This window comes from Solirubrobacter phytolaccae, from assembly GCF_027587195.1.
Taxonomy (GTDB): domain Bacteria; phylum Actinomycetota; class Thermoleophilia; order Solirubrobacterales; family Solirubrobacteraceae; genus Solirubrobacter; species Solirubrobacter phytolaccae.
Genome location: NZ_JAPDDP010000065.1, coordinates 1 through 46,256, shown reverse-complemented (window position 1 = coordinate 46,256; position 46,256 = coordinate 1). Strand labels below are relative to the sequence as shown.

General features: G+C 70.5%; 53 protein-coding genes and 2 pseudogenes. 34 read left to right on the top strand and 21 right to left on the bottom strand.

Annotated features, from left to right (window positions below; genetic code table 11):
* A pseudogene (locus tag OJ997_RS27065) lies at positions 1–374 on the bottom strand (hypothetical protein); the annotation flags it as partial.
* 76 nt (positions 375–450) lie between these two features.
* On the opposite strand from OJ997_RS27065, the gene OJ997_RS27060 reads away from it, so the two are divergent.
* Positions 451–1,488 carry a zinc-dependent alcohol dehydrogenase gene (locus OJ997_RS27060; RefSeq protein WP_270028421.1) on the top strand — a complete coding sequence of 346 codons (1,038 nt, stop codon included), beginning with the start codon at positions 451–453 and terminating at the stop codon, positions 1,486–1,488.
* 37 nt (positions 1,489–1,525) lie between these two features.
* On the opposite strand, the gene OJ997_RS27055 is transcribed toward OJ997_RS27060, so the two are convergent.
* From OJ997_RS27055 to OJ997_RS27040, 4 genes are read right to left on the bottom strand one after another with little or no spacing between them, the layout of a single operon-like run.
* The gene (locus OJ997_RS27055) at positions 1,526–1,840 is read right to left on the bottom strand and encodes a hypothetical protein (RefSeq protein ID WP_270028420.1); all 315 of its coding nucleotides are present in this window, start codon (positions 1,838–1,840) and stop codon (positions 1,526–1,528) included.
* A complete protein-coding gene (locus tag OJ997_RS27050; protein ID WP_270028419.1) occupies positions 1,837–2,865 on the bottom strand; it encodes a hypothetical protein in 1,029 nt (342 codons plus the stop codon). Before OJ997_RS27050 ends, OJ997_RS27055 begins: the two co-directional genes overlap by 4 nt.
* A gap of 11 nt (positions 2,866–2,876) precedes the next feature.
* Positions 2,877–3,848: an LLM class F420-dependent oxidoreductase gene (locus tag OJ997_RS27045; protein ID WP_270028418.1), complete on the bottom strand. Its 972-nt coding sequence runs from the start codon at positions 3,846–3,848 to the stop codon at positions 2,877–2,879.
* Positions 3,849–3,854: 6 nt separating this feature from the next.
* Entirely contained in the window at positions 3,855–4,700 is an 846-nt protein-coding gene (locus OJ997_RS27040) for a LysR family transcriptional regulator (RefSeq protein ID WP_270028417.1), read from the bottom strand.
* Positions 4,701–4,770: 70 nt separating this feature from the next.
* Between OJ997_RS27040 and OJ997_RS27035 the strand changes: the two genes are divergently transcribed.
* The 4 genes from OJ997_RS27035 to OJ997_RS27020 all read left to right on the top strand — a co-directional run bounded on the left by OJ997_RS27035 (position 4,771) and on the right by OJ997_RS27020 (position 8,548).
* Complete coding sequence (locus tag OJ997_RS27035) at positions 4,771–5,109, top strand: YybH family protein (RefSeq protein ID WP_270028416.1); 339 nt, start codon at positions 4,771–4,773, stop codon at positions 5,107–5,109.
* A gap of 52 nt (positions 5,110–5,161) precedes the next feature.
* Entirely contained in the window at positions 5,162–5,854 is a 693-nt protein-coding gene (locus tag OJ997_RS27030; RefSeq protein ID WP_308213591.1) for a response regulator transcription factor, read from the top strand.
* Positions 5,851–7,248, top strand: coding sequence for a sensor histidine kinase (locus OJ997_RS27025; protein WP_270028414.1), 1,398 nt, complete (start codon positions 5,851–5,853; stop codon positions 7,246–7,248). The genes OJ997_RS27030 and OJ997_RS27025 overlap by 4 nt, the downstream gene beginning before the upstream one ends.
* A gap of 352 nt (positions 7,249–7,600) precedes the next feature.
* Positions 7,601–8,548, top strand: a complete 948-nt coding sequence (locus tag OJ997_RS27020; RefSeq protein WP_270028413.1) for a ribonuclease HII — start codon at positions 7,601–7,603, stop codon at positions 8,546–8,548.
* A 525-nt stretch (positions 8,549–9,073) separates the two neighbouring features.
* On the opposite strand, the gene OJ997_RS27015 is transcribed toward OJ997_RS27020, so the two are convergent.
* Entirely contained in the window at positions 9,074–9,385 is a 312-nt protein-coding gene (locus tag OJ997_RS27015) for a hypothetical protein (protein ID WP_270028412.1), read from the bottom strand.
* 467 nt (positions 9,386–9,852) lie between these two features.
* Positions 9,853–10,215, bottom strand: coding sequence for a VOC family protein (locus tag OJ997_RS27010; protein ID WP_270028411.1), 363 nt, complete (start codon positions 10,213–10,215; stop codon positions 9,853–9,855).
* Between the two features lie 87 nt (positions 10,216–10,302).
* Between OJ997_RS27010 and OJ997_RS27005 the strand changes: the two genes are divergently transcribed.
* Together OJ997_RS27005 and OJ997_RS27000 are read left to right on the top strand one after the other, a co-directional pair.
* The gene (locus OJ997_RS27005) at positions 10,303–11,184 is read left to right on the top strand and encodes a DUF1963 domain-containing protein (protein WP_270028410.1); all 882 of its coding nucleotides are present in this window, start codon (positions 10,303–10,305) and stop codon (positions 11,182–11,184) included.
* 232 nt (positions 11,185–11,416) lie between these two features.
* Positions 11,417–12,202 (top strand): SDR family oxidoreductase, encoded by a 786-nt coding sequence (locus OJ997_RS27000; protein WP_270028409.1) that lies wholly within the window; start codon positions 11,417–11,419, stop codon positions 12,200–12,202.
* Positions 12,203–12,218: 16 nt separating this feature from the next.
* Here OJ997_RS27000 and OJ997_RS26995 read toward each other — a convergent pair whose 3' ends face one another.
* Positions 12,219–12,749: a MarR family winged helix-turn-helix transcriptional regulator gene (locus OJ997_RS26995; RefSeq protein WP_270028408.1), complete on the bottom strand. Its 531-nt coding sequence runs from the start codon at positions 12,747–12,749 to the stop codon at positions 12,219–12,221.
* A gap of 83 nt (positions 12,750–12,832) precedes the next feature.
* Here OJ997_RS26995 and OJ997_RS26990 point away from each other — a divergent pair, with 83 nt between their 5' ends.
* The 9 genes from OJ997_RS26990 to OJ997_RS26950 all read left to right on the top strand — a co-directional run bounded on the left by OJ997_RS26990 (position 12,833) and on the right by OJ997_RS26950 (position 20,250).
* On the top strand, positions 12,833–13,156 hold the full coding sequence (locus OJ997_RS26990; RefSeq protein WP_270028407.1) for a nuclear transport factor 2 family protein: 324 nt from the start codon (positions 12,833–12,835) through the stop codon (positions 13,154–13,156).
* Positions 13,157–13,189: 33 nt separating this feature from the next.
* Positions 13,190–14,161, top strand: a complete 972-nt coding sequence (locus OJ997_RS26985) for a YhaZ family DNA alkylation repair protein (protein ID WP_270028406.1) — start codon at positions 13,190–13,192, stop codon at positions 14,159–14,161.
* Positions 14,158–14,517: an MGMT family protein gene (locus OJ997_RS26980; protein ID WP_270028405.1), complete on the top strand. Its 360-nt coding sequence runs from the start codon at positions 14,158–14,160 to the stop codon at positions 14,515–14,517. Before OJ997_RS26985 ends, OJ997_RS26980 begins: the two co-directional genes overlap by 4 nt.
* A gap of 14 nt (positions 14,518–14,531) precedes the next feature.
* The gene (locus OJ997_RS26975) at positions 14,532–14,912 is read left to right on the top strand and encodes a Rid family detoxifying hydrolase (protein ID WP_270028404.1); all 381 of its coding nucleotides are present in this window, start codon (positions 14,532–14,534) and stop codon (positions 14,910–14,912) included.
* A 113-nt stretch (positions 14,913–15,025) separates the two neighbouring features.
* A complete protein-coding gene (locus OJ997_RS26970) occupies positions 15,026–15,400 on the top strand; it encodes a hypothetical protein (RefSeq protein WP_270028403.1) in 375 nt (124 codons plus the stop codon).
* Complete coding sequence (locus OJ997_RS26965) at positions 15,393–17,252, top strand: RiPP maturation radical SAM C-methyltransferase (protein ID WP_270028402.1); 1,860 nt, start codon at positions 15,393–15,395, stop codon at positions 17,250–17,252. Before OJ997_RS26970 ends, OJ997_RS26965 begins: the two co-directional genes overlap by 8 nt.
* Positions 17,230–18,318: a TOMM precursor leader peptide-binding protein gene (locus OJ997_RS26960; RefSeq protein WP_270028401.1), complete on the top strand. Its 1,089-nt coding sequence runs from the start codon at positions 17,230–17,232 to the stop codon at positions 18,316–18,318. The genes OJ997_RS26965 and OJ997_RS26960 overlap by 23 nt, the downstream gene beginning before the upstream one ends.
* Entirely contained in the window at positions 18,308–19,522 is a 1,215-nt protein-coding gene (locus tag OJ997_RS26955) for a YcaO-like family protein (protein WP_270028400.1), read from the top strand. The genes OJ997_RS26960 and OJ997_RS26955 overlap by 11 nt, the downstream gene beginning before the upstream one ends.
* Positions 19,519–20,250, top strand: a complete 732-nt coding sequence (locus OJ997_RS26950; protein ID WP_270028399.1) for a SagB/ThcOx family dehydrogenase — start codon at positions 19,519–19,521, stop codon at positions 20,248–20,250. The genes OJ997_RS26955 and OJ997_RS26950 overlap by 4 nt, the downstream gene beginning before the upstream one ends.
* On the opposite strand, the gene OJ997_RS26945 is transcribed toward OJ997_RS26950, so the two are convergent.
* Positions 20,247–20,849, bottom strand: a complete 603-nt coding sequence (locus OJ997_RS26945; RefSeq protein WP_270028398.1) for a TetR/AcrR family transcriptional regulator — start codon at positions 20,847–20,849, stop codon at positions 20,247–20,249. The genes OJ997_RS26950 and OJ997_RS26945 overlap by 4 nt on opposite strands.
* Positions 20,850–21,337: 488 nt before the next feature.
* Between OJ997_RS26945 and OJ997_RS26940 the strand changes: the two genes are divergently transcribed.
* The 4 genes from OJ997_RS26940 to OJ997_RS26925 all read left to right on the top strand — a co-directional run bounded on the left by OJ997_RS26940 (position 21,338) and on the right by OJ997_RS26925 (position 23,850).
* The gene (locus OJ997_RS26940) at positions 21,338–22,549 is read left to right on the top strand and encodes an ROK family transcriptional regulator (RefSeq protein WP_270028397.1); all 1,212 of its coding nucleotides are present in this window, start codon (positions 21,338–21,340) and stop codon (positions 22,547–22,549) included.
* Between the two features lie 43 nt (positions 22,550–22,592).
* The gene (locus tag OJ997_RS26935; RefSeq protein ID WP_270028396.1) at positions 22,593–22,868 is read left to right on the top strand and encodes a hypothetical protein; all 276 of its coding nucleotides are present in this window, start codon (positions 22,593–22,595) and stop codon (positions 22,866–22,868) included.
* A 296-nt stretch (positions 22,869–23,164) separates the two neighbouring features.
* Entirely contained in the window at positions 23,165–23,560 is a 396-nt protein-coding gene (locus tag OJ997_RS38180; RefSeq protein ID WP_372517939.1) for an FKBP-type peptidyl-prolyl cis-trans isomerase, read from the top strand.
* 122 nt (positions 23,561–23,682) lie between these two features.
* Positions 23,683–23,850, top strand: coding sequence for a hypothetical protein (locus OJ997_RS26925; protein WP_270028393.1), 168 nt, complete (start codon positions 23,683–23,685; stop codon positions 23,848–23,850).
* A gap of 75 nt (positions 23,851–23,925) precedes the next feature.
* On the opposite strand, the gene OJ997_RS26920 is transcribed toward OJ997_RS26925, so the two are convergent.
* Positions 23,926–24,708 carry an NmrA family NAD(P)-binding protein gene (locus tag OJ997_RS26920; RefSeq protein ID WP_270028392.1) on the bottom strand — a complete coding sequence of 261 codons (783 nt, stop codon included), beginning with the start codon at positions 24,706–24,708 and terminating at the stop codon, positions 23,926–23,928.
* Between the two features lie 30 nt (positions 24,709–24,738).
* On the opposite strand from OJ997_RS26920, the gene OJ997_RS26915 reads away from it, so the two are divergent.
* The gene (locus OJ997_RS26915) at positions 24,739–25,380 is read left to right on the top strand and encodes a TetR/AcrR family transcriptional regulator (RefSeq protein ID WP_270028391.1); all 642 of its coding nucleotides are present in this window, start codon (positions 24,739–24,741) and stop codon (positions 25,378–25,380) included.
* 59 nt (positions 25,381–25,439) lie between these two features.
* Entirely contained in the window at positions 25,440–25,997 is a 558-nt protein-coding gene (locus tag OJ997_RS26910; RefSeq protein ID WP_270028390.1) for a class I SAM-dependent methyltransferase, read from the top strand.
* 10 nt (positions 25,998–26,007) lie between these two features.
* On the opposite strand, the gene OJ997_RS26905 is transcribed toward OJ997_RS26910, so the two are convergent.
* On the bottom strand, positions 26,008–27,207 hold the full coding sequence (locus OJ997_RS26905) for a hypothetical protein (protein ID WP_270028389.1): 1,200 nt from the start codon (positions 27,205–27,207) through the stop codon (positions 26,008–26,010).
* A gap of 58 nt (positions 27,208–27,265) precedes the next feature.
* On the opposite strand from OJ997_RS26905, the gene OJ997_RS26900 reads away from it, so the two are divergent.
* Entirely contained in the window at positions 27,266–27,796 is a 531-nt protein-coding gene (locus tag OJ997_RS26900; protein ID WP_270028388.1) for a hypothetical protein, read from the top strand.
* A 233-nt stretch (positions 27,797–28,029) separates the two neighbouring features.
* Here the strand turns inward: OJ997_RS26900 and OJ997_RS26895 are convergent, their stop codons facing one another.
* Positions 28,030–28,182: a hypothetical protein gene (locus tag OJ997_RS26895; RefSeq protein ID WP_270028387.1), complete on the bottom strand. Its 153-nt coding sequence runs from the start codon at positions 28,180–28,182 to the stop codon at positions 28,030–28,032.
* A gap of 81 nt (positions 28,183–28,263) precedes the next feature.
* Here OJ997_RS26895 and OJ997_RS26890 point away from each other — a divergent pair, with 81 nt between their 5' ends.
* Positions 28,264–28,692: an ASCH domain-containing protein gene (locus OJ997_RS26890; RefSeq protein WP_270028386.1), complete on the top strand. Its 429-nt coding sequence runs from the start codon at positions 28,264–28,266 to the stop codon at positions 28,690–28,692.
* On the opposite strand, the gene OJ997_RS26885 is transcribed toward OJ997_RS26890, so the two are convergent.
* The 4 genes from OJ997_RS26885 to OJ997_RS26870 form a co-directional block, all read right to left on the bottom strand.
* Positions 28,689–29,057 carry a hypothetical protein gene (locus OJ997_RS26885; protein ID WP_270028385.1) on the bottom strand — a complete coding sequence of 123 codons (369 nt, stop codon included), beginning with the start codon at positions 29,055–29,057 and terminating at the stop codon, positions 28,689–28,691. The genes OJ997_RS26890 and OJ997_RS26885 overlap by 4 nt on opposite strands.
* Positions 28,975–30,273, bottom strand: a complete 1,299-nt coding sequence (locus OJ997_RS26880; RefSeq protein ID WP_270028384.1) for an MFS transporter — start codon at positions 30,271–30,273, stop codon at positions 28,975–28,977. The genes OJ997_RS26885 and OJ997_RS26880 overlap by 83 nt, the downstream gene beginning before the upstream one ends.
* Entirely contained in the window at positions 30,270–30,848 is a 579-nt protein-coding gene (locus tag OJ997_RS26875; RefSeq protein ID WP_270028383.1) for an ArsR/SmtB family transcription factor, read from the bottom strand. The genes OJ997_RS26880 and OJ997_RS26875 overlap by 4 nt, the downstream gene beginning before the upstream one ends.
* A gap of 62 nt (positions 30,849–30,910) precedes the next feature.
* Positions 30,911–31,474, bottom strand: coding sequence for a DUF6281 family protein (locus OJ997_RS26870; RefSeq protein WP_270028382.1), 564 nt, complete (start codon positions 31,472–31,474; stop codon positions 30,911–30,913).
* 115 nt (positions 31,475–31,589) lie between these two features.
* Between OJ997_RS26870 and OJ997_RS26865 the strand changes: the two genes are divergently transcribed.
* From OJ997_RS26865 to OJ997_RS26845, 5 genes are read left to right on the top strand one after another with little or no spacing between them, the layout of a single operon-like run.
* Complete coding sequence (locus OJ997_RS26865; protein ID WP_270028381.1) at positions 31,590–32,753, top strand: bifunctional glycosyltransferase family 2/GtrA family protein; 1,164 nt, start codon at positions 31,590–31,592, stop codon at positions 32,751–32,753.
* A 27-nt stretch (positions 32,754–32,780) separates the two neighbouring features.
* Positions 32,781–33,377, top strand: coding sequence for a sulfite oxidase-like oxidoreductase (locus OJ997_RS26860; protein ID WP_270028380.1), 597 nt, complete (start codon positions 32,781–32,783; stop codon positions 33,375–33,377).
* A gap of 54 nt (positions 33,378–33,431) precedes the next feature.
* A complete protein-coding gene (locus OJ997_RS26855; protein WP_270028379.1) occupies positions 33,432–34,583 on the top strand; it encodes a CAP domain-containing protein in 1,152 nt (383 codons plus the stop codon).
* Between the two features lie 12 nt (positions 34,584–34,595).
* The gene (locus OJ997_RS26850; RefSeq protein WP_270028378.1) at positions 34,596–35,279 is read left to right on the top strand and encodes a ferredoxin reductase; all 684 of its coding nucleotides are present in this window, start codon (positions 34,596–34,598) and stop codon (positions 35,277–35,279) included.
* Complete coding sequence (locus OJ997_RS26845; RefSeq protein WP_270028377.1) at positions 35,276–35,533, top strand: DUF6510 family protein; 258 nt, start codon at positions 35,276–35,278, stop codon at positions 35,531–35,533. Before OJ997_RS26850 ends, OJ997_RS26845 begins: the two co-directional genes overlap by 4 nt.
* On the opposite strand, the gene OJ997_RS26840 is transcribed toward OJ997_RS26845, so the two are convergent.
* Genes OJ997_RS26840 through fgd form a run of 3 tightly spaced genes read right to left on the bottom strand, consistent with a single transcriptional unit; the run spans position 35,502 to position 38,519 of the window.
* The gene (locus OJ997_RS26840) at positions 35,502–36,638 is read right to left on the bottom strand and encodes a dipeptidase (protein ID WP_270028376.1); all 1,137 of its coding nucleotides are present in this window, start codon (positions 36,636–36,638) and stop codon (positions 35,502–35,504) included. The two genes, OJ997_RS26845 and OJ997_RS26840, sit on opposite strands and share 32 nt — an antisense overlap.
* A 4-nt stretch (positions 36,639–36,642) precedes the next feature.
* Positions 36,643–37,530 (bottom strand): SMP-30/gluconolactonase/LRE family protein, encoded by an 888-nt coding sequence (locus OJ997_RS26835; RefSeq protein WP_270028375.1) that lies wholly within the window; start codon positions 37,528–37,530, stop codon positions 36,643–36,645.
* On the bottom strand, positions 37,527–38,519 hold the full coding sequence (gene fgd, locus OJ997_RS26830; protein WP_270028374.1) for a glucose-6-phosphate dehydrogenase (coenzyme-F420): 993 nt from the start codon (positions 38,517–38,519) through the stop codon (positions 37,527–37,529). The genes OJ997_RS26835 and fgd overlap by 4 nt, the downstream gene beginning before the upstream one ends.
* A 53-nt stretch (positions 38,520–38,572) precedes the next feature.
* On the opposite strand from fgd, the gene OJ997_RS26825 reads away from it, so the two are divergent.
* Both OJ997_RS26825 and OJ997_RS26820 read left to right on the top strand, forming a co-directional pair.
* Positions 38,573–39,184, top strand: a complete 612-nt coding sequence (locus tag OJ997_RS26825) for a TetR/AcrR family transcriptional regulator (protein ID WP_270028373.1) — start codon at positions 38,573–38,575, stop codon at positions 39,182–39,184.
* The gene (locus OJ997_RS26820; RefSeq protein ID WP_270028372.1) at positions 39,174–40,706 is read left to right on the top strand and encodes a DHA2 family efflux MFS transporter permease subunit; all 1,533 of its coding nucleotides are present in this window, start codon (positions 39,174–39,176) and stop codon (positions 40,704–40,706) included. Before OJ997_RS26825 ends, OJ997_RS26820 begins: the two co-directional genes overlap by 11 nt.
* 134 nt (positions 40,707–40,840) lie before the next feature.
* Here OJ997_RS26820 and OJ997_RS26815 read toward each other — a convergent pair whose 3' ends face one another.
* Together OJ997_RS26815 and OJ997_RS26810 are read right to left on the bottom strand one after the other, a co-directional pair.
* On the bottom strand, positions 40,841–42,013 hold the full coding sequence (locus tag OJ997_RS26815) for a serine hydrolase domain-containing protein (RefSeq protein WP_270028371.1): 1,173 nt from the start codon (positions 42,011–42,013) through the stop codon (positions 40,841–40,843).
* A 42-nt stretch (positions 42,014–42,055) separates the two neighbouring features.
* Positions 42,056–42,376, bottom strand: a complete 321-nt coding sequence (locus tag OJ997_RS26810; protein WP_270028370.1) for an ArsR/SmtB family transcription factor — start codon at positions 42,374–42,376, stop codon at positions 42,056–42,058.
* 118 nt (positions 42,377–42,494) lie between these two features.
* On the opposite strand from OJ997_RS26810, the gene OJ997_RS26805 reads away from it, so the two are divergent.
* The 3 genes and pseudogenes from OJ997_RS26805 to OJ997_RS26790 all read left to right on the top strand — a co-directional run bounded on the left by OJ997_RS26805 (position 42,495) and on the right by OJ997_RS26790 (position 45,842).
* Complete coding sequence (locus tag OJ997_RS26805) at positions 42,495–43,721, top strand: MFS transporter (RefSeq protein ID WP_270028369.1); 1,227 nt, start codon at positions 42,495–42,497, stop codon at positions 43,719–43,721.
* Between the two features lie 44 nt (positions 43,722–43,765).
* Positions 43,766–44,961: pseudogene (dinB, locus tag OJ997_RS38175) on the top strand (DNA polymerase IV).
* 68 nt (positions 44,962–45,029) lie between these two features.
* Positions 45,030–45,842, top strand: a complete 813-nt coding sequence (locus OJ997_RS26790; RefSeq protein WP_270028366.1) for a VOC family protein — start codon at positions 45,030–45,032, stop codon at positions 45,840–45,842.
* Positions 45,843–46,256 lie beyond the last annotated feature (414 nt).

The following is a 46,256-nucleotide window of genomic DNA, read 5'->3' as shown; positions in this document are numbered from 1 at the left end:
CGGCTGGTCGCGGCGCCACGCGCGGTGCGGCTCGCGCGCCGGAGCAGGCCGGCACTCGCGCCGCCGCCCTCGGTGAGTGCTCCGGCCGGCGCGCCGGACTCGTGCGCCTCGCCCAGGAGAGAGGCGAGGTGCGCGGCGAGGTCGCGCCGGCCGGCCGTGGCGGGCGCCACGTCGACGAGGCGGAAGAGCGCCGCGCGCAACGCGGGGTCGCGCGAGAGCAGCTCCATGCCCCGGTCTTCGAGCACCCGGGTGCGGCTCCGGCCGGCTTTCGCCTGGCCGGCCGCGATCTGCCGCCCCAGCGCGCGCACCCGGGCCTCCACGTCGGGAGGAACGGGCTGGGCCGGCGCAGGCGTGGGCGGAGCGACGAGTGCCATTCGCCTGGCGACGCTATGTCAGCACGCGGTTTGCCACCATCATCACCCGTCCGGAGTTGGTTAGACGACTGTTCAAATGCGTGCGATCGAGTTCCATGGCGACGAACGGCTCGAGCTGGTCGAGCGGCCCGACCCTGCGCCCGCGCCGGGCCAGCTGCTGATCGCCCCCAGCGCGGTTGGCATCTGCGGCACCGACGTCGAGATCTTCGAGGGCTCGCTCGCGTACTTCCGGATGGGGATCGCCGAGTACCCGATCGTGCCCGGCCACGAGTGGACGGGCGTGGTCGTCGACGTGGGGGAGGGCGTGACGGGCTTCTCGCCCGGCGACCAGATCGTCGGCGAGGTCGCGATCGGCTGCGGCGTCTGCGTGCGCTGCCGCGCCGGCCGCTCGCACCTGTGCGCCCGCCGGACCGAGACCGGCATCGTCCACATGGACGGCGCGATGGCCTCGCGGATGGTCTTCCCGGCGGCCTACGCGCACGTCGTCCCGTTCTCGTCACGCCAGGCCGCGCTGGTCGAGCCGACGTCGGTGGCGCTGCACGGCGTCACGCGCGGCCAGGTCGCGGGCAAGCACGTCGTCGTGATCGGCATCGGCCCGATCGGCCTGCTCGCCGCGCAGATCGCCCGCGCCCACGGCGCCGCCTCGGTGACCGTGAGCGACACGCGCGAGGACCGGCTGCTGCTCGGCGCGGGCCTCGGCTTCCCGCGCTTCGAAGGCCGGGAGGCGGAGTGGGACGACCCGGTCGCGGCCGCCGCGGCGGCGGCCGCCACCTTCGACGGCCCGGACGTCGCGCTGCTGTGCGCGGGCGGCCCCGGCGCGATCCGCGCGGCGTTCGCGGCGGTGCGCCCGGGCGGCACCGTCGTCGCGCTCGGCCTCTCCGGCGCGCCGGAGATCCCGTTCGACTGGGACGGCCTGGTCGTCCGCGACATCGACCTGATCGGCGTGCTCGGCTCCGTCGGCTACTGGCAGGGCGCGATCGACCTGATCGGCTCGGGCGCGGTGCTCACCGAGCCGCTGGTCACCCGCGCGTTCGCGCTCGAGGACACGCGGGACGCTCTGGAGCGGCTCGTTGACCCGGGCTCGCTCAAGGTCCTGATCGAGCCCGGCGATTGAACGCGGCAGCCGACTTCGTCGGCGACAAGCGCAGTCGCTAGGGCAGCTCGTCCTCGTAGTCGCAGGCGGCAAGGACACGGCCGCCGGCGGCGCGAACCGCCAGCATCGCGCTGCCGACCTGCTCGATCCGGAGCTCGCGCGTGACGTCCGGCTCGAAGTACCACTCGACAGAGAGCGGGTACGGCGCGAACTCCCCGCTGTACGGGTTCTTGTCCACGAGCACGGTCAAGTCCGCCCGGGTGAGCCAGCGGCCATCGGCGGCCAGGCCGAGCAGGTCACGCAGCCGCGCGGTCAGCGCGTCGCGGTCGCCGGCGCCGGCGACGAACAGGCGGCAGTCGAGCTCGTCGGTCACAGGTCTCCCTCCGGGACGACGCCGGCCAGGAAGCGCTCCACCTGCGACGCGCTGAACGGCGGGCCGGCGAGCTGGGCGTCGACGTGGAAGACGCGGAACAGGTGGACGATGTAGTGCATCCGCTGCTCCAGGTTCGCCCAGTCCTCGGCGCCGCAGTTGTCGGGCGCGGGCGGGACGGGCTCGTACTGGGAGACGAGCGCGATCAGCTCGGGCTCGACCAGCTCGTGCAGGTCGGCCGGGTACGCGTCCTCCAGGTGCGTGCCGAGCGCGAGGATGCGCCCGGGCAGCGAGAGCACCATCAGCGAGTGCGTGATGACCTCGCGCGAGAAGCGTGCGACCAAGCTCTGCGCGGGGAGCGCGAGCGCGCCGACCGCCTTGGCGAGCCGCGGGCGGGACGTGCCGCAGAGCATCCGGCCCAGCTCCTCGGCGGTCACGTACGGCGCGTCGAGCGCCTCGCCGATCTCGGGCTGCAGGCGCGTCTGCTCGTGCAGGCCGATGCTCAGGTTCGCGCGCAGCATCAGCTCCGCGCGGCGCTTCGGATCCTCCTCCACGAACGCGGCTTCGTAGGAGGCGAAGGCGACCTGGAGCAGCGGCGCGTCGACCGCGAAGGCGTCTTCCCGCAGCCACCGCGCGAATTCGTAGCCGATCTCCGCGAACACCTTCAGGTTCCCGCGCGCCACGGCGTCGCTCGCCAGCTCGACCGCGTCGAACGGCGTCCGCAGCCGGGCCATGGCGGAACCGAGCCGCGAGGACTTGTCGAACAGCCCTTTGCGCAGCAGCCAGCGACCGAACGACCGGAAGGGGTGCAGCAGCGAGCGTCCGACGCACAGCCGCTGCTCGATGTAGCCGAGCGCGTCCTCGCCGCGGATCGTGCGGCCCGCCTGGCGTGAGGCCCAGGTCGCGAACGTGCACCAGTTCGCGCCCACGCCGCCGCGCGCCGCGATCTCGGCGGACAGCAGCGAGTAGGCATGGGTGATCTCGAGGTTGCGCAGGACGGGGTTGCGGATCGCGGCGATCCGCCGCACGTCCTCGGGGCTTACGCGGTGCGAGTCCCGATCACCGCCCCGAGCGTCTCACCGGCGAGCTTCACCGTCTCGATGTCGTGCACGTCGGGGATCGTAATCGTGATGCCGTCCAGGCCGGCGTCGAGGTAGGCCTGCACCTGCTCGGCGACCTCGCTGGGCTCACCGACGAAGGCGCTCGCGCGGGCGCGCTCCGGGTCGGCGGCGCCGGACAGCACGGGCTCGAACTTGGCCACGGCCTCCTCGTGGGTCGGCGCGATGTACACCGTGCCCATGCGGGTCTTGGTGATCTCCGCCGGATCGCGGCCCACGTCCTCGCAATGCCCTTCGAGCACGCTGAGCAGGTGCTTGACGCGCTCGACGTCGCCGAACAGGTTCGACCCGTCCGCGTACTTGGCGACGAACCGCAGCGTCTTGCGCTCGCCGCTGCCGCCGATCAGGATCGGGATGTCGCCGCGGATCGGCTTCGGGTTGTTGAACGCGTTCTCGACGTGGAAGTGCGTGCCGGCGTAGGTGGCGACGTCCTGCGTGAACATCGCTCGCGTGATGTTCAGCGCGTCCTCGAGGTACTCGAAGCGCGTCTTCAGCGGCGGGAACGCGTAGCCGTAGGCCTTGTGCTCCTCCTCGAACCAGGCGGCGCCGAGGCCGAGCACGGCACGGCCGCCGGAGATGATGTCCAGCGTCGTGGTGATCTTGGCCACGAGCGCCGGGTTGCGGTACGTGACGCCGCCGACCAGCAGCCCGAGGTGGATCGAGGACGTCCGCGCGGCGATCGCGGCGAGCATCGTGTTGCCGTCGAACATGAAGTTCTCGGGCGGGCCGACGGGGCCGATCTGGTGCAGGTGGTCCATCAGCGAGAGCGAGCTGAACCCGGACTCCTCGGCGGCGGTCGCGATCTCGACGAGCTTCTCGAAGAGCGCGTCGGGCGCGACGTCCGGGTAGTTGAAGTTCGGGACGTGCAGGTCGAGCTCAAAGGGTGCGCGCATGGTGCTTCAGACGCTACCCCTGGCGAGTGAGATGAAGGCACGGGCGGCCGCACCGGACGGACCGCCTGCGCGCCAGGCCAGCGCGACCTGGCCGCGGAGCCCGAGCTCGAGCGCGTGCAGGTCGCCGACGGCGGGCTCGGGCAGCACCGCGACCCCCAGCCCGCGTCCGGCGAGCTGGGCGAGCACGCCCGGGTCGCTCGCCTCGAACGCGACCCGGGCCTGCAGCCCGGCGGCGTCGAGCAGCGCGCGGATGCCGGTCCCGCGCGGGAGGCAGATGAGCGGGTGGTCGGCGAGCTCGTCGATGGTGATGCGGGTGCGGGCCGCGAGCGGGTGGCTGGGCGCGACCGCGGCGACCACCGGCGCGTCGATCACGACGTGCGTCTCGAGGCCCTCCGGCGCGCCCGGGCCGAGCGACGCGCACGCGAGGTCCAGCTCGCCGGCGCGCACCGCCGCGAACAACTCGTCCGACGGCATCTCGACCAGGGTCATCTCCACGCCGGGATGCGCGGCGCTGAAGTCGGCGAGGAGGCCGGTCAGCAGCTGTGCCGGCCCGGCCGTGATCATCCCGATCCGCACCTGCCCGCGCAGCAACCCGGTGAGCTCCTCGACCGCGGTCCGGACGCCGCGGGTCGCCGCGAGTGCGTCGCGAGCGAACGGCAGCACGGCCGCGCCGGCCTCGGTCAACGTGACGCGGCGGCCGCCGCGCACGAGCAGCTCCGCCCCGAGCTCCCGCTCCAGCCGGCGGACCTGGGCGCTCACGCCCGACTGCGCGACCAGCACCCGCTCCGCGCCGCGCGTGAAGCTGCCCTCTTCCGCCACCACCACGAAGTACTCCAGCTGCCGCAGCTCCATACGCAGCGATGCTAGCTCGCATCACAACCAGCTGTTGTGCGTATGGCGATTCGCGGCGACCCTGATGTGCATGACCAAGCCCGAAGATCTCACCCGCGCCTTCGTCGACCGCGTCAACGCCGGCGACGTCGACGGCCTCGTCGCCCTGTACGAGCCCGACGCGATCATCGCCTTCCCGCCCGGCCGGCTCACCCAGGGCCACGCCGCGATCCGCGCGCTGTACGAGGGGATGCTGGCCGGCAAGCCGCACTTCGAGTACGAGGAGCCGCTGACGACGCTGATCGCCGGCGACCTCGCGCTCACGGCCACCCCGGCCCAGGACGAGGCCGGCGTGCGCGCCCAGGTCGTCCGCCGCCAGCCGGACGGCACGTGGCTGCGCGTGCTGGACCGCCCGGACTTCACGCGGTAACGCCTCAGACTCCTCCCAGGAAACTCACAGGGAGCGAGCCGATACTGGGATTGTGAACGAGTCCAGCCGAGTCCTCGTCGTTGACGACGAGCCCAACATCGTCGACGTCATCTCGATGGCCCTTCGCTTCCAGGGCTTCTCCGTGGAGTCGGCGGGGACCGGCTCCGAGGCCCTGACCCAGGTCGCCGCCTTCCGCCCCGACCTGATCGTCCTCGACGTGATGCTCCCCGACATGGAGGGTTTCGAGGTCGCCAAGCGCCTCGGCGCCGAACGGGCCGGGACGCCGATCATCTTCCTCACCGCTCGTGACGCGCCCGAGGACAAGATCCGCGGGCTCACGAGCGGCGGCGACGACTACGTCACCAAGCCCTTCAGCCTTGAGGAGCTGCTCGCGCGCGTGCGCAACGTCCTGCGCCGCACGGGCAAGGCCGAGGCGGAGTCGAGCCGACTGTCGTTCGAGGACCTCGAGCTCGACGAGGACACGCGCGAGGTCGCGCGCGCCGGCGAGCCGATCGAGCTGACCGCGACCGAGTACCGGCTCCTGCGCTACCTGATGCTCAACCCGCGCCGCGTGCTCACGCGCGCGCAGCTGCTCGACCACGTGTGGGACTACGACTTCGGCGGCGACGCCCGCGTGCTCGAGACCTACATCTCCTACCTGCGCAAGAAGCTCGACCAGCACGGGCCGGGCCTCATCCACACCGTGCGCGGTGTCGGCTACACGCTGCGGGTTCCGCGGGCATGATCGCCTCCCTTCGGGGGCGGCTCGTCGCGGGGGTGCTCGCGCTGGCCGCCGTCGGCATGCTGCTCGTCGGCGGGATCACCTACACCACCCAGCGCTCCTTCCAGCTCGACCGGGTCGACCAGCAGCTGGCCTCCGCCGTCCCGGCGCTCCAGCACGAGTTCATGGAGCGCAACGGCGGCTCCTCCAAGAACCCCTACCGCGGCGGGAGACGTGGTGCACCGCCTCCGGGTGGCGGCGCACCCAGCGACACGTTCGGCCAGCTGCGCAACGCGTCCGGGACCGTCGTGGACTCGGAGTTCCTCGGGCCGGACGACTCGGGCGAGTCGCCCGAGCTGCCGGCCGACATCGCGCTGGGAGACGCCACGACGGTGGAGACCCCGCAGGGCGACTACCGCGTGCTCGCGCAGCGCTTCGGCGACAACGCCGTGACCGTTGCCGCGATCCCCTTGAGCGCGACCAACCAAGCGCTCGACCGGCTCCTGCTCGTGCTTTCGCTCGTGATCGGCGGCGTGCTCGCTCTGGTCGGCGCGTTCGCGTGGGTGGTCGTGCGGATCGGCCTGCTGCCCTTGGATCGCATGGGGCACACCGCGGCCGCGATCGCGGGCGGCGATCTGTCGCATCGAGTCGAGATGACCGATCCGCGGACCGAGGTCGGCCGGCTCGGGACGGCTTTGAACCGCATGCTCGATCGGTTGGAGGACGCGTTCGCGGCGCGTGAGGCCTCCCAGGAGCGGCTGCGGCGCTTCATCGCGGACGCGTCGCACGAGCTGCGCACGCCGCTGGTGTCGATCCGCGGCTACGCGGAGCTCTACCGCATGGGTGCGGCGCGTTCTGATGAGGACGTCGCGAAGGCCATGCGCCGGATCGAGGACGAGTCGGCGCGGATGGGCGTGCTGGTCGAGGACCTGTTGACGCTGGCGCGGCTCGACGAGGTGCGCCCGGCCCCGCACGTCCCGGTCGACCTGGCGGTCCTGGCCTCGGACGCGGTGGACGACGCACGCGTGACGGCGCCGGATCGCACGATCACTTTGGAGGCCGACCACGGCTGGGTGACCGGCGACGCCGACCAGCTCCGCCAGGTGTTCGCCAACCTGCTCCGCAACGCCTTGGTGCACACGCCCTCGGGCACGCCGATCGAGGTGTCCGTGGAGCGGCACGAAGAGACAGTCGCGTTGGAAGTGCGCGACCACGGCCGCGGTCTGCCGGGCCAGGACCCGGGCGCGCTGTTCGAGCGCTTCTGGCGCGCCGAGGCCGGACGCGAGCGCGGCAAGGGCGGCGCCGGCCTGGGCCTCGCGATCGTCGCGGGGATCGTCGACGCGCACGGGGGCACCGTGTCGGCGGCGAACGCCCCGGGCGGCGGCGCGGCGTTCCAGGTGCGCCTGCCGGCGCGCTGAGGTCGTTGGGCGGTTGGCATCGCGCGTGAGGGAGGCGGCGATGGGGTGGCGTGGCCTTTCGCCTCGTCGGAATGCGTGCTTTTCCACAGAAGCTCCATCGTCGATCACCGTCGAATAAGGGTCTGCGACGCGTCGAAGTAACGAACCCTTCGCTATGCGACAGGTTCGTTGCGCCCACGCCCCCGCGAGCGCTCGGCCGCGTGCGGCGCTGCCGTGCATGCAAAGCAAGGGTCGCGGATGACTGCAGGCATCCCGGAGCAGCGCCGACCGCTCTCGAGGTGTTGGCGACGCGCTCCACGTCTCTACGGCCCCCGGGAACGGATCAGGCTGCGTCGTTACCTTCTGGCGCCTGATGAGCGATTCTCTGTTTGCGTTTGACCGGGCTCAAGGCGTCCGGTACGTCTGCGGTGCGGATGAGTCAGGGCGTGCCTGCATGGCCGGACCGCTGGTTGCCGCCGCAGTCCGGTTTGACTACGAGCGGTTGAATGCGGACGGCGTCGCGCGGCTGGCGGATCTGAACGATTCCAAGAAGCTGTCTCCGCGGCGGCGAGCCGCGCTCTTGCCGGTCGTTCTCGAGATGGCGGACATGGTCATGACCGCGATCGTCCCGGCAACTCAGATCGACCGTGAAGGGCTGCACATGTCGAACATGCGCGCGCTTGGCTGCGTGCTCGACGCCGTGACGGTGGACGGTTCAGCGGACCTGGTGGACGGGTTCGAGCTCAAAGGCGGCGCGACGTCTCCGCGGCAGATCGTGCGAGGAGATCAAACGTCGGCAGCGATCGCGGCGGCCTCGATCGTCGCCAAGGAAACCCGTGACTGGCTCATGCGACAGCTAGACGACCAATACCCCGGCTACGGGTTTGCGGTGCACAAGGGATACATCACGCCCGCGCACGTGGCGGCGACCGTCGAATTGGGTCTCTCGCCAGCCCATCGGCGAAGTGTTCGCTGGAAAGCGTCACCCGGCCGCAAGAACGTCGACAGGGGAAACGCAACGCTCCCGACCTCCGTCGAAGCCGGTGACGATTCTGGAAGGCCGGTCGAGCAGGTCGAGGCAGCAACAACTCAGCCGACGAAGAAGAAGGCGGCGGGATGGAAGACTTTGCCGGACGCCGAGAAGGCGCAGTACCTCCTCGATCACCAGACGTTGTCTGACCGCAACTGGACGGACGAAGCCCGGCTTAGAGGCGAGAAGCGCGAGGCCTTCGTCCGGCGCATCCTGCTCGGTGACGGCCCGCGCGACGAGTCCGACGAGATTGACACCGCCCGCCAAGGCAGCATCTTGCCAGAGGGATAGTGGCCGATCCGAGCGACATCGCTGCCGGGGGAAGCCGTCGGCGGTGCCGATGGCTTCACGATCAACGATCGTGGATCAGCAACCCCAACGTGGGTTGCAGATCCTGCCGTCGCTCATGATGATCCCCTGCGTCGGGGCAGAGATCGGCGCGGCGGAGACGGATCCGCTCCCGACCGGAGTCGCGTTGGCGGACGCCGGGGCGACCACGGCGACCATGGCGAGGGCAGGAAGGGCGAACAGCGCCAAGGTGCGGCGGAGAGCGGTGAACACGGGTGCGTCCTTTCGGTGGTGAACGGTCTCACGCACCCTCTCGCGCCCGCCTGAGCCGAACTATGAGGGAAACCCCTTGACCTGCGGGCGCGGGCCCAGGGGGTCGACGACGCCAGCGACGGAGTCGGCGCCGCGCCGGCGACGGTGATGCGCCCCGGCCGCCCGACGTGGTGTCGAGCCAAACTGCGGCTCCACGTGCAATCGAATGTGATTCCCTTCGACGATTTCGCGTCTTCTGCGCAGGATCGGAGGGGGTCACTGCGCAAAGACGATTCGAAGACCCCAGGCCTCGAGCTTCGCGACGATCGGCCACTCCTCCGGGCCGAGCCCGATCCAGTACGACAAAGCGCGTTGTAGCTGCGCGACGTTCGCGACAAGCCATTTGCGTAGTGGCGCGAGTTCCAAGGTGGGGTCCTCGCTGAGTGTGTCTCCTGCGGACTCCAGAAGCAGGTCGACGACGTCCCGAACGACTTCCGGGTGCCAGGCGGCAGAGAGCTCACGCTGAGCGAACTCGACGAACTCCTCCAGCCGCTCCGCGTCGGCAGACTCGATGCCCCAATCCTGCATGGTGTGGTCGTTCGGCAACCTGAGCGCGACGGCGAAGCAGAGCGGTGCTTCTCGACGGTTACGCCGCTCCCGTCAGCCGACAACCGGTGCGAGCTCCGAGGACATGACGAGTGGACGTTGCCGGCTGGGTGCCTCGCGCGGCACCCAGCTTGCTAGACCGCGTGGATGCGTTTCATCTCGGGGTGCGGAAACTGGGAGATCACCGGACACCCTCGTGATCACCAACCGAACCCCTGGCGATCAGGACCGCGTGGTGATCTCGCTGGTCCGGTTCCCGATGGCGGCCGTGCGCGAGATCAGCGGCGGGTGAGCCGAGCGGGGGCACCACCAGCGACCGGACCGCTGACACGGCTGTGGCCCGAGAGGCGGGCCCAGGGCCGTTGGTGGTCTCGACCTCCCCCGGAATTCCAACGACTGTGCCGCCAGGCTCAGCGGGCCACGGACCCGGTGCGTGAGCTGCGCTCGGCTCAAGCGAGCAACTCGACGCGGTTACCCCATGGGTCCGCGACGAAGAACCGACGTACATCGGCTAGGGCGTGGTCCCAGGCGACCTCGGTCCCTGCTTGCTGCAGTCGCGCCGCGACCTCGTCGAGCGCCGCGGCTTCGACGCGGAACGCCGGGTGCGCCTTCAGAGCGGGCTGGAAGGGCTCTTCGATGCCGACGTGCAGCTGCTGCGCACCGACCGCGAACCACACGCCGCCGCGAGCTCTAAGCGGCTCCGGCTTGGGTAACTCGGCGAGCCCGAGCAACTCCCCGTAGAACCGGCGCGCTGCCTTCTCGCAGCCCGGCGGCGCCGCGATCTGCACGTGATCGAGACCGATTACGGCCATCCCAGGAGGGTAGATGCCGCCTGACGCGAGGCACCGAGCAGGATGGTTCTTTTCGACGGTTCCGCGAAGTCGCGGGGTTGGGTTCACGTGGCCGTCGTGGTGGGGATCGCCCTCTGGGTGATCGGTTCCGCGCATGGCACGCGGACTGCAAGCACACGCATCCCGGCGATACTGCGGGGTATGGCGGTCGTTGCGGAGCAGCGGGCATGGTGGGCGCAGAAGCTCGTGGCGTACGACGTCGATCCCGAGACGTTCCTCGTGCACGCCCGGGTTGCGGCACGGTTGGTCCCGGACGTCAGCGGCACCTCCGCTTTGGCCGGAGTGCCGCGAATGCCGAGGGACTGGCAGTGGCCGGCCTGGCGAGAGCAGGCGTTGAAGTACATGGCGCGCGTGGACCTGGGTTCGGTCGCGTCCGTCCTCGACGTGGATGCGCGCCATGGCCTCCCCGCCGTGGGGACGCTCCATCTCTTCGCTCACGCCACCGGCGATGGCTCCGGGCCGGAGGACGCTGGCGCGTTCGCCGCGTTCATCGCCGACGGCGACACGCTGTTCCCGACCCCGAGAGTCGTGCACCCGGACTTGGGCGAGTACGACATCGAGTATCCGGAGCGGAAGATGTCGCTTGCCGCGGAACTGGTTCTGCCGTCCTTCTTCGCCGACGAGCTTCCCGAGTTCCCGGACAACGATCTGGATGAGGCGTACTGGGACCTGTTCGACGAGTTCAACGACACGTTCTTCGCCGGGGCGCCTAAGCACCGCGTCTGCGGGCTGCCGGACATCGTGCAGAACCCGATGGAGCCTGACTGCGCGCCTGTCGCCGACGACTGGCGCCTTCTCGCGCAGCTGGACACCGACGAGGACATCGGGTTCTTCTGGGGCGACACGGGCTGTATGTACTGGTGGCTGCGCCGGCCGGACTTCAGCTCCGGCCGCGTTGAGCGCCACTGCGGATTCGTGCAGACCACCTGACTAGGCGACTGCGTCGATCATGACCCACACGGTCGCGGCGAAACAGCACTATCCCGACGATCTCACGGCGCTGCTCAGCGCGTTCGTGCGACGGCACCAATCCGAGATACAGGGCGCCGCCTGACAGCGCCTAGATAAATACTGTCGTATAGGACGGTATCTGTGCTACGTTGTTCGCACCGGTCGATGACCTCAAAACACCAGCGGGACGGACGGTCCCGAAGGAGGAAACGTGTCAACTTCCGAGCGCGACCGGTTGGACGGTCGCCGTGCATTGGTGACGGGCGGGTCCAAGGGATCCGGCAAGGCGGTGGCCGAGCGGCTCAGGGAGCTGGGCGCCGATGTCTATGTGTCGGCGCGATCGATGCCCGAGGACTACGAGCTTCCCGAGCGCTTCATCGAGGCCGACACCTCGACGGCCGAAGGCTCGGACACCGTCGCCGCTCGGATGATCGAGGCCGGCGGGGCGGACATCCTCGTGCACGTCGTCGGCGGCGCGTCGACGCCCGCCGGCGGCTTCGAGGTCATCACCGACGAGCAGTGGCTGACCGAGCTGCAGCTGAACTTCCTCGGCGCCGTGCGACTCGATCGCGCGCTGCTGCCGTCGATGATTCGGTCGGGCTCGGGCGCGGTGGTCCACGTCACGTCCATCCAGAACCGGATGCCGCAGTTCGACGCTTCGCTGGCCTACGCCGCCGCGAAGGCGGCGCTGCGCACCTACAGCAAAGGGCTCGCGAACGAGCTCGCGCCGCGCGGCGTGCGGGTCAACGCGATCAGCCCCGGCGGGATCGAGACCGAGGCGTACGAGCGGTTCGTCGACCGGATCGCCGAAGGCAACGGGCTCAGCCGGGAAGCGGCCAAGCAGCAGATCTTCGACTCGCTCGGCGGCGTGCCATTGGGCCGTTTCGCGACCCCGGGGGAGATCGCCGACCTGGTGGGGTTCGTCGTGTCTGATCGCGCCTCGTCGATCGTGGGCGCCGAGTACGTGATCGACGGCGGAACGGTGCCCACCACCTGAGCTGACGAGGGTGCGCTCACGGCTGCTCGGGAAGCAGGCCGCGCTCGCGCATCTGCTCCGCTGAGCTGATCGCGTCGCTGACGAAGCGCTCCGTCAGATCGGTGTAGCGGCGGACGTCGGCGGCGGACCAACCGCTCAGCACCTCGGCGATCATCCGGTCTCCGAGCTCGTACACGCCGCGTGCCGCGACCTCTCCCGCCTCCGTCAGGGTGACGAGGCTCGCACGTCGATCGGAAGGATCGGTCGATCGCTGCACCAAGCCGTCCTCCTCGAGGCGGCCCACGATCTTGCTCACGTACGAGGCCCCGGTCCCGAGCACCTCGGCCAGGGCGGTGGGGCGCATCGGCCCCCACGCCAGCAGATGCCGAAGGGTCTGGTGTGACGGCTGATCGAGGGTCTCTCCGCTCTTGGCGAGGATCTGGCCTTGGACGGAAGGCGAGTTCCACAGCAGGATCAGCGCGCTCAGGTTGGCGAGCAGCGGCGACCGGTAGGGAAAGTCGCTCGCAACCAGGGAGCGGGTGTCATCGCCAGCTTGCTGTTTCGCCATGCAGTGACCCTAGTGCCTCTCGTAGACCGAAGTTATCTTGTCCTGCAAGACAGTATTTGACACCAACACGAAAGCGAAGTGCCATGCCTGTGATCACGCTGCCCGAAGCGGTCGAGACCTTCGTCGCGACCACCAACGCTCACGACGGTGACGCGCTGTTCGCGCTGTTCGCACCGGGAGCGACCGTCATCGATGACGGCGCCACGTTCGCCACGGACGAGGAGATCCGCGGGTTCATCAAGGCCCAGCTGGTGGACCCGAAGGTCGTCATCACCCCGACCTCGTACGAGGACGGCCGGCTCGTGGCCTCCTGCGACGGCGAGTTCCCGGGTGGGCCCCTGACGTTCGCGTTCGTCTTCACGACGAAGGACGACGCGATCACGCATCTGTCCATCGACGTCGCGTAAGCCACGGCCAGGCCGGAGACCCGCATGGGCGCCATGGACGAGTTGATCGACCCCGCAACCGTGCGCCGGCTGGGCCGGCTCATGGAGCCGCACGGCGTCGAGGCGAGGGGGGTCGTCGCCGCGGCGGCGGATGCGGTCTCCGGCCACAAGCTGCGCCGGCGGGTCGACATCGTCCGCGACGCACTGATGGCCGACCTCCCGGAGGGGTACGACGCGGCCGCCACGGCGGTACGCGCCGCCTTCGAGGACGAGACCTTCACCGGCTGGATGCTGTGGCCGGTCTCGGAGGCCGTCGTCGGTCGAGCGCTGCAGTCCGGGCTCGCGGGTGATCTCGACGACGCGATGGACGTCCTCGCCCTGCTGACGACACGACTGACGGGCGAGTTCGCGATCCGGGCGATGCTCGCTGCCCGCTTCGAGCGGACGCTCGAGATCGCGCAAGCGTGGACGAGCAGCGAGAACCCGCATGTCCGCCGGCTCGCGAGCGAGGGCACGCGCTCCCACCTCCCGTGGGCCAAGGGCGTGCCCGAGCTGGTCCGGCGGCCCGGGGCCACTCGCCCCATCGTCGACGCGTTGTACGCCGACGAAGCGGAGTACGTCCGCCGGTCGGTCGCCAATCACGTCAACGACCTCAGTCGGGACGACCCCGACCTCGCCGCCGACATCGTGGCCGGCTGGCTGGACCGGCCCGATGCGCACACGCCCCGGGTCGCCCGGCACGCCCTGCGCACGTTGATCAAGCAGGGACATCCGAGAGCGCTGCAGCTGATGGGGTTCGACGGTACGGAGTTCGAGGCGCGCGGCGCGTCGAGGCCGAAGGTCTTCAAGATCGCGTCACGGTCGATCGCGCCCGGCGAGACGGTGCTCATCAGCAAGTCGTACTCGTTCCGGCCTCAGACCACCCGCACGTTCCATCCCGGCGAGCACGCGATCGAGCTCCAGATCAATGGGCGCCCCTACGGTCGCGACACGTTCCAACTCATCAGCGCAGAGGAGTCGTCATGAGCCGTTCGACCACGCTCGAGCAGATTCTCACCATCGTCGAGTCGATCCCGGCCGGGCGGGTGACGACCTACGGCTCGATCGCCGACCACGTGGAAGGCGCCAGCGCTCGCAGCGTCGGTCACACGCTCAGGACGGATGGGCACGAGGCGCCGTGGTGGCGTGTCGTGAATGCGAGCGGCCGTCCTGCCCCTGGCGTCGAGCAGGCCGCCCGCCGGCACTTCTCAGCGGAGCACACCCCGCTGGTCGAGCATGGTGACGGCACGTACTCGGTCGACCTCGGCGCTGCGATGTGGCAGGTCTCCGAAGGCGGAGGCGTCGACCTGGGCAATCGCGAGCGGATCGCGGCTACGCCGTAGGGGAGACTTGCGTGATGACCAGACGCGCAGTGTCCAGTGCAGAGGCTCCAGCCGCACTCGGTCCGTACAGCCAGGCGGTCGTCGCCAACGGCCTTGTCTTTTGCTCGGGGATGGCCGGCATCGATCCGACGGGGGTGATCCCGGAAGGGATCGAGGCTCAGACCGAGCAGGCGCTGACCAACTTGGCGCGCGTGCTCGAAGCGACGGGCGCGTCGATGGACGATGTGGTCAAGACGACGATCTTCTACGCGAACGTCGAGGACTTCGGCCGCCTCAACGAGGTGTACGCGCGGCACATGCCCGACCCACCGCCGGCGCGCTCGGCCCCGGCCAACGTGCGGCTTCCGCGCGGACTGCTCGTCTCGATCGAAGCGATCGCGGTCCTTCCGACCTGAGCGATTGATCGAATCTTGGTCCGACTATCCACTTCGATCGGTGATCGTTGACTATCACCACCGACTGGTGATACGCGTAGGCGAACCCAACAGCAGCTCCCACGGGAGGTCTCATGGCGGACGAGCAGAAGGGCGGCGAGAAGTCGCTCGAGGCGCGTGTCAGCGAGCTCGAGGACAAGCTGTCGCAAGTGCACATCACAGAGGACGAGCTCAAGGCCTTCCACAAGGTGAGCGCCTTGCTCGGCCAACAGGGCGCCGCCGCCGCTGCGGCGGGGGCGGGAGCGGGAGCGGGGGCCATTGACGAGTGCGGTGTCAATGAGTGCGGCATCACCCCGATTCGCCAGCCCGTCATCCGGCAGCCGATCGTGATCCGGCAGCCGATCATCCGCCAGCCGATCATCCGGCAATGCTTCGAGTGCTTCGAATGCGGCGGCGGGTGGCCGGGAGGCGGCTTCGGAGGAGGCGGCTTCGGCGGGCTCGGTGGCTGACTCCACCTCGCGCACCGACATCGTCTTCGTCGTCATGCCGTTCGCCGACGTCGATCGGCCGGCGATCGGCGTGAGCCTGCTCAAGGCGGCGGCGTGTGCGGCCGGTTGGTCGGCGTCGATCGAGTACTGCAATGTCGCGTTCGCGGCGCGGGTCGGGCCGGAGCCCTATGCCGCGGTCGCGAACGCGCTGGCGCCGGACGTCCTCGCGGGCGAGTGGCTGTTCGCCGACGACGTGTTCGGCGATCGGATCCCGCCCGCCGAGGAGTATCTCGAGCGAGTGCTCAGCGGGAACGCGCCGGCCGAGCTGCTGGAGTCGATCGGGGTGATGCGGACCGGCCGCGGCGAGTACCTCGAAGCCTGCGCGGCGCGCGTGCTGGCCCACCGCCCCCGCGTCGTCGGGTTCACGACGACGTTCCACCAGACGTGCGCCTGCCTGGCAGTCGCACGCCGCCTCAAGGAGGCCGCGGAGCCGCCGATCGTCGTCTTCGGTGGCGCGAACTGCGAAGGCGAGATGGGCGCGCAGATGCTCGCGTCGTTCCCGTGGATCGATCACGTCGCGAGTGGTGAGGCCGACCGCTCGCTCCCGCAACTGCTCGACGTGCTGCTGGGCGGCGCCAGCGGACCCGTCCGCGGCGTGCGCTCACGTGGCCACGACGAGGCGGTCAACGCACCGCCGGTCGTCGATCTCGATGCACTTCCGTACCCGGACTACGACGACTACTTCGCGCAGGTGCGCGGCTCGCCCATCGCCGCGGAGGTGCAGACCTACCTGCCCGTCGAGACGTCGCGCGGCTGCTGGTGGGGCGCGAAGCATCACTGCACGTTCTGCGGGCTCAACGGCGACTCGATGGCGTTTCGCAGCAAGAGCCCGCAGCGAGCGTTCGACGAGCTGACGTGGCTCGCACGCCGGTACGGCGAGCTGCGTTTCGGCGTCGTGGACAACATCCTCGACCTGCACTACATCGACACGCTGTTCCCGCTGCTGGCCGAGGACGGGCTCGAGCTCGACCTCTTCTACGAGGTCAAGGCCAACCTCCGCTACGAGCAGCTCGTGCAGCTGCACCGCGGCGGCATCCGCCAGATCCAGCCGGGCATCGAAAGCCTCTCCGATGATGTGCTCAAGCGGATGGACAAGGGTGTCTCGGCCGCGCAGAACATCGCGCTGCTGCGCTGGTGCGCCGAGCTCGGGATCCGCTGCTGCTGGAACGTGCTGGCGGGCTTCCCCGGTGAGCCGCCGGCCGAGTACGAGCGAATGGCAGAGCTGATGCCGCTGCTGGTGCACCTGGATGCGCCGATGTCCACCGCGCAGGTGCGGCTTGATCGCTTCAGCCCGTTCCACGCCCGCAGCGAGGAGTACGGGTTCCGGAGAGTTCGCCCGAGCCGAGCGTACTTCTACGTCTTCCCGCTCGGTCGTCGCGAGATGGCGAGGCTGGCCTACTACTTCGATTTCGACTACGCCGACGGCCGCCGGCCGCGCGACTACACGGACGCGATGAACCGGGCGGTGGCGTCGTGGTGGCGCGGCCAGAACACCGACCGTCCCGAGTTGAATCTGGACGCCGAGGACGATCGGCTCGTCGTCACCGACACGCGCCCGGTCGCGACCGCCGAGCGGCACGAGCTCGACGGGGTACATGCGCGGGTCTACGAGCTGTGCGACGTCGGCCGGACCCGCGCGGCCCTCCGGCGCGACCCGGAGCTCGCCGGTGCCGATGTCGACGACGCGCTCGAGGCGCTCCTCGCCGACCGCCTGCTTGCCCAGATCGGCGACCGCTACCTCGCGCTGGCCGTCTTCCGCAAACGCCGACCGCCACGGGCCGGCGTTCGCCGTGCAACGGCTGCTGCTGCCTAGCCACGTCTCGGTGTGGTTCGACCCGCCCGACGAGGACGGTGACGAGGCGCTGCACATCGTCTCCGAGCGACGCTCGCTGACGCTCAAGGGCCTCGGGTTTCGCGAGCTGTGCGAGCGTGTCGTGCCACTGCTCGACGGCACTCGCTCGCTCGATGACATCCAGGCGCAGGCGAGCGACGTGATCGACGCCGAGGACCTCGCCGAGACGCTCGACCTGCTCCTCGCCCAGGGCGTCGTCGTCGAGGCCCCGGACGAGCCGGGGCCCGAGCGGAGGCTGCCGCAGCGCAACCTGTTCAGCGACCTCGCGCCCGGGGAGGACCTGCAGCGCCGGCTGGCGACAGCGACCGTGACGGTGATCGGGCTCGGCGGCGCCGGGCCGGCGGCGGTCCTCGCGCTCGCGGCCGCGGGCGTCGGAACGCTGCGCTGCCACGACGCGCTCGCGGTGACGCCCGCGGACACGTACTTCTCGCCGTTTCTCGGCGTCGAGGCCGTGGGGGCGAGCCGCGCGCAGCGGGTGGCGGCGCAAGCGCGGGCGGCCGCTCCCGATTGCGAGGTACTCGCGCTGGACACGCCGCTGGAGGACGACGAGGACGTGCGACGCGCCATCGCCGGCTCGGACTACGTGCTCTGCTGCCTTGATGCGGGACAGCTGAACCTGGCGTACAAGGTCAACCGTGCGTGTCTGGCGTTGCACGTGCGCTGGATCGCGTGCGCGCTTTCAGGCGCCGAGGTGATCGTCGGCCCCGCCATCGACCCGGGCCGCAGCGCGTGCTTCATGTGCTACCGGATGCGCGCCGTGGCGTGCGCGGGCAACCCCGAGCACGCGTTCGTGCACGAACGCCGGCTCGACCGCCGCCGCAGCGACGACAGCGACCGGCGCGAGAACCTGGTGTTCGGCGCCGGGATCGCCGCGAACCTCGCGGGCAACGAGGTGCTCAACGACCTGTCCGGTTTGGCGGCGCCCGCGCTGGTCGGCCGCATCCTCACGATTCGGCTGACCGACCTCGCGATCGAGCGTCACGCCGTGCTGCGCAAGCCCGACTGCCCCGCGTGCCATGACCGCTGAGCCGTGGGCGGATCTCGTCAGCCCCCGCGTGGGCGTGATCCGCGCGCTGCGCCCGCAGGTGCGCGGGAGCGCGGAACCCGAGCCTCCGCACCTGTGGACGGCCACGCTGGCGAACTACGACTACCTCGTCGCGCGGCGCTCCGAGCGGGTGACGGCAGGCAAGGGACGCACGGAGGCAGCTGCCAAGGCGGCGGCCGTGGGCGAGGCGCTGGAGCGCTACTGCGCGTCGCTTCCCCAGCCCATGTTCTCGGCGGTCGCAGCGGACCTCGAGAACGCGATCACGCCCACCGAGTGCGTGCTCTACGCGGACGAGCAGTACGCGCGCGACGACTGGCCGTACCCGCCGTGGGACGAGCGGGAGCCGCTCGCGTGGCTTCGCGGGAGCCGCGTGCTCGGCGGCGTGGCCGTCGCCGTGCCCGCCGCGCTCGTCATGCTCGTCGCACCGACGGCGCTGGTCCAGATGACGACGAACGGACTCGCCGCCGGGCCGGACCTCCCGAGTGCCGTGCGCTCCGGGCTGTGCGAGCTGATCGAGCGCGATGCGCTGATGATCGCCTGGATGAACCGACGGCCGGCCGTGGAGATCGCGCTGGAGACCGGGATCGCGGCGGCCCTGCACCGCCATCACGCCGCGCTCGGCGTCGAGCTGCGCGCGTTCGTCCTGCCCACCGATCTGCCCGCCACGGTGGTGCTCGCGCTCGCGCTCGACGACACGCCGGGGCGCGCCGCGACCGTGCTCGCGATGGGCTGCCACCCGACCCCGGCGACGGCGCTCGAGAAGGCGCTGTTCGAGCTCTGCCAGGCCCGCCCGGCCGAGAACGCGCGCTTCCGGGACCGGCCGCCGGCCGGTCGCCTCACGCGTCCGGAGGACGTCCGGCTCCTGGACGATCACAGCGCGTACGCGGCGCTGCCCGAGCAGCGCGAGCAGTTCGCGTTCCTCTGGCGCGGCGGCGAGCGAGCTTCGATCACCGACTTCGAGGGGCACTCGGACGTGCTCGAAGACTGCGCGCAGGCGCTCGCAGACCTCGGCTACCCGCCCGTCTACGTCGAGTTGACGACGCCAGACGTTCGCCCGAGTGGCTACCGCATCGTTCGCGTGCTCGCGTCCGGTCTGCAGCCGATCCACTTCGGCTTCGGGCAGGAGCGCCTCGGCGGCACCCGTCTCGGCCCGGAGCTGAACCCCTGTCCACACCCGCTGGCATGACGCTTCCGATCGACGACACCACGACGCTGTCGCTGCTGTACCACCTCAACTCCGAGCCGTGGCTCAACGATGCGGCGTACGAGCTCGAGGCCGGCCACGCGCCGCTGCTCGATCCCGGCGAGCGCCCGCTCGTCCCGTTGCCCGCCGCGAGCGACAGCGCGCTCGTCGCCCTCCAGCGTGGTCGCCGCTCGTGCCGTGAGTTCCGCGCGGCCGAGCTGCCACTCGCGACGCTCGCCTCGCTGCTCGCCGGCGGCCAGGGCGTGCTCGAGCACACCGAGCACGACAGCCTGCGACGCGCGACGCCTTCCGCCGGCGGGCTCTTCCCCCTGGAGGCCCACCTGTTCGTGCACGACGTCACCGGCCTCGCGGAGGGCTTGTACCGCTACGACGCCCTCGGCCACGCGCTGCTCGAGCTCGACCACGAGCCGGTACCGCCGCGCCTCGCCGACGCCCTGTTCGCGTATCCGCTCATCACCGACGCGAACGTCGTCGTCGTGCTCGTCGCGCGCTTCGCCCGCACCCAGGACAAGTACGGGCCGCGCGGCTATCGCTACCTCCTGCTCGAGGCCGGCCACTACGCGCAGAACCTCTGCCTGCGCGCGTTCGAGCTCGGGCTGCAGACGCTGTGCATCGGCGGCTTCGCCGACGGCCGTCTCAACGCGCTGCTCCGCGTCGAACCGACCGTTGCCGGCGCCGTCTACGTGATCGCCGCTGGCTACGAGGCCTAGGCTGGGGTGCCGAGGAGCGACATGAGGCGGCGGCAGGTGCGCTGCTCGCTCTGCGGCGCGCAGATCTGCGGCCTGAACAGCGCGATCTGCTTGATGCCCTCCATGGCCGCGATCATCAAGTCGACCGCGCGGTCGACGTCCTCGCACAGCAGCTCGCCGTTCCCCACGGCCTGGTGCGTGAGCCCGAGGAAGAACCGGTCGACCTCGTCCTGGAAGTTCGCCCAACTGGCCCGGAGGTCCGAGTCGTAGACGGACAGGGCGATGACCTCGGTGGAGAAGATGCGGTTGGCGTCGTTGAGCAGGCAGCTGCGCACCGAGTACGCGATCGCCGCCTCGAGCTTGTCGACCATGGTCACGGCCGGACCGGTCGCTGCGGCCATCTCCTCACGCCAGCGCGTGTAGTAGAGATCGGCGGCCGCGAGGATCACGTCCTTCTTGGACGCGTAGTGCCAGTACAGGCTGCCCTTGGTCACGCCGGCCGCCGCGGCGATCTGATCCAGGTTGACTCCGTCGATCCCGCGGCTGCAGAACAACGCGAACGCGGCCTGCGCGAGCTCGTCCGCCTTCTGAGGAGACGGCGCCTGTGTTCTGGTGGCCATGTGCGACAGGATAGTCCACTTGCATACCAGTGGTATCGCGACGATCGGGTGGTTCGCGGAACCGCTCGGTCCTCGACGTTCCGTTGGTATGGGCGCGCCGCCTCCGACCCCGACTGAGCGGGAGTGTTCGAAAGGAAACCGCCATACCGGAACGTACTGGCGGAACGCGCGTCCGGGGTGAGAATCGAGCGAGGGCGGCGGAGAAGCTGGGCGAAAGCGGGCCCGGAGCGCTCGGCGAGCACCTCCTGGAGCCGAAATTCCCCTCATCGTGCCGCGATCGCGCGCTGGAAGGTCCACAGGGACGCTGTGCCGACGGTATGGCCTGGACGCCGAGATGGAACCCGTTTTCTGGCGGTTGCTGCGCGAACAACATACCGGTGGTATGGTCGCTCTTGCACTGTGAGGGTGGCCTGCCCGTCCGTCGCGTCGCTCCGGCGCACGGACGCGCGGCCTACGCAACCAGCTACCTCCTCGGTGGAGCCCGCCCGATGACACGTCCAAACCCCCGCTTCATCGACGCTTCGTCGCAATTCAGCGCAGGGCACTGCCTTGCCGTGATTCGTCGCCAGAAGGACGGGGTGACACGCTCGGAGCTGTGCGAGCTCGCCGGCGTCAGCCGGTCGGACGTGTCCGACCGTGTGCGCGATCTCGTCGAGCACGGCTACATCACCGTGCAGGCGCGACGCCCGTCGACGGGCGGGCGCCCGGCAGACGTGCTGCGCCTCAACAGCGACCGCGGCGTCGTGCTCGGTGCCACCCTCGGGTCGACGAGCCTGCGCGTCGTGGCGATCGACATGGCGGGCGTCGTGCTGGCCGAGAACAGCCATGAGGTCAAGCTGACGACGCCGATCGCCTCGCGCTTGAAAGCCATGCACTCGCTGCTCCGCAGCACGCTCGAACAGGCCGGGACGGGCACTCGGGAGCTCATGGCGATCGGGATCGCGGCGCCTGGGTCCGTCGTCCCCGATATCTCCGCCGGCCGATGGCCGCTGGTGGAGGTCTGCCGGCAGTCCCATGACTACTTCGCCGCGCGGTACGACGCGCCGATCATGGTCGAGCACGACGCGTGCGCCGCCGCGTTCGCCGAATCGCGGCATCCCAGACGCAAGGTCGCGGATCTGCTCTTCCTGGACGTCGACGCCTCGATCCAATCCGCGCTGGTGCGTGGCGGCCGGATCCATCGCGGAACCCACCGGCTGGGCATCAACCTGGAACACGTGATGGTCGCCGCGGACGTCGACGTCGCGTGCGCGTGCGGCAACGTCGGATGCGTCGGCGCCGTCGCCGCCGGTGCGACCCTGGTGGAGCGCGCATCACGCGCGGACCGGCCGGTGAAGACCGTTCGCGATCTCGCTCGACTCGCCGCCGCCGGGGACCGGGCCGTCAACGGCCTGCTCGACGACGCGGGACGCACGATCGGCGGCGTGGTGGCCAACGCGGTGAGACTCCTCTCCCCGCAGGCCGTCGTGCTCGGCGGCGAGCTGGCGTTGTCCAGCCCGGCCTTGATCGCGGGTGTTCGCGATGTCGTGCACGACCAAGTCTCGGCTCAGGTACGCGTCGCCGGCGCGGCGTTCGGACCTCGTGCGGGCGTGTTCGGAGCGTCGCTTCTGGCCTTGGAGTCGTCACTGGCCCCGGCCGCGGTCAACCTGCGACTGGCGGCCGGCGAGGGCGGCGCTCGGGCCGCGAGGCGGGCGGTGTAGAGACATGCAGCGCAGTGCTTGAAGACCTGTTTGAATCCGCGACGTGAGTCAGTGGGCGCTTGCGGTGATCGTCGTCGGCGTCGTACTGGCGCTCAACTGGGACGTCTTCGTGCGCGGCAAGCGAGGTCCCGCGCGCGCGTGGTCGGTAGCTGCCGCTCTCGCCGCCGGAACGGCCGGCCTGCTGCAGGGCGCGGAAGTCGATAGGCCGTGGCCGCTCGTGGCACTCGTGGTCTTCGCCGTGTTGCAGGTCCTTGCGTTTCGCGCCGAACGACGGACTGAGCGCTCAGAAGCCGCCGGCGCATCGAGCGGACCGACGTAGCCGCTGCTTGAGTACACGCGATGATCGCGACCCTTGCGGCGTCTGCGCTGCTTCTCGCCCCGATCCCGGCTGGACAGGCCTTCAATCTGCCGTCCAGCCGCACGTGCATGGGGTTCGGCACGCTCGCGCTGAGCCCGCGTGAGCGGTTCGAGACCTTGACGGTGCGGGCCGGAGCAAAGCTGGTCAAGCGCGTCACCCGGGCGCGGCCGGACCGGCAGATCGTCGTCCGCAAGCTGCCCCAGCGGTCGTTCACGCTGACGGTGAAGGCCCGCACTCGCGACGGTCGCACGGCCTCCGTGCGCAAGCGCTACACGGCGTGCCCGCAGGGCGCGAAGCCGGTGGTCGCCATCCCGAACGGGGCGCCGCCCGCGACCCTCGTCACGCGCGACGTGATCGTCGGGACCGGAGCCGTCGCCGACGCGGGCACGCTGCCGCGCGTGCACTACTTCCTCAAGACGTGGTCGAACGGCAAGGAGGTCGACGCGAGCTACGCCGACCCGTTCCGGTTCGAGCTCGGGAGCGGCAGCGTCATCGCGGGCTTCGACCAGGGCGTCACGGGGATGCGCGTCGGCGGCCGGCGCGAGATCGTCATCCCGCCCGAGCTCGGCTACGGCGAGCAGGGCGCCGGCGCGTCGATCCAACCGAACGAGACCCTGGTGTTCGTGGTCGATCTCATCGAGGTCGGGAGCTGACCCCGGCGAGCCCCCGGGAGCGACCGGCGGTCGCCGATCGCTGAATCCCGCCGAAGTTGGGCAGGCTCAGTGCGAGCTCGCGCGCGGCGCGGGCCCTCACCGCTTCGTTCAGGAGGACGTTCATGGCCAGAGATCGCTCGGGAGGCAACACCGGAGGAATTGGGCTCGGCGGAATTCTCGTGATCGTGGGCATCGTGGTGGCGATCGTCTGGAGCGTGTTGATCGGGGTGCTGATCGCGCTCGTCGGCCTCATCGCCTTCGGTGGCTTCGCCAAAGGCAAGTGGTACTGATCGCCTGACGAACCCAGTGCGACTCACCGTGGCCGTCCCGCCAGGCGACGGCGGCCACGTGTCCGGGCGGGACCCTTACGCGGCGGCGGGGTAGTCGCGCAGGAACTCGGCGATCGTGGTGGGCTTGCGGCCCAGCAGCCGCTCGAGGTCACCGGGCTGGTCGTCCCACTCGCCGCCGTTGATGGCGTGGATCCACCTCAGCGCGAACTCGGCGGCGGGCCCCGGCAGGCCGCCGGCGACCATGTGCTCGAGGTACGCCTCGTCCGACAGCGGTACGTGGTGGACGGCGGTGCCCCGGATCTCCGACAGGATCTGGGCGAGATCGGAGAACGAGACCGCCGGAGCTCCGTGGAGGGCGTAGGTCTTGCCCTCGTGCCCGGGGTCGGTCAGGACCACGGCCTGGGCCTCGGCGAGGTCCTCGCGCGCGGCCGAAGCGACCTTGCCGTCTCCGGCCGGGACGCGGACGCCGGACTCGAACGCGTCGGCTCCGATGTAGAACGGGAAGTTCTCGATGTACGGCGGGTGGCCGAGGATCGTGGACTGAAGGCCTGACGCCTCGAGCGTCTTGATGGTGAAGGCGTCGGGCTCGGTGACCTGCGGCAGCTCGAAGGCAGAGCCGGCCTTGCGGATGATCGGTGTGTAGACGAGGTGCTTGACGCCGACCTCCGCCGCCGCGGCGATCACGTTGGCGTGCTGGGTGCTGCGGTCGGTGAACGCATGGGTGGGCACCAACAGCACCTTCTCGACGCCCGCGAAGGCGCGCTTCAGCGAGTCGTAGTCGAAGTAGTCGCCGGTGCGGATCTCGATGCCGAGGGCGGCGAGGACCGCGGCCTTCTCCGGGTCGCGGGCCAGGCCCACGAGCTCGGCGGCGGGGCGCCGGTCGAGGAGGTGCTGGAGCGTACCGAAGAGGACTGCCCCGTGCCGCGGATCTCCGAGCAGGACATGGCCCAGACGCGACGGCGCATCGTCGATGCGGCGAGTCCCCGATTCCGCACCGACGGGATCGACGCGATCGGGATCGCCGCGCTCATGAAGGACGCGGGTATGACCCACGGCGGCTTCTACAACCACTTCGCTTCCAAGGACGCGCTTGCGGTGGCCGTCTTCGAAGACGCCTTCGCGACCTCACTGGCGACGCTCGCGCGGGCCACCGACGAGGCGGATCCCGAGCGGCCCTCACTCGCGGAGACCGTGGACGCCTATCTCTCGCCCGGGCACCGCGACATGCCCGGGGGCGGGTGCCCGTCGGCGGCGCTGGTCACCGACGCCGGTCGCCACGGGCCCGCGATCCAAGCCGCCTACGCCGAGGGCGTGAACGGCTACATCGCGGGGTTTGACGCTGCGCAGCAGCTCGAGGCGACCGAGCGCGGGGAGGCGCTCGACCCGGAAGCAGCGCGGCGTCGATCGATCGCGCTGCTGAGCGAGATCGTCGGGGCGATCGTCCTTTCACGCGCGATCCGACTCGTGGACCCCGACCTCTCCGACGAGATCCTCGCCGTCAACCGGCAGCGGCACCACCAAGAGCACTGACCGCCGCGCCGTGGCGAACGCCTATTGACCGTCGGTCGATAAGTGTCTACGCTGCCCTCATGTTCGCGACCGACAGCTCAGAACGCGAGTACCGACCGTTCCCGAACGACGAAGCGCGGAACCGCTGCCAGCAGAACCTCGAGGTGCCGGTGATGCTGTCGCTGCTCGGGGTGCCGCGAGGCGCGCGCATCCTCGAAGTCGGATGCGGTCGCGGCGTGGCGCTGGCGCCGATCGTGCGCCAGCTCGCCCCGACGCGCCTGGTCGGACTCGACATCGATCCGCGGTTGCTCGAGGAGGCCGGCCACCGGGTCGCGGGCACGTCGGTGGAGCTTGTCTGCGGCGACGTGCGTGCCTTGCCGTTCGCCGATGCGAGCTTCGATGCGGTGATCGATTTCGGGACCACGTACCACGTCGCGGGCCGGGCGGATGCGCTGTCCGAGATCGCCCGCGTGCTGGTCCCGGGGGGCCGGTTCTGCCACGAGACCCGGCTGGCTCAGGCGCTCGCCCATCCCGTGCGCTCACGCGGCCGCAGGCTCCCGTGGGCGCAGGTGCCGGAGTTGCGCCGGGACCGGCAAGCGCTGCTCTGGTCGTGCCGCAGGCGTGGTTCGTCCGCTTAGCTGATCACGCTCAGCGGCTCCGGCGGGCGAGCGAGCCTGTCGCTACGAGCCCGGCGTGCAGTCGCTCGCGTCGGCCGTCCGCGGACTTGGCGAGCCACGCGACCGTCACGGTGCCGCCGGGGGCCGCGACGATCTGGACCTCGGTCCCGGCGAGCGCCACTGGTGGCTGCCACGCGCCGTCGGCTGCGAGACGTCGCACGACGAGCTTTGGGGGACGCGACTCACGAGCCGTGTTCCATGCCGCGGCGCCCGTGCCGTCCGCGGCGAGAGCGATCTCGGCGGGATAGCCTTCGAAGCGTCCGAGCGAGACCGGTGGGCCGAACGGCTGCCCGGGCCGTTGAAGCATCACGTGCAGCTCGCGCGGGCCGTTCGAGAACGTCCATGCGTTGCTCTGCCACGCCGCGAGCACGTCGCCGCGCGCGCTCGCGGCGATGCGGGAAAGCGTGCTGCGTGGCTCGGAGATCAGCGTCTGCGGGGCAAAGGCGGGTGCGGTGGCGAGGCGCAGCTGGTTGTCGGCCTCCGAAACGCTCGACCAGCCGACCAGGGCGCGGCCGGTGTCGTCCATCGCGAGCTCTGGGAGCATGGCCGGCCCGACAAGGCGACTGGTCCATCCACCTGGTCCGCTTTCGGCGATGTACAGGAAGCGCTGGCGGTTGGTGTCCGCGGTGTAGGCGATGGTTGCCGCGCCGGTGGCGGAGGCGACCACCTGCGGCGGCCCGACGGAGTCCCGCCGAAGCGTCACCGGGCCTTCCTGGGACCCGTCGACTGCGATCGTCGTCGTCCGAACCGGCCCGCCGAGCCCGTACGCGATCGTCACCCGCCCGGAGTCGTCGGTGGCGCACGAGACGTCGTGAATGCGCTTGCCACTCACGCGGATCGGCTTGCTCCAGGCTCCGCCCGCCGCCCTTCGCAGCACGTAGGTCCGCCAGGGCTTGTCATGCACGTCCCGACTGGCCTGCACGCACGCGACCGCGGCGCCTCCGGGCGACACGTCGAAGGACTCCAACATCACGTGGGCGAGCCCCTTCCCGGTCCACAGCTCGCGCGTCGGTCCCGGCCTGCCGTCTCGGAGGTCGGCGACCCGGAGGACGTAGCGTTTGCCCGCGTAACCGGTCCACGCGAGCGTCGCGCGGCCCTGCGCGTCGCCGTCGAGCTGGAAGCCGCCGAGGCTGGCGGTGGCCATGACGAGCGTGGAGGCGAGGAGGCTCACAGGCCCCCGGCTACCCGCGCCGTCAGCTCACCACTCGGGAAACGGTAAGGTCGGCCGCGTGCACGACTCGGGCAGGCCTCCGGACTGGCTGGACGCGCCTGCCGCCGCCGTCCTTCGCGATCTGCAGGGTGCGCAGCCGATCGCCGAGCTCGCCGTGGTCGCATACCGCGCCGTCGACCTGAACGGCTTGCATCTCGCGATCGCTGAGCTCAGCGAGCCGCTGCCGCCGCTCGAAGATGACCTCGATCCCGAAACGCCCACCGAGTACGGCGGCGGGAACTGGGTGCCGCGAACGATGACCGGACCCAGGCTCCTGGTCCTGACCGCCGACATCCTGCAAGAGGATCTCGCCGAGACGGACGCCGCCTGGGCACAGTCACGACCCCCATGCCCGTGGCACCCGCACCCGGCGCGCGCCGCGGTTCGCGACGGCGAAGCGTGGTGGGTCTGCGAACGAGACGATGTACCGCTGTACCGGATCGGCCGCGGCGAAGTACCCACGCGCCCGGGGCCGCCGCTGAGCTGGAACACACCCAGGCGGAGCCGGCGAGCGGAGAAACGTCAGTACGGCCGCGAACGTCACCGCTGAGCGCGGCCCTACTCGTCGGGCTCAGTGTCCGGCGCGCCGTCTTCCCGCGGCCGCTGTGACTCGGTGGCGCCGCTGACGTTGGTCTCGTCGACCTCGAACTACTGGACGTCGCCGTCGTCGCGCTGGGCCTCGCCTGGCACGGGAACGGGCTTCTTGTCGTCGGTCATGACCTGCGCCTACCCGACCGGCGGACCGGACAAGTGTGCTGTCTTTCGACGACGTCGCAGGCGGGCCTACCCGCTGTCCGGACGCTCGGCGTGTCGAGCACGAAACCAGAGCTCGAGCCCGCCGACGACCGGGATGGCGACCACCGCGCCGACCAGCGCGCTGGCGGCTCCCGCGCCGAGCAGGAGCGCGACGGCCCCGGCGACGAAGTACGCGCTCAACCAGATCCAGCGTGCATGGGGAAGCTGCCAGTTACGCCATGATGCGAGCACCTCGCGAGCATAATCCGCTTCGCCACTCGAGTGCAACGCTCAGACACCCCACAGCCGCCGCCTGGAGACGTCATCACGTTCGCGTTCCCGGGGCCGCTGCGAGACAAGCTCGTGGCCGCGGTCCTGTCGGGCAAGAAGACGGCGACGACGGGGCTGGCGATCGAGTGGGAGGTGGAAGGCGAGGCGCTGCCGGTCGTCGGACAGCGCCACACGGTCGTCGATTCCAGCGAGCAGCCGGTCGGCGTGATCGAGACGACGCTCGTCGAGGTCATCCGGCTCGGAGACGCCGACTGGAGCCTTGCCCGCGACGAGGGTGAGGACTTCGAGGACGTCGCCCAGTGGCGCGTCGCACACGAGCGCTTCTGGACTCACGAAGTGATCCCCACGCTGCCCGCCGGCACGCTCTCCGCGCTGACCGACGACACGCAGGTGCTCGTGTGGCGGTTCCGCCTGGCCTAACGCTCGGTGCGCTTCGCGTCGAACTTGGCCTGCTTCGCGGCGGCGTTGGCCTTCTGACGCTGTTCGCCGAGCTTGCGCCGCGCGTCGGGGGAGATGCTCGGGTCGTCGAGGTCGAACGCCGCCTTGGTCCGCCGGCGGTTGACCAGCACCGGGACCGTCCCGCCCAGCTCGGGCAGGTCGAGGTTCGGGTTCTTGACCCGGATCACGAGGCGGGTCGGCTGCCCGTCGGCACCGGGCACCTCGACCATGTAGTCCCAGACCAACAGGATGTAGGACGGGCCGTCACCTCGGCTCTGGGTGGACTTGCTGACCCGGTTCTGGGCGACGAACTTCCCCTGGGCCTTCTCCCAACCGATCCGCAGCACGTGGCGATCGTACATCCAGCTCGCGCCAGCGCGGGTCGATGGCGGGCAACATGGTGACCGCGAAGTAGGCGACCCCGCACACCAGCATCGCCGTGCTCAGGCCCGCTCCCGCGACCAGGAAGCCGCCGACCAGCCCGCCGAGCGGCATCAGCGCGAAGCACGCCGCGGTCGAGAGGGAGCTGACGCGGCCGACCAGGGGCGCGGGCACCCGCTCGTAGATGACCGCGCCGAGGATCGGGTTCAGGAAGCCCGACGCGAACCCGGCGACCACCGCCACCGCGAGCACGCCCGGGAGCGGGGCGTCGAAGGCGAGGACCGCGAACCGCGGCAGCCCGGCGACCAGGAAGCAGACCAGGTAGGTGACGTGGCGCGACAGCCGCTCGGCGTAGGCCGCCGCGAGGAGCGACCCCAGCGCCGACGCGCCCGCGAAGGTCGCGAACAGCGCTCCGACCGCGCCCGCGCCGCCGCCCCGCTCGACGCCCCAGACCGGCACGAGCACGGCGGACCAGGCGAGGTCGAGCAGGTTGGTCAACGCCACCATCACCGTGATGGCGACCAGCACGCGGTCACCGCGTAGGAATCGCCAGCCGGCCCGCAGCCGCTCGAGGTACGGCTCGCCATCGTCCTCCTCGCCCAGGCCGCGCGTGCCGGCCGGCAACGCCCACGCGAGGAGCAGCGCGGAGACGCCGAACGACGCCGCGTCGACCAGCAGCGCGTTGGCCGGGCCCGCCACCGCGACGAGGGCGCCCGCGAGCACGGCGCCGAGCATCGAAGCGGTCCGCTCGACCGTCGAGCTGAGCCCGGTGACCCGCTCCATCGGCACCGCCGCCGTCGCCGACAGCGTCGGGATCAGCGAGTGCTTGGCCGCGTCGCCCGGGCCGCGCAGCGCGCCGGCCACCGCGACCAGCGCCAGGAGGGCCGGGAAGGAGAGCACCCCGGCGTCGTGCAGCAGCGGCACCGCGCCGACCACCAGCACGGACCCGCCGTCGCAGACCAGCGCCACCCGCCGGGCACCGACCCGGTCGATCACCGGCCCGCCGAGCACCTTGAGCACGACCAGCGGCAGCAGCTCGGCCACCGCCACAAGCCCGGTCTTCTCCGGGCTGCCGGTCGTGGTCAGCACGAAGAACGGCAGCGCCACCATCGACACCCGCGTGCCGGCGAGCGAGACGCCCTCCGCCGCCAGCCAGCCGTACAGCGACCGCCGCGGGCTCACGAGGTGTCGGCGTCTCCGCCCGGCCGTGGGAAGCCGTGAAACATGACCGTGTAGTGCACGGCCTCGGCGTCTGACTCGTCGGCGTCCGGGAACGCCTCGATCACCTTCGCGACCGTCTCGATCAGCTGCCGCGCCCGCTCGGGGTTGAGCCGGACCCGCCAGTCGGAGACCGTCGACGCGCTCCGCCACTCGTGCGGCAGCGTGGCCCGCTCCTCGATCATCTGCTGGAGCATCCGGGTGTAGACCACGACCACCGACTGCAGGTACGCGTCCAACGCCTCCTGGTCGGCCGGGTCCGCGTCCGGCAGCTCCCACTCGTTGCGCGTCGCCGCGTGCGCCGCCCGCCACCATCGCTCCCGACCGGTGCCCAGCGACGCGTCGTCGACGATGAACCCGTGCGTCGCGAGCTGGCGCAGGTGGTACGACGTCGCGCCGGTGTTCAGTCCCAGCCGGCTCGCCAGCGCGGTCGCCGTGGTCGGGCCCTCGGTGCGGAGGAGACCGAGGATCCGCAGTCGCACCGGGTGGGTGAGCGCTCGCAGCTGCCGGGGCGTGGGGGTGATCGAGCTGGTGTCCACCGCATCACCCTAGACGGCAAAGACTCCTTTGCAAAGAAGTCTTTGCAGATGCAGTGCGCGCTTCAGCCCTTGTCGATGTGCGTCGCGTAGATCATGTCGCGGCCGCAACCGCCGCGGATGCGGAGCGTCGTGCCCTCTTCGATCCAGGCGACGCCGTAGCGCCGGAGCGTGATTTTGGTGTCGGGGCGCATGCTCACGAACCGCTGTGGCTCGTGGTCGATGTTGAAGGACCCGAACGTGTCGGTGACCTTCGCCGTGACCGTGCACGACTTGCCCTTGTACGGCGAGTAGCGGGCCTTGTCGAAGCCGAGCCGTTTGTGCAGCGGGTGCTCGCGCAGGTAGGGGAAGGTGTGCGCGTTGTACCAGCCGCCCTTGCGCGTCGCGACGCCGACGCGCGGGTCGACGCCCGGGATGCGGTACGCCGTCGTCTTCGTGTCGGGCTTTTCCGGGCCCGCGTCGTTGCAGGCGGGGACGATCGCCCGCTGTGGGAGCTTGGCGCCGAGCTTGAGCTTCACGTTGCCGCCCCGGTACCAGCTGTCCTGGAACTTGATCGCCCCGATGCAGACCGCGTCCGCGCGGGAAGCGAGCAGGAGTGCGAAGCCAATGGTGAGTAGTGCGATGCGCATCTTTCCGGACCCTACCCGACCGCGAGGAGAGCCGCAGCGTGCTGCGTTACGAGGTCCCAGGGTTCTCTCAGGCTCGTCCCAGAGCGCTCTCGGGGACGAACCCGATGCTCTCAGCATGCTTGATCTCGTCTCCGTCCCCACCGCTGGTCGGACCAGCTCCGCCACGCTCGCCGACGTCGAGATCGTGGTCCCCGTGTACAACGAGGCCGCCGGGCTGGACCGCAGCATCCGTCGTCTGCACCGCTTCCTCACGGACGGGTTCCCGTTCCGCTGGCGGATCACGATCGCCGACAACGCGAGCGTCGACGCCACGCCGGAGATCGCCCGCCGGCTCGCCGCGACGCTGCCGAGCGTGCAGCACCTGCGGCTCGAGCAGAAGGGCCGCGGTCGAGCGCTGCGGGAGGCCTGGTCGCGCAGCCCCGCACGCGTCGTCGCCTACATGGACGTGGACCTCTCCACGGACCTGCGGGGCCTGATGCCGCTGGTGGCGCCGCTGCTCTCCGGCCACAGCGACCTCGCGATCGGCAGCCGGCTCGCGCACGGCTCGCGGGTCGTGCGCGGGCCCAAGCGCGAGTTCATCAGCCGCTCCTACAACCGCATCCTGCGCACGATCCTGCGCGCGAAGTTCAGCGACGCGCAGTGCGGCTTCAAGGCCGTCCGCCGCGACGTGCTGGACACGCTGATGGACGACGTCCAGGACAACGGCTGGTTCTTCGACACCGAGCTGCTTGTACTCGCCCAGCGGCGCGGGCTGCGCATCCACGAGGTGCCCGTCGACTGGGTGGACGACCCGGACTCGCGCGTGCACATCGTGCAGACCGCGGTGACCGACCTCAAGGGCGTCGCGCGCCTGCTCGTCGCGGGGACGGTCGCGCGGTTCATGGCCGTCGGCCTGGTGAGCACGCTCGCGTACACGCTGCTGTACCTGCTGCTGCACCCGGCGCTCGGGGCGGTCGTCGCGAACATCATCGCGCTCGCGATCACCGCCGTCGCCAACACGGCCGCCAACCGCCGCTTCACCTTCAGGGTCGAAGGCCGTGAAGGGCTCGTCCGCCACCACGTGCGGGGCGCGGTCGTGTTCGTCCTCACGGTCATGCTCACCACGGGCGCCCTCGCCGTGCTGCACGGCCTGGACAGCACGCCCGCCCGCTGGCTGGAGCTCGCGGTGCTGGTCGCCGCTTCGCTCACGGCCACGATCACGCGCTACGTCGCGCTGCGCACGTGGGTGTTCGCCCGCCGGCGCCGGACCGTGCACGCGGTCCCCGCGATCGAGCGCTGAATCCGGACCGTGTAGCGTCCCGGAGGCATGGGAACTACGCGTGGCTTCTTCCGGCGCCGCTCGGGTGACGACGAGCGGCTCCCACCCGGCCAGTACCTCGAGCGCGGGTTCCCCGTGCTCTCGGCCGGCCCCACACCGCACGTCCCGCTCGACCAGTGGGACTTCTCGATCACGGGCTCGCTCAGCGAAGAGCGCTCGTGGACCTGGGACGAGTTCCTCGCGCTCCCGCGCGAGGACTTCACCGTCGACATCCACTGCGTGACGACGTGGACCAAGCTCGACACGCAGTGGACGGGCGTCTCCGTCGACACGCTGCTGGACGGCGTCGAGCTCGAGGGCGGGTACCTGACCGCGCTCTGCGACGGCGGCTACACGACCAACCTGCCCGTCGAGGACGTCACGGGCGGCAAGGCCTGGGTCGTCTACCAGTACGACGGCGAGGAGCTCGAGCCCGAGCACGGCGGCCCCGCCCGGTTGCTCGTCCCGCACCTGTACTTCTGGAAAAGCGCCAAATGGGTGCGGCGGCTGATCTTCACCGACGAGGACGAGCCCGGATTCTGGGAGCAGCTCGGCTATCACGACCGCGGCGATCCGTGGTTGGAGCAGCGTTATCAGGGCGACTGACTCGACGAACGTTTAGTTGGAGGATTGGGCCGGGCCTCATAGGGTCGGCCCGCGATGCCGCGCCCGCTGCTGTTGCTGGCGTGTGTCTTCGCGATGCTGACCAGCGCCGCACCGGCACACGCCATCCCGCCCTCCGACGCCATTGCGCGGATCAACGCGCTGCGCGCCGCGAACAGCCTCCCGCCGCTCACGGAGGACGCTGACCTCAACGCCGGTTGCCAGGCGCACGCGCGCTACATGGCGCTCAACGGTGGCTGGGACGAGCCGGTCTCCCACGACGAGACGCCGGGCAAGCCGGGCTACAGCGCCGCGGGCGCGCAGGCCGCGCGCAGCTCGGTGCTCGCCGGTGCGCTCGGCTGGATGGACCCGCACCCGTGGGTCGCCTCGGCCGAGCACACCCGCCAGATCATGGATCCCGAGCTGCAGCGGACGGGTTACGGCGAGGACCGCGGGTGGATGTGCCTGTACGTCGGCAAGGAGGCGCGTCCCGACCTGATCGGGAAGGTCTTCACGCTGCCCGGGGCCGCGGCGATTGACGTAAATCTTGCAGATGGAGAAGGGCTGAGCGTCTACACGCCCGGTCAGGACGACATAACCGTGCGCTCGCCGCAGCTGTCCAGCTCGCAGGGTGCGGTCGGCCTGAGCGAGACGCTGGTCCCGCGCGCGCCGCTCGCGCCGGGCACGACCTACACCGCGGAGGTCGAGCTGCGCCACTCCTCCGCACGCTGCTCGCGCGAGGGCGCGCCGCCCGTCTATCCCGCCTGCCCGACCCGCTTCGCGTCCTGGTGCTACGCGTCCGAGCAGGACATCAAGCCCGTTTGGCTGCCCGCCGAGGCCGCGCCGTACGACCCCGTGCTGTGCTCGCGTGGGCAGAAGCCGCCCGCGACCGAGTACGCGACCGTCAAGGCCCGCTCGGTGCCCTACTTCTGGCAGTTCACCACCGCGGGCGCGCCGGTCACCTGCCCGTCCGGGGTGACGGCGCCGAGCCGGCTCGCGCGCGGCGCGACGATGAACGTGCACGTCCAGCTGTGCGGCGCGACGTCCGTGAGCGTCGAGGTGCTGCGCGGGACCCGGCGGGTCGGCGGGCGCACGTCCCGCATGCCGGGCTTCCGGGTCTCCACCCGCGGGCTCGCCCCGGGCCGGTACAGCCTCGTCGTGACCGTCGGCAACGACACCCACCAGCACGAGTTCCTCGTCCGCGTGTAGCGTCCGCCGTACATGGCGGTGACCGACTGGCGAGAGGCAACCGTGGCGCGGATCCGGCCGGAGACGCCGCGCGCCGCGACGATGACGTTGGAGGTTCCCGACTGGCACGGCCATCGCGCCGGCCAGCACGTGGACGTCCGGCTGACGGCCGAGGACGGCTACCGGGCGCAGCGCCGGTACTCGATCGCCTCGGCTCCTGAAGGCGGGGCGCCGCAGATCACGGTGGTCGAGGTCGACGGGGGAGAGGTGTCCCCGTGGATGGTCAGCGTGGCCCGCGAGGAGGACCGGTTCGAGGTCCGCGGGCCGTTCGGCGGCTGGTTCGTGTGGGAGCCGGCGATGCTCGGCGAGGTGCTGATGATCGGCGGCGGCTCGGGCCTGGTGCCGCTGATGTCGATGTTGCGCGCGGGCGCTCCGGCGCGACTGCTGGTGTCCGCCCGGGAGCGTGATGACGTCCTCTATCTCGACGAGCTCGAGAAGCGCGAGCTGGACGTGACCTTCACCTACACGCGCCGGGCACCGCTCGGCTGGACGGGCTACGACCGCCGCGTGGACTACTCGATGCTGCGCGAGTGGGCGGGCACCCCCGGGCCGCGCGTCTACGTGTGCGGGCCCACGGCCTTCGTCGAATCCGTCGCCAACGACCTCGTCTCACTCGGGCACGAGGCAGCGAACATCAGAACGGAGCGGTTCGGATGACTCACCTGGACGGGAACGCGGTCGCCGGCGACTTGGCGGCCATCTTCACCGGTGACCTCTCGGGCGCCGTCGCCACCTGCGCGGGCTGCGGCGTGACGGGCCCGGTCGCCACGGTCATGGTCTACGAGGGCATGGGCGAGGTGCTCCGCTGCCCCGACTGCGACACCGTGCTGCTGCGGCTGATGCGGGTCGCGGGGGAGACGCGGCTGGACATGCGCGGCGTCAGCCTGCTGCGCTGGCAAAGCGCCGCCTGATCACGCGCAGCGCGTTCCCTTCGAGGATGCGGTCCGCCGCCTCGGGGTGGCGGGCGCGCAGCATGGCCGCGAACGGCTTCAGGTCCGCCGCCGACTCCACGCCGCCCATCGTGGGCTTGATGAAGCCGTCCAGGTCGGAGCCGAGCGCGACGTGGTCGGGGCCGAGCTTGGCGATGTGGCGGTCGACGACGTCCATCGTCTCCGCGAGCGTCTTCGTGTTCGTGCGGCGGATGCCGTCGTTGAGCTGGTGCTGGGCGAGGATCAGGCCGACGACGCCGTCGCGGGCCTTGATCCGCGCGAGCGTGGTGTCGTCGACCATGTAGTGCTGGCGGCCGAAGCGGTAGCCGGCGTGGCTGGCCATCACCTGCGCGTCATCGTCGAGCAGCGCGAACGTCGCGTCGATCGCGTCCTCGCGCATGTGGCTGAGGTCGACGATGACGCCTGACGCGTTGCACGCCTTCGCGGCCGCGACCCCCAGCTCGGTCAAGGGCGGCACGCCCTTCTGCGGGAACAGCGCGTTGTAGACCGCGTCCGGGAGGAACGGTAGCGCGGGAGTGTTGGTGGCCACGCGGCGCCAGAAGAGGTGGGCGAGCGTGATGTAGAGGACACCGCGGTCGGCGAGCTCGTGCACGTGCGCGGTGACCTCGTCCGGCGTCGCGCCGAGGTGGAAGCCGCCCTCGATGCAGTGCACGAAGGCGATCTTGCCGGTGCGCTGCGCTCGCTCGAGGTCGTCGGCCTGCTTGACGACGACGTGACCCTGCTGCTCGATGTCGCGCTCGGTGGCCTCGAGCAGCTCGATCAGCCGGTCGTAGTACGCGCTCTCGGGCGGCGCGCTGTACGGCTCGTCGAGGTCCATCTCGCTGAACGGCCGGTAGAGCACGCTGCAGGCGACGGTCACCTCGCCCTGCTGCAGGAGCGGGACGGACACCCGCCAGGAACCGTCCCAGTGGCGGAAGTTGAACAGCCGCGCGGCGACGTTCAGGACCGCCGCGCGGAACTTTCCCTCGTCGCGCTGCGTGACCCGGAGCATCTGCTCGGCCACGTCGCGCGGGTCCTCCACGCCGCCCAGCAGATGCATGGGGTAATGGACGTGGAGGTCGACCATCGAGCTACATCGTCTTCGCTCCGCGCGTGGGAAGCAAGACCGCGTACAGGGAAGTCGTCGCGCAGATGTACAGGCGGTTGCGCTTGTAGCCGCCCCAGGCGACGTTCGCGACACCCTCCGGCACCTTGACCTTGCCGAGCAGCGTGCCGTCGGGGTGCAGGACGTGCACGCCGTCGCCGGCGCTCGACCAGATGTGGCCCTGCTCGTCCAGGCGGAAGCCGTCGAAGCCGCCGACCGTGCACTTGGCGAACTCGCGGCTGTTGGTGAGGCTGCCGTCGTCGGCGACGTCGTAGGCGCGCATCGTCTTGTTGCCGGTGTCGGAGACGTAGAGGACGCGCTCGTCGGTGGAGAACGCGAGGCCGTTCGGGCGCTGCATGTCGTCGGCGGCGATGCTGAGGGTGCCGGTGATCGGGTCCAGCCGGAACAGGTACTGGCCGTCCTGCTCGGGCTCGGCGGCGAAGCCCTCGTAGTAGCCCTCGATGCCGTAGCTCGGGTCGCTGAAGTAGACCGCGCCGTCGCTGGCGACGACGACGTCGTTGGGCGAGTTCAGGCGCTTGCCGTCGTAGGCCTCGGCGAGCACGGTGATCGTGCCGTCGTGCTCGGTGCGGGTGACGCGGCGGGCGCCGTGCTCGGCGGACACGAGCCGGCCCTGCGGGTCGACCGTGTGGCCGTTCGTGTAGCCCGCGGGAGAGCGGAAGACGCCGACCTCGTTCGTGGCCTCGTCGAACCGCAGGATCCGGTTGTTCGGGATGTCCGACCACACGAGCGCGCGATGCGCGGGGAAGTAGGCGGGACCCTCGGCCCAGCGGCAGCCGTCGTAGAGGTGGTCCAGTCGTGCGGTCGGTTTGACGAGCGGCTTGAAGCGGTCGTCGAGCTGTTCGAAGATGCTCATTTCAGGAGGGGCGCCACGTCTTGCGCGAACTCGTCGATGTAGCGGCGCTGGTCGTTGCCGGGGAAGTGGAAGACCAGCTCGGTGAAGCCGAGGTCGATGTACGGCTGGATCTTGGCGACGACCTCCTGCGGGTCGTCGGAGACGATGAAGCGGGTGTGCGCGCGGTCGATCGCGTTGTCGGCCAGGCGCTCCATCTCCACCGGGTCCTCGACGCCTTCCTTCTCCTCGGGCGTGAGCGCGAGCGCGGCCCACCAGTGCGTGGCCTCCTCGGCGACCTTGAGGTCGCGGTCGTAGGAGACCTTGATCTCGATCATCCGCTTGATGCCGTCGTAGTCGCGGCCAGCCTTCTCCGCGCCCTCCTTGACGTTGGCGAGCAGGTCGACGTACAGCTGCGGGTCCTTGCCGGACGTGCAGATGAAGCCGTCGCCGACGCGGCCGGCGAGCTTGGCGGCGAGCGGGCCGGAAGCGGCGACGTAGATCGGGACCGGCGTGTCCGGGCGGTCGTAGATCGTGGCGCGGCGGAGGTTGTAGTACTCGCCCTCGAAGTCCACGCGCTCCTCGGCCCACAGCTGCTTGATGACCTTGATCGCCTCGGCCATCTTCAGCCGGCGCTCCTTGCGGCCGGGGAACTCGCCGCCGGTGATCGGCGTCTCGTTCATCGCCTCGCCGGTGCCGACGCCGAGGAAGATGCGGTTCGGCGCCAGACACGCGAGCGTGGCGAAGGCCTGCGCGATGATCGCCGGGTGGTAGCGCATCGTCGGCGTCAGGACGCTGGTGCCGAGCGTGATCGAGCTGGTGGTGGCCGCCGCGGCACCCAACCAGGGCAGGACGGCGGGCGCGTGGCCGCCGTTGTGGCGCCACGGCTGCAGGTGGTCGGAGACGCCCGCGACCTCGAAGCCGCGTGCCTCCGCGTGCTGGGTCAACGCGAGCAGCTCCTGCGGGCCGAACTGCTCGTTGGACGCCTTGTAGCCGAGCGTGAGGGAAGTCACACCACGGACCTTAGCCCCCTAAAGATTTACGATACTGTGTCGTAAACATGAGTGTGGCGTCGGTCGACGATACTCCCCATCGCGGTCGCCCACGCGATCCGCGCCGTCGCGAGGCCATTCTGGTCGCCGCGATCGCGCTCGTGGCCGAGGTTGGCTACGACCGGATGACGGTCGACGCGCTTGCTTCCCGGGCCGGGGTGAGCAAGCCGACCATCTACCGGCGCTGGCCGGGCGGCAAGGCGGAGATCGTCGTCGAAGCCATCCGCTCCAAGCGCGCGGAGGGCGGCAAGCTGCCGGACACGGGCAGCCTGCGCGGCGACCTGATCGCCTACATCGGCGCCACGACCGAGGGCTTCGACCCGCACGTCGCGGCCGGGCTCATCATGCAGCTGCAGTCCAGCCCGGAGCTGGAGGCGCTGTTCCGCGACGAGGTCATCTGCGACGAGCAGGCGAGATTCGAATCCTTGCTCGCACGGGCCACGGCGCGCGGCGAGATCGTGGGCGAGGTAACCCCACTGTTCGCTGACATCCCCGGCTCCATGATCTTCACCCGGTCCCTGATCCGTGGCGAGGCCATCGACGACGCGTTCGTCGAGGAGCTCGTCGATCGGGTCCTGCTCCCCATCCTCACTAGCTCGAAGGAACCAGCTCCCAATGTCGTCTGATCCGAAGCCCGCTGAAGAAGGGCTTGATCGCAAGCTGCTCGCGATCGCGAGCGTAGTCGTGCTCGGCGCGATCATGTCGATTCTCGACACGACGGTCGTCAACGTCGCGATCAACACGCTCGCGCGTGACTTCGATACCGAGCTCTCCACGATCCAGTGGATCGTCACGGGCTACACGCTCGCGCTCGCGACCGTCATCCCGATCACCGGCTGGGCCGCTGATCGCTTCGGGACCAAGCGCCTCTACCTGCTCGCCATCGCGCTGTTCGTGGCTGGTTCTGCATTGTGCGGCGCGGCCTGGTCGGCCGAATCCTTGATCTTCTTCCGCGTGCTCCAGGGCCTCGGCGGCGGCATGCTGCTGCCGGCCGGCATGACGATCCTCACGCGCGCGGCCGGGCCGCAGCGCGTCGGTCGCGTGATGGCGATCATCGGCATCCCGATGATGCTCGGCCCGATCTTCGGCCCGATCCTCGGCGGCTGGCTCGTCGACGACTTCTCGTGGCGCTGGATCTTCTTCATCAACCTGCCGATCGGCGTCGTCGCGCTGTTCCTCACGCTGCGCATCCTGCCGACGGACGAGCCGCAGCCGAGCGAGAAGTTCGACACGCTGGGGCTCGCGCTGCTGTCGCCGGGCCTTGCCCTCGCGATCTACGGTCTGGCGGAGTCCGGCTCCGAGGGCGGCTTCGGCCACGCCATCGTGATCGTCCCGATGCTCATCGGCTTCGCGCTGCTGATCGCCTTCGTGTTCCACGCGCTGCGCACGCCGCACGCGCTGATCGACCTGCGCCTGTTCAAGAACCGCACCTACGCGGTCGCGGCCGGCACGCTGATGCTGATGATCATCTCGGTCTTCGGCGCGATGCTGCTGCTCCCGCTGTACCTGCAGGCGGTGCGCGGCGAGTCGGCGTTCGACTCCGGCCTGCTGCTGGCCCCGCAGGGCATCGGCGCGATGATCGCCATGCCGATCGCGGGCCAGCTCGCCGATAAGACCGGCATCGGCAAGCTCGTCGTCCCGGGCCTCATCGTCCTCGGACTGACGTTCGTCGGCCTGACCCAGCTCACTGGTGACACGTCCTACTGGACGCTCAGCGCGATCCTGTTCTTCCAGGGCGTCGGCATGGGCTTCACGATGATGCCGCTGATGACCGGCGCGCTGCAGACGCTGCGCAAGGTCCAGGTCGCCCGCGCCTCCACCTCGCTCAACATCATCCAGCAGGTCGGCGCTTCGATCGGCACCGCGGTCATGTCCGTGATCCTCACCGTCGCGCTCAGCGACCGCCTCGCCGAGGCCGGCGCTGGCGGCGGCTCGGCCGAGTCCGGGCTCGGCGGTGCGGCGGGTCAGAACCTCCCGCTCGCCGTCCGCGACACCATGACGGGCGCGTTCACCCACACGTTCTGGTGGGCCACCGCGCTGGTCATCCCGGCCCTGCTCGCCGCGTTCCTGCTGCCGCGTCGCAAGCCCGCTCCGATCGAGGACGAGGAGGGGGACGGCACCGCGGCGCCGATCCTCATGCACGCTTAGAAGTTCCACAGACCGACACGAACGGCGGCGCCTCAGGGCGCCGTCCGATCCTCGGGGTGCCGCCCGTCCAGACGGCACCGTACGTCCCCGGCGGCGCCGCTTTCCCCAGCGGCGCCGTCCTTGGTTAACGATCGCTACCGCAGCGACGCGTAGAGCGCCGTCTCGAAGTCGACGTAGACCTGGAAGACGTCGGGCTCCACGAACGGGAGCGTCTGGGTGTAGACCGCGCCGGTGATGCCCGTCGTGCGGTCCACCCAGAAGTGGGTGTTGAAGATGCCGGCCCAAGCGCCGCTGCCGGCACGGCGCATGCCCGGGATGTCCTCGCTGTTGCGCAGCAGCCCGAGGCCGAACTTGTAGCCGGGGCCGGCGTTGAAGTCGGCCGTGGTCGGCGGCTCGGCCGTGGCGATCGCGGCGGGCCAGTCGAGCGCGCCGATCTGGTTCGAGAACGCGTCCTCGACCGTCTTGGACTCGAGGATCTTCGCGCCGTCCAGCGTGCCGTTGCCCAGCAGCATCCGCTGGAAGCGCAGGTACTCGCTGGGCGGGCAGTAGAGGCCGTGGCCGCCGGCCCACCAGTCCGGTGCGGTGTTCCAGTCCACGCTGGTCGCGTTCCAGGCGCCGGTCTGCTCGTCGTGCAGGTGGACGGCGGCGAGGTTCTCGCGCTGCTGGTCGGTGGGGTGGAAGGTGGCCTGCTCCATCCCGAGCGGGCCGAGGATGTGCTCGTCGAAGTAGGCGTCCAGCGCTTGGCCGGAGACGGCTTCGACCACGAGGCCGAGCCAGTCCGTGTTGATCCCGTACTCCACCCGCGTGCCGGGGTCGGCGACGAGCGGCGCGGTGAACGCGTCCTCGGTCCCCGCCAGCGCGTTGCCCGTGCCGGTCTTCGCCTCCCAACGCACGAGGTCCGCGTTCCAGAACCAATAGCCCAGCCCGGAGGTGTGCGTGACGAGCTGGCGCACGGTCGCGTGGGTCTTCGGCGCGCGCAGGCGCGGCTCGTCGCCTTCCCAGCCCTCGAGCACCTGCAAGTTCGCGAACTCGGGCCGGTACTTCGCAACCGGGTCGTCCAGGTCCAGCTGCTCCCGCTCGACGAGCTGCAGCGCCGCGACGGTGGTGACCATCTTCGTCATCGACGCGATCCGGTGCAGCGTGTCCACGGTCACTGGCTCGGGCTTGCCCACCGCCCTGGGGCCGAACGCTCCTTCGTAGATCGGGCCTTCCGCGGTGGCGGCGGTGGCGACGACGTTCGGCATCGCCCCCGATTCGACGGCGTGCTGCAGGACCTCGTCGATGCGGGTCCCCGTGATGGCGCTCATGTGGGCTCTCCTCCCCGTCGGATGCGCTCGACGGGAAGTGTCTCAGGAACCGGTGAGCACCCGAGGCAGCCCCGGGAATCGGGACTCGAGATCGTCCGCGCGCAGGCTGATGAGCCGCTGCGTGCCCACCGCGCGCGTCCGCGTGATCCCCGCCTCCCGCAGCAGCTTCAGGTGATAGCTGCCGGTGGACGTCGGGATCTGCAGCGCCTGGCTGAGCTCTCCGCACAGGTGCTCGCCACCGTCGCCCAACAGCCGCACGATCTCCAGCCGAACCGGGTCGCCGGCCGCGCGCATGATCGTCGCGAGATCGAGTGCGGACGTCTCCGGATGAGCGATCCGCTCGCGAGTGGGCGTGGCCGGCATGCCCATATGGTACAACTTCTATAGTTCCATGACTTTGGAAATATCGAAACAGGCCGGGTCTGCCATGTCGCGCTCTCGCACCACCCCAACCGCACCGCCGGGCCACGACCCCTCCGGCGTGCCCGCGCCCGACCAGGCGCGCGAGCGGCGCACGCTCTCGCCGCGGCTCGCGTACGCGCTCGTCGCCGCAGTGATCGGGCTCTCGTTGTTCGCCTCGAGCACGCCTTCGCCGCTGTACGCCACGTACCGCGAGCTCTGGGGCTTCTCGTCGGTGGTGCTGACGCTCGTGTACGCGACCTACGCGTTCGGCGTGCTGCTCGCGCTGCTGCTGGCCGGTCGCGTCAGCGACGAGTGGGGGCGGCGCCCGGTGCTCCTCGTCGCGCTCGGCGGCTTGCTCCTGACGTCGCTCGCGTTCATGGTCGCTTCGTCGGTCACGTGGTTGTTCGTCGCGCGCGGCTTGCAGGGTGTGGCGACCGGTCTCGCGCTCGGTGCGGCGAGCGCCGCTCTGCTCGACCTGCATCCACGGCGCGACCCGGCCGGAGTGGGGCTGACCAACGGCGTCGTCAGCGCCGGCGGCATGGGGCTCGGTGTGCTCGTGTCCTCGGCGCTCGTCGAGTACGCGCCCGCGCCGCGTGTGCTGCCGTACGTCGCGCTCTTCACGCTGTTCGCGATCGCCTTCGTCGGCGCCGTGCTGATGCCCGAGCCGGTCGCGGTGCGCTCGCGCCCGCGGTTCACGCCGCAGCGGCCGAGCATCCCGCCCGTCGTGCGCCGGCCGTTCCTGCTCGCGGCGCTCGGCGTGATCTCCTCGTGGTCGATCGGCGGGCTCTTCCTGTCGCTCGGGCCGCAGCTGTCGGCGACGCTGTTCCACACGCCGAACCATCTCGTCGTCGGGCTGAGCATCTTCGCCCTCGCGGGCTCGGGTGCGGCGGCCCAGCTCCTGTTCGGGCGCACGGCGCCGTGGGCGGGCGCGGCCTACGGCTCGCTCGCGCTCTCGCTCGGGATGGTCCTGATCGTCCTGTCGGCAGCTTCCGCGTCCGAGGGTCTCTTCTGGGCCGGCGCGATCATCGGCGGAGGCGGCTTCGGCGTGGCCTTCCTCGGCGCGCTGCGCGCGTTGTCGGTGGCGATCCCGCCCGACCACCGCGGCGCGGTGATGTCGGCGTTCTACATCGTCGCCTACCTGGCGATCTCGGTGCCGGCGATCATCGCGGGCTCGGTGGTCAACACGCTCGGCCTGCAGACGACGTTCGAGATCTTCGGCTCCGTTATCGCCGCGCTCGCGCTCGTGGTGGCGTTCGAGGCCTGGCGGACCCGGCCGGTTCCTCGGCTCGTGCTGCAGGCGACCTAGTCCAGACATCGCCGTCCGTCCGCATCCCATGCGAACATACGTTCGTGCATGGTGCGGACGGAACGATTCTCCACGCTGACCTCGACTCGTTCTTCGCGTCGGTGGAGCAGCGCGACAACCCGCGGCTGATGGGCAAGCCGATCGCGGTCGGCGGGGGCGTCATCACCGCCGCGTCCTACGAGGCGAAGGCGTACGGCGTGGCGGGCGGCATGGGCGGGTGGGCGGCGAAGAAGCTCTGCCCGGGGCTGATCTTCGTCCCGCCGCGCTTCGACGCGTACACGAAGGCCAGCAAGGCGGTCTTCAAGGTGTTCGAGGACACCTCGCCGCTCGTGGAAGGGCTGTCGATCGACGAGGCGTTCATCGACGTGCGCGGGATGGAAAGGATCGCGGGGACGCCGGCGGAGATCGCCGAGCGCCTGCGTGTCCGGGTGCGCGACAAGGTCGGGTTGCCGATCACCGTCGGCGTAGCGCGCACGAAGTTCCTCGCCAAGGTGGCCTCCGCGCAGGCCAAGCCGGACGGCCTGCTCGTGGTGCCGGTGGACGGCGAGCTCGCGTTCCTGCACCCGCTGCCGGTGGAGGCGTGTGGGGTGTCGGCAAGGTCACGGCGGGCAAGCTGCACGCGCGCGGGATCGTGACCGTCGCGCAGGTCGCGGAGCTGCCGGAGGAGATGCTCGTCTCGTTGGTGGGCAAGGCCGCGGGGCATCAGCTCCACGCGCTCGCGCACGGCCGGGACGCGCGACGCGTGCGGACCGGGGTGCGTCGCCGCTCGATCGGTGGTCAGCGCGCGCTCGGCCGGCGCGGGCCGAAGACGCCCGAGGCGCTGGACGCGACGCTGGTCGCGCTCGTGGATCGGATCGGGCGGCGCCTGCGGACCGCTCGCCGTGTGTGCCGGACGATCATCCTGCGGCTGCGCTTCGACGACTTCTCGCGCGCGACGCGTTCGCAGACGCTCGGCGCGCCGACCGCGGACACGCGGCCGATTCTCGCGGCCGCGCGGGAGCTGCTCGCGGGCGCGATGCCGACGATCGAGCGCGAGGGGGTGACGCTGCTCGGACTCTCGCTGACGAACCTCGAGGACGCCGAGGCCGTGCAGCTCGCCCTGCCGCTGGACGAGACGAAAGCGTCGCGGCTGGACGCGGCGGTGGACGACGTGCGAGACCGCTTCGGCGGTGCCTCGATCACGCGTGGCGTGCTCGTCGGTCGGGACCCCGGGATCGCGATGCCGCACCTTCCGGATTGAGGCCAGGAGCTGACCGCTATGGCCTTCATGATGCGCTCATGCCCAAGCGAGATCGATACCCCGCTGGAGTGCCCTGCTGGATCGACAGCGCCCGCCCCGACACGAAGGCGGCAGTGGCCTTCTACAGCGGGGTACTCGGCTGGGAACTGGCCGACCAGATGCCGCCCGGGGCGTCGGAGACGTACTTCGAGGCGACGGTGGATGGCGGGCTCGTGGCGGCGATCGGCTCGTGGGACAACGGTCTCGAGCACGTGGGGTGGACGACCTACATCGCGGTGGACAGCGCGGATGAGGCGGCGCAGCGGGTCCGTGCGGCGGGCGGCCGCGTGCTCGTCGAGCCGCACGACGTGCTCGACGCCGGGCGGATGGCGATGTGCGCCGATCCCGAAGGGGCGACCTTCGCCGTCTGGCAGGCGAACACGCACATCGGCGCTGAGGTCGTCAACGCGCCCGGCAGCTGGAACTGGTCCAACCTCGTCACCGCCGACATGGAGGCCGCGAAGCGCTTCTACGGCGCGGTGTTCCCTTGGGAGTTCGACGCGGTCGACGTCGGCGGCGAGCCCTCGATCACGATCGTCGTGCCCGAGTACGGGGACTACCTCGAGACGATCGATCCGGGTGTCCGCACCCGTCACGCCGAGAGCGGCGCCCCGCCGCGGTTCACGGACACGGTGGCCTGGTTCGAGCCGATGGACAAGGGCGGCCCGCGCTGGCACGTCACGATCTCGGTCGCCGACGCGGACCAGGCCGCCGCCCGCGCCCGCGAGCTCGGCGGCGAGGTGCTCGTCGAGCCCTTCGACATCCCGTGGCAGCGGATCACGGTGCTCCGCGACCCCGACGGCGCAACGTTCACGGCGGGGCAGTTTAAGCCGCCTTCGTAGCGGCGTTCAGCTCGGGTGGCGCGCGGTGTGCGTTGCGTGGCTCGGGGACCACACCGTCGGGCGTCGCGTCAAGAAATTTCTTGACCCGTCGCGGCCGGTGCGCTCTTGTGCGGATGAGCGGCTGCGCCGGGTTGCGCCCGGGCGCGGGCCGCGCGTTCGTCCGTGGGGTGATCCGTCAGTTGACCCCCGCACAGGGGGTCAAGTGACGGATGACGGGAGCGATCCGTCAGTTGACGCCCGTGAGGGGCGTTAAGTGACGGATGACGGGAGTGCTCCGTCGGTTGGGGCCCTGTGGGGGCCCAAAGTGACGGATGACTCGCGTCTGGGTGGCAATGACGTGTTGGCCCGCGAGCGCGGGCGCTTTCCGGCGCAGCCGGCTCATTGGGACGTCAGCGCAGCGGCGCCGGGTCTGTC

Coding starts and splice junctions, on each gene's coding strand:
- OJ997_RS27060 (WP_270028421.1), top strand. CDS start 451: ATGCGTGCGATCGAGTTCCATGGCGACGAACGGCTCGAGCTGGTCGAG.
- OJ997_RS27045 (WP_270028418.1), bottom strand. CDS start 3,848: ATGCGCGCACCCTTTGAGCTCGACCTGCACGTCCCGAACTTCAACTAC.
- OJ997_RS27040 (WP_270028417.1), bottom strand. CDS start 4,700: ATGGAGCTGCGGCAGCTGGAGTACTTCGTGGTGGTGGCGGAAGAGGGC.
- OJ997_RS27035 (WP_270028416.1), top strand. CDS start 4,771: ATGACCAAGCCCGAAGATCTCACCCGCGCCTTCGTCGACCGCGTCAAC.
- OJ997_RS27025 (WP_270028414.1), top strand. CDS start 5,851: ATGATCGCCTCCCTTCGGGGGCGGCTCGTCGCGGGGGTGCTCGCGCTG.
- OJ997_RS27020 (WP_270028413.1), top strand. CDS start 7,601: ATGAGCGATTCTCTGTTTGCGTTTGACCGGGCTCAAGGCGTCCGGTAC.
- OJ997_RS27015 (WP_270028412.1), bottom strand. CDS start 9,385: ATGCAGGATTGGGGCATCGAGTCTGCCGACGCGGAGCGGCTGGAGGAG.
- OJ997_RS27010 (WP_270028411.1), bottom strand. CDS start 10,215: ATGGCCGTAATCGGTCTCGATCACGTGCAGATCGCGGCGCCGCCGGGC.
- OJ997_RS26995 (WP_270028408.1), bottom strand. CDS start 12,749: ATGGCGAAACAGCAAGCTGGCGATGACACCCGCTCCCTGGTTGCGAGC.
- OJ997_RS26990 (WP_270028407.1), top strand. CDS start 12,833: ATGCCTGTGATCACGCTGCCCGAAGCGGTCGAGACCTTCGTCGCGACC.
- OJ997_RS26985 (WP_270028406.1), top strand. CDS start 13,190: ATGGACGAGTTGATCGACCCCGCAACCGTGCGCCGGCTGGGCCGGCTC.
- OJ997_RS26980 (WP_270028405.1), top strand. CDS start 14,158: ATGAGCCGTTCGACCACGCTCGAGCAGATTCTCACCATCGTCGAGTCG.
- OJ997_RS26975 (WP_270028404.1), top strand. CDS start 14,532: ATGACCAGACGCGCAGTGTCCAGTGCAGAGGCTCCAGCCGCACTCGGT.
- OJ997_RS26970 (WP_270028403.1), top strand. CDS start 15,026: ATGGCGGACGAGCAGAAGGGCGGCGAGAAGTCGCTCGAGGCGCGTGTC.
- OJ997_RS26955 (WP_270028400.1), top strand. CDS start 18,308: ATGACCGCTGAGCCGTGGGCGGATCTCGTCAGCCCCCGCGTGGGCGTG.
- OJ997_RS26950 (WP_270028399.1), top strand. CDS start 19,519: ATGACGCTTCCGATCGACGACACCACGACGCTGTCGCTGCTGTACCAC.
- OJ997_RS26945 (WP_270028398.1), bottom strand. CDS start 20,849: ATGGCCACCAGAACACAGGCGCCGTCTCCTCAGAAGGCGGACGAGCTC.
- OJ997_RS26940 (WP_270028397.1), top strand. CDS start 21,338: ATGACACGTCCAAACCCCCGCTTCATCGACGCTTCGTCGCAATTCAGC.
- OJ997_RS26925 (WP_270028393.1), top strand. CDS start 23,683: ATGGCCAGAGATCGCTCGGGAGGCAACACCGGAGGAATTGGGCTCGGC.
- OJ997_RS26910 (WP_270028390.1), top strand. CDS start 25,440: ATGTTCGCGACCGACAGCTCAGAACGCGAGTACCGACCGTTCCCGAAC.
- OJ997_RS26870 (WP_270028382.1), bottom strand. CDS start 31,474: ATGCGCATCGCACTACTCACCATTGGCTTCGCACTCCTGCTCGCTTCC.
- OJ997_RS26865 (WP_270028381.1), top strand. CDS start 31,590: ATGCTTGATCTCGTCTCCGTCCCCACCGCTGGTCGGACCAGCTCCGCC.
- OJ997_RS26860 (WP_270028380.1), top strand. CDS start 32,781: ATGGGAACTACGCGTGGCTTCTTCCGGCGCCGCTCGGGTGACGACGAG.
- OJ997_RS26855 (WP_270028379.1), top strand. CDS start 33,432: ATGCCGCGCCCGCTGCTGTTGCTGGCGTGTGTCTTCGCGATGCTGACC.
- OJ997_RS26850 (WP_270028378.1), top strand. CDS start 34,596: ATGGCGGTGACCGACTGGCGAGAGGCAACCGTGGCGCGGATCCGGCCG.
- OJ997_RS26845 (WP_270028377.1), top strand. CDS start 35,276: ATGACTCACCTGGACGGGAACGCGGTCGCCGGCGACTTGGCGGCCATC.
- OJ997_RS26840 (WP_270028376.1), bottom strand. CDS start 36,638: ATGGTCGACCTCCACGTCCATTACCCCATGCATCTGCTGGGCGGCGTG.
- OJ997_RS26835 (WP_270028375.1), bottom strand. CDS start 37,530: ATGAGCATCTTCGAACAGCTCGACGACCGCTTCAAGCCGCTCGTCAAA.
- OJ997_RS26820 (WP_270028372.1), top strand. CDS start 39,174: ATGTCGTCTGATCCGAAGCCCGCTGAAGAAGGGCTTGATCGCAAGCTG.
- OJ997_RS26815 (WP_270028371.1), bottom strand. CDS start 42,013: ATGAGCGCCATCACGGGGACCCGCATCGACGAGGTCCTGCAGCACGCC.
- OJ997_RS26810 (WP_270028370.1), bottom strand. CDS start 42,376: ATGCCGGCCACGCCCACTCGCGAGCGGATCGCTCATCCGGAGACGTCC.